The organism is Acinetobacter sp. SH024, from assembly GCF_000163635.1.
In the GTDB taxonomy this organism is placed as follows: Bacteria; Pseudomonadota; Gammaproteobacteria; order Pseudomonadales; family Moraxellaceae; genus Acinetobacter; species Acinetobacter pittii.
Genome location: NZ_GG753601.1, coordinates 1 through 57,671 on the forward strand (window position 1 = coordinate 1; position 57,671 = coordinate 57,671).

Sequence of the window (57,671 nt, forward strand, 5' to 3'; positions counted from 1 at the left end):
TTTATTTTTAAATTACAGGATAGTTTCCTACACCTTCAGGCCAAGGTGTTAAGAGTTCAAAGCCAGTGTCAGTTACAGCAACCATATGTTCCCATTGCGCAGATAACGAAAGATCTTGAGTAATAACTGTCCATCCGTCATTTAATTCTTTAACCTGTGGTCTACCCGCATTAATCATCGGTTCAATCGTAAAGACCATACCTTTTTTTAATACTAAGCCTTGGCCGCGCTGTCCATAATGTAAAACATTAGGTTGTTCATGATAAACCTTACCAATCCCATGACCACAATATTCTCGAACAATGCTATACCCTTCTCGATGAGCAACTGACTGAATAGCATAACCAATATCGCCTAGTGTAGCTCCTGGCTTAACAGCATGAATCCCAGCAACCATCGCTTCATAAGTTGTATCAACAAGTTTTTTTGCTTGCGGGTTTACATCACCTACAAAATACATGCGGCTCGTATCACCAAAATAGCCATCTTTAATAATTGCGACATCAATATTAATAATATCGCCATCTTTTAAAATCTTATTCGGTGACGGAATTCCATGGCAAACTACTTCATTTACTGATGTACATATTGTTTTAGTAAAACCATGATATCCCACATTCGCAGGAATAACTTTTAAAGTATTTACAATATAGTCATTACACAGGTTATCTAAATATTCAGTAGATACACCCGGTTTAATATATGCCCCTATCATTTCTAAAACTTGTGCAGCCAAGCGTCCAGAAATTCTTAACTTTTCCAGATCTTGTTCAGTTTTTATTGTAACAGTAGAAGCTCTCATTCAGTTTTATCCTCGTAGGCACTGCTTTTACCACGCCTACAAAAATGTAAGTTAATTTAGAATATTCTAGAACGGATATAGGATAGGCTGGAAGCATTAAATGCCCAAATATTCAACATTCATAATAGAAATTCATACTTTTATTTTTGCATAATTTCTTTAAAAAGTCAGAGACAAAAAATGATTTCCTAATTTCTTTCAATGGTTTTTCAAATACATACCTTAACCAGTTGATATTTTTAATATCTATTAAAGGTTTTTATGCTCTGAAAAAAATCTTTTTCACATAAAATACCGCTTGATCATGATCTCTTTTGCTCTAAAATTCCTTCTTTTTTATTAATTTTAATTTATGCAACATCTTCGTACTGGAGATATTATTGCCCTAGGTTTTATGACCTTTGCTCTTTTTATTGGGGCTGGCAATATTATCTTTCCTCCCATTGTCGCTCAACAAGCCGGTGATCATGTATGGCTAGCCGCTATAGGCTTTTTGATTACTGCAGTTGGTCTACCCGTAATTACCATCATGGCACTCTCTCGTATGCAGGGTTCCATTGAAATTATTAGCTCTCCTCTCGGCCGAGTAGCAAGTCTGATTTTAACCGTTGTTTGTTATTTATCAGTAGGCCCTTTATTTGCTACTCCACGTACAGCTACTGTTTCTTATGAAATTGGTTTTTCATCTTATTTTGGAACATCAAGTAGTAGCCTTTTAATTTACAGCGCAATTTATTTTTCATTTGTAACTGTAGTTTCACTTTATCCAAACAAGTTATTAGATACTGTTGGTCATGTGCTTGCTCCCCTAAAAATTATTGCTTTAGCAATTTTAGGTATTGCAGCAGTTATGATCCCAGCGGGTTACGTCCCTGCTCCAATCAACCATTACGTTGAATCTCCAGTTTCGGAAGGTTTCGTAAACGGTTATCTCACTATGGATACTTTAGGCGCATTAGTATTCGGTATCGTAATTATTCAAGCGATTTATTCGCGTGGTGTTACCGATAAAAAATTAGTCACTAAGTATGCGATTATTGCCAGTCTTATTTCTGGTGCAGGTCTTACTTTAGTCTATTTAAGCTTATTCAAATTAGGTGTAGGTAGTCATGAAGTAGCACCAAATGCAGCAAATGGTGCAGTAATTTTACATGCATATGTTCAACATGCTTTTGGCAATATGGGTTCATTATTCTTAACTGGCCTCATTTTCTTAGCATGTATGGTGACAGCGATTGGCTTAACTTGTGCTTGCGGTGAGTATTTTGCTCAGTTAACTAAATTACCTTACAAACTTTTAGTATTCATTTTAGTTGGTTTCTCTTTCATTATTTCTAATCTTGGATTAACCAAACTTATTGCCGTATCAGTACCTGTTTTAAGTGCAATTTATCCACCAGCCATTGTTGTGATTATGCTGAGCTTCTTTTGGAAATTTTGGCACAAACCCTCTTTTATTGTCGGTTCAGTAACAAGTATTGCTTTAATTTTCGGTATTATTGACGGTATTAAAGTTGCTGGTTTTGGTGATTATTTACCTAATTTTCTTCAACATTTACCTTTAAATGAACAAAACTTAGCTTGGTTGATCCCATCTTTAGTTGTTCTAGCAATTACCGTAATTATCGACAAAGTTAAATTTAAAAACATTTAATCTAGTGTCTTTTTTGAAATCGAGTTTTACCCAAACATGATTTTATATATTGAATAAAATGCTGAGTTTACCCAACCGGCATTTTATTTCCACACTACTTTCAATGACAAATCAACTATAGATATAATCAGTTTTTACTGTAAAATTACACTAAAATAATTTTTAGCTTACTAGGAAAGAAGAGCAACAATGAAAAGTAAATATTACCTAACACAAGCAGATGCAGAGTTTTTAATGGAAGAAGCTCAAAAATATGCAATTGAACACAACTTTAAAGTCAGTATCGCTATTGTTGATGAAACAAGTTCTCTACTGTTGATGAAGCGTTTAGATGGTGCTTCACCTTTATCCTCACATTTATGTTTAGAAAAAGCAAAATGCTCTTCAATATCAGGTAGACCTTCAAAATTTTACGAAGAACTTCTGCAAAGTGGACGCTTAGGTTTTTTAAGTATGCCTAGTGCTCAAGGAATGTTAGAAGGTGGAAAACCCATTATTTATGACGGACAAATTTTAGGGGCCATTGGCGTTTCTGGTGTCCAATCTTTTGAAGATGCAGAAATTGCTCAACATGCGATTGATATATTTTTAAAAAAACAAAACAGCTAACCTGAAATGATAGAAAAGAGAAATTATTACACTTTTCATTAAAATATTTTCTCTTTTCTAAAATATTAAGTATTTTATACAAAAATATTTAATATTTACTTTTTTAATACCTTAACCATTTATAAACATAGAGTTTTTTATAAAACTGTTCAAAAAATTTTCTATTCACTATTGAATTGAATTAAAAATAGAAGTACAACATTAAACTTATTCTTGACTAAAACATTCGGTTTTAGCGCAACCACAAGGAGGGATGGAGATGTTATCATTACATTTCAACAAACAAGTCTTCATTAACACTCTGAACAGCAAAGATTCAGTTGTTTATGGAGTAACACCGCTTGCTCTTATGCTGACTTTACTGTTTCAAGGTATGATTAAAGGAAATCTGAAACCCGAATACTTTATGTATGCGATGGTTGTTTCTTTCATATTTTGTGTGTGGGCCTTTGTCGACCATAAGATGCGAAAACTAGCTAAAAGACGTCTTAGTCAACAAAACTCGAATACTTAAAAAATGGATGAGCAATCATCCATTTTTATACATCCAAAAATAAAAAAATTGTTCCGATAACTAAAATAGCTGTAGCTACTAATTCAGTCAAAATTAATCCCACCATCATTAAAGTCATCATCCATGAAGGTAAGCTAAAACGACCTATCTTGTGAGGACGTTTGAATTGATTTGTTGTGTCCTGTAAATAGCCATGTATGATATAAACCAGAATTGAAAAACTAAAAAATAGAATATTTGCGAATACACACCATAAAGTAATATTTTCATTTAAAACAGTAAAATAGCTTAATACAGCTAAAATTAGGCTAGCAGCTGCATATAACAAACTACTTCGATGAGCGATATCCACATAATAATGAGCACGACTTAATTCTGAACGGCGTATTTGCCAATATTTCCATACCCCAGTCAACATCCCTATCCATAAAAATATGCCACTAAATACAATTGCGAGCTGTACAGCTTTCGGTAAATCCATATTTTTTCCAATTATTTGTTTTATTCAAATTTAATGAGCTATATAACATAAATATTGACTTTATAGTCACATTTTAACCAAGTTTCATTTCAGAACTCGTGTAAATTAAAGACATCAATAAACCAATCACTACGAAATATTATGGATAACACTTTTGAATCATTTTGGATGACCTGTAAAGATGATTATCAACTTGCTGCACATTTTTATCCAGCTCAATCCCCAAAATCAGCAAATCCCGTATTGATCTGTCCAGCAACAGGTATTACTAAAAACTTCTATCATTCTTTTGCTACATGGTTAAGCGAACAAGGATATGACGTATTAAGCTTTGATTTCCGTGGAATTGGAGGCTCTTTACACGGGTCTTTGAAGCAAAGTACAGCAAGTATTAATGATTGGGGAGTTCTCGATATTCCTTGTGCAATTGATACGTTATTAGAAAAAACTAAAGCAGAACAAGTTACCCTTCTTGGCCACAGTGCTGGTGGGCAGCTATTAGGAATTGTTCCTAATTTTCATAAAGTAGCAAAAGTTATCGCGGTCGCAGGTTCCACTGGCCATGTAAAAGGTCTTAAAGGTAAAACCAAGTTTTTAGCACCGGTAATGTTCAATGTCATCTTTCCAATTTCTAGTGCTTTTAAAGGTTATGGTGCTACTCAATTTATTGGAATGGGAGAAAACTTACCTAAAAAAGTCGCCCAACAGTGGCGAGAATTTTGCAGCCATCCTGGCTATGTGAAAAATGCTATAGGTAAAACAGTCCATCATGATTTTCATAGTGAAATTATCTGCCCTATTACTTCAATTTGGGCAAGTGACGATGAAATTGCAACCGAGCGTAACGTTGAAGATTTATTAAAACTTTATCCTAATGCGCCCACAAAAATGCTAGAGCTAAATCCCATGAAACTTGGGCATAAATCAATTGGGCACATGCTAATGTTTAAAAAATCACATCAAAACTTATGGTCACTTTTAGAACAGGAAATCCAACACTAATCTATTGATCTTTTACTTTTGCCTCTATACCCGTAATCCGGTATAGAGGTTTTTTTTAATATTAATACCCACTTCTTTTATAAAGTTAGTTTATTAACCTAATAATTATCATAAGAAAACAAAATATATTAATCACCTATTCCTTTGTATTAAAAACAAGCATTATTTACGTAAATACGTCGATATAGCTTTAAAGTTCTGCTATCGTTATTTATACGAAGCTGTTGTTTAAAAACGGTTAAACTAACCTTTTTTTAATACTAACAGCTTCTTTTTTTCTGTTTAGCTAAACCAAAGAAATTGTTCAAGGATAAGTATGCTAGCACTAGAGCCTCGACATATTCATATGAATCAACATGCTGTTGATAAAAAGCATGCATTACAGTGTCTAGTAGATATATTGGTAAAAGATGGGTTAGTTACACCTGACTACATTACAGGACTCATTAATCGCGAACAACAAAGTGCCACCTATTTAGGTCAAGGCATTGCTATTCCCCACGGTACACCCCAATCTCGCGAATTTATTCTAGAAACAGGTATCCGTTTAGCTCACTTTCCAGAAGGAATTATATGGGATGGTGAAAACAGAATTTATTTAGCTGTTGTTATTGCAGCAAAATCTGATGAACATTTACAAGTTCTACAAATATTAACTCGAGCTTTAATGCATGATGTAAGTGAACAGGTAAAAAATGCTAAACAACCTGAACAAATTATTGAAATCTTACAAGCTCAACCATTATCTTTAACTTTGCATGAGAATTTAATTCAAACTGAAATTGAATCTCAAGATATTGAAGATTTATTTTGGTCAGCATCTCAGATTCTAAAAAAGCACAATTTCGTAAAGTGCGGCTTTCTAAGTTCACTTGACCCTGATCAAGTTATTCAACTACAAGATCAAATCTGGTCTATTTCAAGTAGTAAGTTTGTTCAACAACCAGCAATCAGTATCGTAAAGCCTCGCCATGCTTTAGAGCTAGGTGAAAAAAAGTTAAATACGCTAGTTTGTATAGCTGCCAATGAACAATTAGATAGCCAGAGATTTAATCGACTGATTGATATTCTGTTTAATCCAGAGCAAGTTGCACAATTAGACCAAACACAAGCACCAAATGAAATTGCTAAAATCATTGGTGCAGATGTTATTCCCGATTGGCCCCACCGTTCTGTTGTACTCGCTAATGCACATGGATTACATGCTCGACCAGCAACTCATTTAGTAAACCTAACAAAAAGTTTTCAAGGTGATATCCAAGTCGCAGTAGATGAAGGCAATTTTGTTTCAGCTAAAAGTTTGACACGTCTCTTAGCTTTAGGTTGTAAACGCGGCCAAACTTTACGTTTCATTGCTGAACCAGAAACGGATGCAGTTGAAGCTTTAGATAAAGTTATTCTGGCAGTACAACAAGGCTTAGGTGAAGAAGTTGAACCTATAAAATCTTCAGACATCAAAGTAGAGCAATCTAGTGAAATCCCAAGCCATTCAAAACCACTTAGCACAAATACAGGAATTGCTGCTTCAAGCGGTTTAGCTTTTGGCCCTGTACATGTAATTAAACCTACGGTTTACCAATATGAACGCATGGGCTTAAGTGTCAAAGCAGAAAAAGAAAAACTTGATATTGCACTTCACGCAGTTAAAAACAATATTCACCAAGTTATTGCAAAATCTGAAGTGGCTGAAATTAAGCAAATCTTCCAAGCACATTTGGAAATGCTTGATGACCCAGATCTTATTAATGGTGTTTATCAAAAGATTAACCTAAATCTTTCTGCTCCTGCTGCCTGGCATGAGCATATTGAAGCAGCAGCCAAAGAGCAAGCAGCTTTACCAGATCGATTATTAGCTGAGCGTGCTACAGACTTACGTGATATTGGTGATCGCGTTTTGGCTCAACTCTGCGGTGAGGTCATCATCGAAGAACCTAAAGAACCTTATATATTGATCATGTATGACGTGGGACCAAGTGATGTAGCCCGCCTTAATAAAGATCGTGTAGCAGGTATTTTGACCGCCGTAGGTGGTGCAAGCGCTCATAGTGCTATTGTTGCTCGTGCTCTAGGTATCCCTGCAATTGTTGGCGCTGGTGATCAAGTACTAGATATTGAGCAAAAAAGTTCTCTTTTAATTAATGGAGACACCGGAGCTTTTATCTTAAATCCTAATGCTCAACAAATCGAACAAGCAAAACAAGAACGAGACCTTCAGAAAAAAATTCGTGAAGAAGCTGAACGTCACAGCCAAGAACCTGCGATTACTCTAGATCAACATCAAATCGAAATTGCTGCCAATTTAGGAAAAGTTCAAGCAACAGCCCATGCGGTTGAATATGGCGCTGAAGCAATTGGCCTACTCAGGACTGAGCTTGTTTTTATGGCGCATAGTAGCGCTCCGAGTGAAGCTACCCAAGAAGCAGATTATCGTATTGTTTTAGATGCTCTAGCGGGCCGCCCTCTCGTAGTACGTACGCTAGATGTAGGTGGTGACAAACCGCTTCCTTACCTTCCAATTGCTGAAGAAGAAAATCCATTTTTAGGTCTAAGAGGTATCCGTTTAACGCTAAGACAGCCTGAATTGTTGCGTCAACAACTTATTGCTTTGCTTAAAGCTGCAGATGACCGCCCTCTAAGAATCATGTTTCCAATGATTGGCCGTGTGGAAGAATGGCGTGCTGCAAAAACTATTCTTGATGAAGTTAAAGCTGTACATCCATGCACCAACTTACAAGTTGGTATCATGATTGAAGTTCCTTCTGCTGCTTTACTTGCACCTATTCTCGCGAAAGAAGTGGACTTTTTCAGTATCGGAACAAATGACTTAACTCAATATACTTTAGCTATTGACCGTGGTCACCCTATCCTCTCGGCTGAAGCAGATGGCCTCCACCCAAGTATTTTGCAATTGATTGATCAAACTGTAAAAGCTGCACATAAGTATGGTAAATGGGTTGGTATATGTGGTGAACTCGCAGCCGATCCAAAAGCTGTACCTATTCTGATGGGCTTAGGAGTGGATGAGCTTAGTATGTCACCGAATAGTATTCCTTTGGTTAAAGCCCAAATTCGTACACTTAACTACAGTCAAGCTCAAGTGCTTGCAAAGCGTGCACTTGAATGTGATAGCGCTACTGCTGTACGTCAGTTATCCGAACAAGAAATGTAAAGATTAGGAATGGTAATGGCTAAAGTTTTAACAATTACTTTAAATCCTGCAATTGATGTGACTATACAACTCAAAGAGTTACAGATAGGTCAAGTAAACCGCCAAGAATCTGTAGAAATACACGCGGCAGGCAAAGGTTTAAATATTGCACAAGTTTTAAAAGATTTGGGACATGAGGTTATTGTTTCTGGTTTTCTAGGAGCAACAAACAGACAGATTTTCGATGATCATTTTAAAGAAGCTCAATTTCAACCTGAATTTATTTATATTGAAGGTGAAACTCGCCAAAATATAAAAATTGCTGAACATTCGGGACGTATGACTGATTTGAATGGAAAAGGTTTTTTCATATCTGAACTAGATAAGAAAAACCTCTTTCAAAAAATCGAGATGATTTTGCCTCAGGTAGATGTGGTTGCTATTGCTGGAAGCCTACCACAAGGTTTTAGTGTTGATGAGTTACAGCAACTTATTAAGCTCATTCAACAGCAAGGAAAAAAAGTTGCACTTGATACAAGTGGTAAAGCGTTGGTGGCTGCAATTGAATGTCAACCTTGGATGATTAAACCAAATACAGATGAGTTAGTAGAAAGTTATCAGCTTCCTGCTACAACCTATACTGAACAAAAAAAACTTTTTGCAAACTTAGCTAAAATTGAACATGTCGTTATTTCGATGGGTGAAGACGGTGTAAACTGGTTAAATGACACTCACCCACTTCATGCCACAGCACCTAAAGTGATAGTTAAAAGTACAGTTGGTGCGGGTGACTCTCTTTTAGCAGGGATGATTCATGGCTTATTGGGTGGCTTCTCTGCCGAAGAAACATTAAAAACTGCTACCGCAATTGCAAGCCACGCTGTAACACAAATAGGCTTTCGTATTCCTAATACTGAAAAGCTAAACCAATTAAAAGCCCAAACAACAATCAATTCATTGAGTGAATCTGATGCCAACTACTAAACGTTTATTATTTGTTATTAATAGTCCGCAACAGCAAGTCAATGCTTTGATTTTAGCTCGTAAACTTGCACAAGTCGCGTCTCAACAGGGTTATCAAAACAGCATTATTTCGCTTGATGAATTCGAGGTGAATGAAAGCTTTGACCAAGTTATCGTTGTTGGACAACGCCCGAAAAATCTTAATATTTTTAGTACACACCCTTTATCTTTCATTAACATTGAAGAGATCAAAAGTGATACTGATTCAGCTCTTCAAACTGCTTTAGATCATTTTAAATCTGCTCAAGACTGGCAAAATGATAATAGCTTATCAGCAACTACAGCTAAAAAATTTGTTGCGATCACTGCGTGTCCTACGGGTGTCGCGCATACTTTTATGGCAGCCGAAGCTTTACAGCAAGGCGCAGAAAAGCTCGGTTATGAGATTGAAGTAGAAACTCAAGGTTCCGTTGGCGCAAAAAATATCTTATCACCTCAAGCTATTGCTGATGCGGACATCGTCATTCTTGCGACTGACATAGAAGTTAATACAGACCGTTTTGTAGGTAAACGTGTTTATAGATGTAGTACAGGTTTTGCTCTAAAGCAAACAGATAAAGCTTTTGCTGAGGCAATCAGCAATGCGCAAGTTTTAGAACAAGGTAAGCAACAAACTTCTGCAGAAAACAAAGATAAAACCGAAAAAGTTGGCGTATATAAACATCTCTTAACGGGTGTCTCTTATATGTTACCTATGGTGGTGGCGGGAGGTCTTTTAATTGCTCTGTCTTTATGCTTTGGCCTTAATGCAGCTGAACAAGCAGGCAGCTTACCGGCTATATTAAAACAAATTGGTGCCGCTGCATTTATGCTTATGGTTCCAATGTTATCTGGTTATATCGCCTACTCGATTGCTGATCGTCCTGGCCTCGCACCTGGTTTAATTGGCGGCCTACTTGCTTCTCAGTTACAAGCAGGTTTTTTAGGAGGTATTGTCTCAGGTTTTCTTGCTGGCTATATCGCGCTTTTTATTGCAAAAAAACTCAAACTTCCTACAAGTTTAGAAGCACTTAAACCTATTTTAATTATTCCGCTATTAGGTACTTTATTTGTTGGTCTGATTATGTTCTACGTGGTGGGTCAGCCAGTAGCACATATTTTTGAGCTAATGAAAGACTTCCTAAACAATATGGGTACAACAAATGCCGTGTTAATGGGCATTATATTAGCAAGCATGATGTGTATTGATTTGGGTGGTCCAATCAATAAAGCAGCCTACGCTTTTACTGTTGGACTGCTGACAACAAATACTTATATGCCTATGGCAGCCACGATGGCAGGCGGCATGGTCCCTGCTATTGGTATGGCTATTGCAACTTTCATTGCTAGGAATAAATTTAGTACTGGAGAGAAAGATGCCGGAAAAGCAGCTTTCGTATTAGGTTTATGTTTTATTTCTGAGGGTGCTATTCCCTTTGCAGCTAAAGACCCAATGCGTGTTATTCCAACTTGTATTTTAGGTGGAGCTGTGACTGGAGCACTCGTTGCCCTATTCCATTGTGAGTTGGTTACTCCTCACGGCGGTGTATTTGTACTTTTAATTCCCAATGCGATTAATCATGCTTGGTTATATCTTGCTGCAATTGCTGCTGGTAGTATCGTTACAGGGATAAGCTATGCCATTGTTAAGAAAAAAATAGAAGAAAAAGCTGTGACTGTTTCATAATTAAAAAGGGAGAATATAAATTCTCCCTTTTTTTATAAATTATATGTGCCTGATCTCATAAAAATTTAAACTGAAAACTATTTAATATTTAATTTTCTTTCTCTGAGACTTAAATCATTTAATCTGAATAGCTCTTGCCATAATCTGTGTTGGCACTTCTTCTGCGAGTATTACGGTTAGATTGGCTCTTTTGAAATTTAATGGATAAAATTTATTGAAATTATAATTTATAGACAAAAATACCTCTATTTCAAAAGCTTAGTATTTAAAATAATGTTTGAAATTTATTAATAAAAATCAGATATTTAATATAGAAATCTAATTTTATTTTACTAAATAATAGATGTTTCATGTTAAATGTATGGTAAATTTCTCTCACACCAAAACAATATAATGTCATGATATATATAAATATTTTTTATTTAAATATCTTGATTTTTCATAGTTATGACTTTAGAGACAAAAACTTTCTCGTTCAATGCCACGTTCAAATCATAATTTTTTTTCTACGATGCCCTTGCAAGCAATATCGTTCAATTAACGATCAAGCAAGCTTAGATGCAATCTTACATATCCACTCAAAGAGTTTCAGGTACGGCTTTGTTAAACAGTTTTTACCTTTAATAATCTTTGATTATAGCTGAAGAGTATTTAAAGTTCGCAAAGTTATAGGAACACTTTATAAAGATAAGGACAATTAAACCATGTCATTGTTAAATGAAGCTATATAACTTTTGCTCATCAAGTAAAGTCCTGCTATAACTTGCTTGATGAAACTATATTTTTCAACTATTAAAGATAGTTCACCAGGAATGCGATCCACCAAGGTATGGGGAAAAGTCAATGACAAAGAAGTATGCGCGTTTTTTACCTACAACAGAATCTTTTACTCTTGAAGATTTTCCATATTATTGGATTACTCAAGTACATGCTCAATATGTACAAAACATTGATAATGCTTTAAAAAAATATGGTTTAGATAACTCACGTCGACGCATCATGTTGGCTTTAAGCAGCAAGCCCCATGCGAGTGTTTCTGAACTTTCAGATATGATTATTTCAAAAATGTCGACTACCACAAAAATTGTTTATCGTTTGAAAGATGAAGGTTTGGTTGAAACTTACTCTTGCCAAACTGATGGTCGTATCACTCGTGTAGTACTTACAGAAAAAGGGACTGAAATGATCAACAAGATCAATGATCTAACAAGTGTAGTACTTGAGCAGTCTTTTGAAGGTATTACTCCCTTACAGTTAGAAAAAATGATGGAAAGTTTAAAATTACTTTTAAAGAACCTTTCTCGCTAAGATGAAATAAGAATCTATTTATACCCAATAGTTAAGCTCTCATAATGAGAGCTTAACTATTTTAATGTCTCTACTTTAATATTGAGAGAAATAGCATCCCACATAAAATAATCAATTAACCTTCTATCTGTTGACTTGAGCTCTTAACTCCAGTAGAAATTCTCTTTCAATAACTGAATAGCAAATTTCGGAAAATGGCTAAAAGAAAATACAAAAGTGACAAATTTCAGGTACGTCGTATTAACCGTAGCTGGTGGGTACTTGAAAAAGACCTTGAATCAAACTGCTATTTAAAACATGAGCAAGTGGCAACAAAAACCTTAGCAAACAACTATGCTGATGATTATATCGAACAGTACTATATGAATCTGTACATACAACAACAGTTGAACAAGCCAGAAACTGTATAAAAAGCCATTTTGGCTTTTTTTATTTTTATAATTAAAATCTATAAAAATTATGCATAAAAAAAACCTACATCTTGGGGAAAATGTAGGCTATAAAATGCACAAAAAGGAAATATATATCCTTTTTGACAAAAAGAATTTTACGATAATACAAGCTATTATTTTATATTACTTTTGTAAACTTAATAGCGATTATTGTATTTAATTAACCTCTTTTGAGAGCTTCTTTGTTTATATTATGAATAAAATTTGATTTATCAAATTCTTTATTTTTTATCTTTACTCCTTCTACTTTCTTAGTTTTATTTTTAATATGACAAATATATATGCATAATTATAAGCTGCTGTTTTAATAAGTTTTTTACAAAAATAAGCATAAATATTTTTTTAAAGAAAGATAAATAAAAATTAATAAATAACAAAAACATAAATTAAATCTTTAGTATATATTAGTTTTAATAACTCAATTTTAGTTCAAAAAAAATACACATAAAATTTATTATTTGCTGTTTTGCTTACTACAGAAAGATTACAATAATGGCTAATAAATAGATTAATCAACACAATCTTTCTAGGCATGTTATGACTTCAATGTCGAACAACACCCAAAAGCATTTTATTGTTGAGCAAATTCCACTCCCAACTTGGGTGAGTGATGAAAATGGCTTGATATTATATTGCAATATAGAGTGTACAGAATATTGGTTGGATACTTTTTCTCCATTGCCAGCGCAATGGCTAGATTTTATTTATCCTACCGATTTAGATGAAGTCAAAAACAGATGGCTCGAAGCAATTCGCCTACAAAAAAGAATCGAATTAAAATGTCGACTTTTACGAGCTGGAAATCAATATAGATGGTGCAAACTATCGATTCAAGCATCTAAGTATCGCAGCTCCTCACAAACTAGCGAATGGTATGTTAGCTTTTTAGATATAGATCACGATATTCAAGAACAACAAAACTTGCAAAAGAACATTGAAATACAAAATCAGATGTTAGATATCAGTGTAGATTGCATTAAAGTTTTAAATGTAGACGGCACACTTTCTCACATGAACAAATCAGGGTGCCTCGCTTTAGGTGTACCTGTTGATGAAACAGAATTTGGAATGAAATGGCTCGAACTATTACCACCGCACATTCGTAAACGCGGTCGAGTCGCTTTGAAAAAAGCTCTTCAAGGTAAAGTTGCTAGATTTGCAGGAATGAGCTGTTTGCCAGATCAGGATCCTGAGTATTGGGATAATATGCTTACCCCGATTCATCGGGAAAATGGTGAAATTGGACAAATCCTTTGTGTCTCACGTAATGTTACTCAACAACATTTGGCAGAAAACCAGCTTAGGAATATGAGTGAGAGAGATGAACTGACCGGATTATATAATCGGCGTTCATTTAAATTTCAACTTAAGCGTACTCTCTCATATTCAAAAGACACTCAAACAAGTGTAGGGTTACTTTTAATTGACCTCGACCACTTTAAACATATTAACGATACTTTAGGGCATAGCGCAGGCGATCATCTATTAAAAGTTCTCTCCAAACGCTTTAGTCATTGTGTAGATGATGAAAAGTGCGTTGTCGCGCGACTAGGCGGAGACGAATTTGCGGTTATTATTAATAACCTTAATTCTGAAAATGATGTCCGAGAGTTAGCAGCCATTTTACTTCAACAGTTAAATCAGCCGATTACCTATTTAGGTAATGTCTTAAATGGTGGGATGAGCATTGGCTGCGCAATTTACCCGCAAGATGCCGTAGACCAGTCAGGTTTGCTCAGTTGTGCCGATATGGCATTGCATGATTTAAAAGCGCGTGGTCGTGGTGGTATTCGCATGTATGATCCATGCATGATGCAAATGACTGAAACTGTCGCTTCTCAGCTTAATTTAGCTCGTCAGCTGATTCGCCATCATACCATCCAACCCTATTATCAACCTAAAGTAGACCTAAATACCCATCGTGTAGTGGGATTTGAAGCTTTATTAAGATGGCATACAACCTCAGCTCAAAGAGGCTACCCAGCACAAATTGCGGAAGCTTTTAAAGATTATAATTTAGCGAGTAAGATCGGTGAAACGATGCAACACCAAGTTTTACGTGATATCGCTAAATGGATAAATCTTGGTATTACCCCACTCCCTGTTTCACTAAATGCTGCACCAGTTGAGTTCTTAAGAGATAATTATGCTGAGAGACTTTTGAAAAAGGTTAATCAATTTCAAATACCGACGCATTATATTGAAGTGGAAGTCACTGAGCACATGCTAGGCGACCGAGGCTCGGAATATGTGATCCGTGCACTTAATAAATTAAAACAGCATGGGGTACGTATTGCACTTGACGACTTTGGGACAGGTTTCTCATCGCTAACCCATATTCGCGATTACCCGATTGACAGTTTAAAAGTAGATTGTAGCTTTATCCAAAAGATGCAACATGACCCATCAATTTATGCGATTGTCCAAGCAATTGGTTTACTCGCTCCAAATTTATCACTCGGGCTTATCGCTGAAGGAATTGAAACTCCTGAACAAGAAGAACTACTTCGACAATTTGGTTACAGCATAGGCCAGGGGTTCTTGTTTGAATCTGCTATAGATGCTACTCAGGTTATTTCCATACTTAAACAAAATCAGCCTTACTTAGAAAGTCATTACAATCTTTGAAAATAAGATGTTTAATGAACCTTTTAGTTTTTATTCATACTAAAAATAAACAATAATTTTTTAAAAACTGTTCATAATATAAGCATAAAGATAATAATTTCGGTGTTTCCGCACCATACATTGTCACAAGACAATAAGGAGCAATATATGAGTTATCACCATATCTTGGTTCCAGTCGATGGTTCTCCTACTTCACTTATTGCCGTTAATCATGCAACAGCAATTGCTAAGGCCTTTGGCAGTAAAGTGACTCTAGTATATGCACTTACCATAGATCCTTTCATTTCTGTAGAATTCATTGATAGTACAGAATTAGCACAGGATTATTTTAATAAAGCTAGAGCATCGATTCAGAGCATTTTAGACCAAGCTAAAGAACAATTTAGCCAACATGGAATTTCTGTTGAAACAAAAATTGTTGAGGGTCAAACAATCCACACAGAAATTATTAAAGCAGCTAATGAGCTAAAAGCAGATTTATTAGTGATTGGCTCACATGGGCGAAAAGGGTTTAAAAAGTTCTTCTTAGGAAGTGTGACTCAAGCCCTTTTAGGAGAAATTCATTTACCGGTATTAGTCGTAACTGAATAGTTTTCTAAAACTAAAAAAACCGATCTTTATAGATCGGTTTTTTAATGCACTGTATTACTTAGCCTTATAGGTGAACTTAATGAGAGATCCTGGGTTTTCTAATGTATTTGTTACTGAGCCATCATCTTTTTGGACATTTCCGGCAGTATCAGTTAATACATATAAGACATTCCCATCTGGACTTGCAATCACATCACGATAACGGTTGTTGCTCTTAAACATCGGTACAGCGTCATCATAAGTAGTGCTATAAGTTGGATCTAACTTAATACGGAAAATGACACCACGTTTTAAAGATGGAACCAATAATGTATTTTCCCAACCAGTAATTGCTTTTTTACCGCCCTTATAGACATAGGCAGATGACGGTGCAACTGTTGGCCAGCAAATGTAGGTCATCTCTCCACAAGTTGGATCGTTATAGTTGTAGGTATCTTGAACGGTATATAAAGTTTTTAATGGTGGGACAAAGTTTTTACCAGTCCATTCAGATTCTTTCGTCACAGGGACCCCTGCGGCTACTTTTACTCCATTTTGAGCTAAATCCTTAATTGACTTATTGGCTGCTGCTGAATAATTTGCATAAGCATAGCCACTATCATCTTTATAACCTGCTACATTCGGCCAACCATAATTGCCACCTTTGACAATGAGGTTAATTTCATCGTCAGAGTTTGGGCCTTGTTCAGACTGCAATAATTTACCATTTGGAGTGAATGCTAAGCCCTGCGGATTACGATGTCCAAGTGTATAAATATGGCTAACCACCCCGTTAAAACTTGGATTATCCTTTGGAATACTTCCATCAAGATTTAAGCGTAGTACTTTACCCATATAGGTGTGATAGTCTTTACCATTCAGTTCTTGTTGAGTTGGCGTATGTTGTGCTTGATTTGGCAAGAACAAATAAGCAAGCTGGTTACGCCCTTGGTCACCAATCGTATAATAAATCTTTTGATCTGGCCCAATGACAAGACGACCTGACTGATGGTCTTTTGATGAAGGTAATCCTGCTAATAAATCGACTGGCTTCTCGAGCGTATCTGTTGATTTATTATAGGTATAACGACGAATAATCGTTTGGTTCGGTAATTCTTTATCTGTAGATTTCGGATTTTTAAATGTACCTGAAATATAGATATAAGGATTATTTTTAAAATCAGGATGGAAGGCAAAACCTAATAAACCATTCTGCCCATCAGCATCATTGACAATCTCTGGTACCTGAAAAACTGTTTTTACACTACCCGACTCTGGATTAACTCTTAGAATCTTACCTGTTGCTCGCTCAGTTAACCAAATTTGATTATCTGGTCCCCATAACAAAGCATGCGGCTTATTTAGATTAGATAGAATAACTTTCTTGTCAAAGTTCTCTGATTTCGCTTTAGCAAATTGAGATGGAGTTAGAGGAACATCAGCAAATGCTGAGAGTGTAACTAGCTGAACAGCGCTTAATAAAGCAATTTTAGCCAATAAATGTTTATTCATGTGTCCACCTTATAAATTGTCAAAATTTTCCGAGAATTTTTAAACCTCTAATAAAGGGTTTGTACGAGTTCTCTATATGATTTGTATTATGATGAATAACGAATCTATTAAAATCTAAATTTCTGAAAGGCTCTGTTGCATAAAAGTAGCTATTAAAACTGAATAAACTCTCTTTAAGATGAGCAACTTAACTATACGATTTATCTATTCTATTAATTTTATATCTGAAACTTTTTTGAAATGTCCATGAGTTAAATAAATATTTATTAACGAAGTAATTGATAGTTAAAAATTAATACTCAAAGAGACAATTCTAATTATAAAAATATACATCACTAAAGACTAAAAATTAGAAGCTGTAATTGAGAGCTATTTTTACAACGAAGGTGTCTTATGTGTGCAAACTTTAAACCTATTAAGAAAATACATGCTAATCAATTAGAGTTATTTGAACCCACTTTTGAATATAAGATGGATATTTTCCCAAGTGATGATTGCCCACTCATTTTATCGAATGAAAATGAGCTTGAGTGGAGAAAAGCTAAATTTGGAATGCTTCCCCCTTATGCCAAAGAAATTGCATTCAAATATGCAACGTATAATGCCAGAACAGAAACAGTACAACAAAAGCGCTCTTTTAAACATTCTTGGTTAAATGATCAATTTGCGCTTATTCCTGTTGAAGCCATTTATGAACCTAAATATGTCAATGGAAAAGCACATTGGTATGGTATTTTCCGGCAAGATGGGCAACCTTTTACCCTTGCTGCGATCTTTGAGGAAACACTTATTGATGGACAGAAAATTAGGTCAATGTCGCTATTAACAATTAATGCTGATCATCACCCTTTCATGAAACAATTTCACAAACCTGATGATGAAAAACGTTCGGTTATTGTGATACCTGATAATCTTAGAAATGATTGGCTCAACTGTACTCATTCTGAAGCCAAAGATTTTTTCTTAGATATGCCTGCGAATGAATTTGCCTCAATGCCAAAAGCTGAAATGAAAAATTATAATTAAATCGGTTTAGTCGACTTAGGTTAGTCAGCCTTAAAAACTTATGCTATTCTTCGGGCACTTTTAAATGCCTCAAACTCTCTATACCTATGATACTTACGCCACCTTAAGTTTATTTACCCCTATCCCTTGTAAATAACTCATCACTGTTTAGTGATGTGGTGTAGTCATTTGTGTTGGTATATCACATCACTAGCCTTTCAAAATTTAGAACTTAGGCTATTTCTCATGTTATCGAATGTCCGAGAACAATGGTTCTCTAATGTCCGCGCAGATATTCTTTCCGGTCTTGTTGTGGGTCTTGCTTTAATTCCAGAAGCAATTGCATTTTCAATTATTGCGGGTGTAGATCCCAAAGTCGGTTTATATGCATCCTTTTGTATTGCCGTTATTATTTCTTTCGTAGGCGGTCGTCCAGCTATGATTTCGGCAGCTACGGGTGCCATGGCTTTGGTTATGACAACGCTCGTAAAGGAACACGGGCTTCAATACTTATTCGCTGCGACAGTATTAACTGGCGTCATACAGATTTTGGCCGGATATTTTAAACTTGCCAAACTCATGCGTTTTGTTTCTAAATCGGTGGTTATTGGATTCGTTAATGCCCTTGCCATACTCATCTTTATGGCTCAATTACCAGAATTGGTAAATGTGACGTGGCATGTCTACTTACTAGTAGCAATTGGTTTAGGAATTATTTACCTTTTCCCCTATATTCCAAAAATTGGAAAGTTCTTTCCCTCGCCCCTTATTTGTATTGTAGTAGTAACATTACTCGCTATTTTTTTAGGGTTTGATGTTCGAACTGTTGGTGATATGGGTTCATTACCAGATACGTTACCTATATTTCTAATTCCGAATATTCCTTTAAATTTAGAAACCCTCCTTATTATTCTTCCATATTCTTTAACCCTTGCCGCGGTTGGCTTACTTGAATCAATGATGACTGCAACAATCGTTGATGAAATGACAGATACATCTAGTGATAAATTTCAAGAATGTAAAGGTCAAGGCATTGCAAATATCGCTTCAGGTTTTATGGGCGGCATGGCTGGTTGTGCCATGATTGGTCAATCAATGATTAATGTAAAATCGGGTGGTCGCACACGTTTATCCACTTTCTGCGCAGGTATATTCTTACTTATTTTAGTTGTATTTTTAAGTGACTGGTTAAAGGTTATTCCCATGGCCGCTCTGGTTGCCGTCATGATTATGGTATCAATTAGTACTTTTGAGTGGAGTTCACTGACTCAATTTAAAAATAATCCTAAAAGTAGTAATGTCGTTATGATCGCAACCGTTATTGTAGTAGTTGCTACCCATAACTTAGCGTTAGGTGTATTAACTGGAGTATTACTTTCAGCACTTTTCTTAGCAAATAAACTTGAAAATGATATTCGTATTGAAACTTCATTCGAGGGTCAAGCTCGTCTATATGAATTAAGAGGTCAAATATTTTTTAGTTCATCTGAAAAATTTATGCAAGGTTTTAACTTTAAAGAAGATGTTAAAGAAATCATTATTGATCTCACCCATTCTCATATTTGGGATGTGACTTCAGTTGCCATGTTAGATTCAGTTGTGAATAAATTTCAAAAGAACGGTATTCAGGTAACGGTTCGCGGTTTAAATGAAGCCAGTTCAATCATGATTGATAAATATGGTACTCATGCAAAAATCTAAAAAAGGTCCTTCAGGACCTTTTCCAATTTCAAGACATACTTCTTATTAAGGTGATTTATATAACAATCGATTTGGGCTACCAGAAGGATTTTTTACCACATTACTACTTGCTTGATTTAAAAGATTGGTCGAGATTGTCTGAGGTGTTGTAGTAGGCGTACTTTGCAACATTTCAGCTACGACACCGACAACATGTGGAGTTGCCATTGAAGTTCCATTCAAAACTTTAGTTGCTGTATTACTCCCAATCCAAGAAGAGTTAATCTGGCTTCCAGGCGCAAAAATATCAACACAACTTCCATAATTCGAATAACTCGCTCGAGTATCTGTACTATCTGTAGCAGCAACAGTAATTGCCTTACTTACTCTAGCAGGTGAAGTACTACAAGCATCTGTATTCGAGTTTCCTGCAGCCACAACCATTACATAACCATTATTAAATAAATTTTCTACTGCACTATCCAAAGATGCGTTTGCTTCACCACCTAAAGACATATTCACTACAGCTGGCTTTTTACCATTTTTTAATATCCAATCTAGCCCCGCAATCACATTACTCGAAGCACCAGAACCATCACATCCTAAAATCCGAATAGGCACTAAGCTTACATTCTTGGCAACCCCATAGGTACTACCACCAACTGTTCCTGCCACATGTGTACCATGACCATGACAGTCACTTGTTCCATTACCATCAGATATCGCGGTATAGCCACTTAATACCCGTCCAGAGAACTGTTGATGTGTAGACAATATTCCTGTATCAACAATATAAGCGGTTGTACCTGAACCTGTTTGTGAGTACGAATAGGCTGAATCTAGAGGTAAGTTTTTTTGGTCAATACGATCTAGTCCCCAATCTGGGTTACTTTGTGTAGTGGCATCAATTTTCATGATTGTGTCATTTTCAACTGAAACGACTTTCGGATTTTTTTTCATTGCTTCAACAAAAGCAGTACCAGCAACATCGGGTAAATAAATTGCAAATCCCTTAAGTACAGCATCATAGGTCTGTAATACCCTCCCGCCATGTTGTTTAGCAATACCTTGTGCAAACTCGTTAGAAGAACCCACATCCTTATTAAGAATAACAATATATTGATTTTTAATAATTCCTTTTGCTTCAGATGAGCCTAATACAGAATTTGTTGTAGCAGGTGCAGCATAGGTTAAATGGCTCAGCGCTATTGTTAAAAGAAAAGTCGAAACTTGACAAAACTTCATAGAAAATCTCCATATTTTTTACTTTAGACATCATTGTTATGATCAGTACAGTCTTTATATTTAGGCATTAACATCTTTAGAAAGGAATTTTTATTATATTCTCCATATATTATAACCACGTCATGTTTTCATAAAACTTGGACCTATACAATGCTATTATCTTTTTTCATTTAAAATTGAGAACCAATTCAAATAAACCAATACATCAAACATTTTAGAATAAATAATTATCTTACTTTATTTATAATTTAGTTTAGGTAGGATGTATAATGTAAAAATATATAATCATTAAAAATAATATAAATGTAGAAATAATGAGATATGTTCCAGTTGTATTAAAGCTTTTTAAAAATTTCCAGATATCCATAAATAAAAATATAAAACAGTAAGTTATGAAAATTCTTGCAAATTATAATATAGCCTTCAACTAAAAGAGATTTACAATTTTTTAAAATATATGTGTTCAGTATCAAATATGTAAAGATATATTGCAAAAATATGTGATAATTAAGGAAATGTGCAGTCCTTTAAATGGCATAATTAATAAATACCAAAATCAATTATATTCTATAGTTTTTTAATTTTAGTTCTGGCAGCTCAACCTTACAACCAGCTAAATGATGCCTACAATTAACGCTATATTCGATAAAGCCATCTTTAATAAAGTAATTACAATATTCATTTATACTTATGATGGGATCAAATGTCGGTTTTTCCAAGTTACCATTAAAAAACCATTGGTTGCCGTTAGAGAAAGGATAATGTACAGGAATATAATGAAGATATCCGCAAGCAGGACACATATGTTTATACATGCCTCCTTCGAAATACTGTACTTTCATTAACACTCCTTTAAAAATAAAAAAGCCAACTCATAAGAGCCGACTAAACCATTTATTTACAGATGCTATATATTATTAAATTATGTGCTATAGCCTTCTCTCTTTTATTTTTCTGTTTTTAATTTATCTAACCTATATGACAAATTCATGAAGTTCCGAGTGTAATCTCACACTTTGTTAGTTTGGTAAAATATATTTTATATAATCTATTAATTAAATGATAATTCCAGTTAAATAATGAAAAGCAAATACTAGTTTGTTTCTTATTTGGCAGAGGGCTATGTGATTAACTCATATTAATCATTAAATAGATATTACCGCCATATCCAAGAACAAAATTCGATTTATCTTATTGTTTTAAAAATCAAATAAAAAAGTCCGCATCTTGGGAAGCTACGGACTTGAAACTCAACTAAACAACAGCTAAACATTTTGCCGCTTAGTGAGAAAGCACTATCTTTTTAATCTAATTAAGTTCTATAGTCAGGTCAATAAGGATACTTAATTTTTATAAAAATTAGGTTGAGTTGTGATTTATCTCACATTTTATCTTCTAATAAGTTTAATCTGTTTTTCTTTACTCAATTACATTCTATTTCAAACACTTAAATTAAAATATTATTAAAGTAATGATTTAAAATAGAATAATGGTTAATTTTAGGAATAAGCTTGAAAGAAACAAAATCCTGATCTTGCCTTTTCTTCATTTCAAAATAATTTTGGCTTTGCCATTTCAACTCATCAAGTTCGAGTTCACCACAGAAAATTGAACATGGAGTGGTAATTCGTTTTGACTGATGAACAGGGCTGTATTTTAAGATATCTTCGCTTGAAAGATTGAGAGCATGATTTAAATGGGTACTTTGTATAGGCTCTAGATCATAAATTCCACTTAACAAAACCATCTCAGATATCAGTGGATGATCTAATGACAAAGCGGCCAGATGTGCTCCTGCCGAATGCCCAACTAAAACCACCTCATCAGTTTTCCAGCCTTGCTCTCGAATAAAATCGAGAGCTTGATTAACTTGAGAAGCAATATCTGAAATTTTACTTTGTGGTGCCAAATCATATTCTAAAAGAACGCACTGGACTCCTTTTGCTAGAACATACGGTACGATGAATGCAAAATCTGATTTATCACACCATTGCCAATAACCACCATGAATAAAAATAACAGTCTTTTTGGCTTGCTCTAATGGAAATAAATCTAAAGTCGACCGTGAGTGCTTACCATATTGGATATCTGCAATATGGGTAAATTTTTGATAGCTCACTAAGCTTGTTCTTTTAAATTCTGCCAATATTTCATGTTCATTCGCTACGGTTCTAGAATTGTCATATGGTCGCATAGATCTCTCACTTCAATGATTCTTCATGAGCATTTAAAGTAAGCTTGGCTGATGATCGCTTTAAATAGTAAAAAACCGTAAGAACAACAATTAATGGCACTCCAAATTGTAAAGTTGACTTAAATTCATTGGTAAACCACGTTGTGATCGTAATACTCAAAATTGCGATTAATCCCAACAGTGAAATTAACAGGCTCGCTGGAACCTTAAACTTTAATTGCTGGCCTTGTTGTGCCATTTTCCGTCTAAAAAACATATGAGTAATGAAAATACTACCCCAAGTGAACAATGCACCAAACATAGATAAAGCAATCATGATCGGGAATGCCGAGCTCGGATTAATGGTATAAACAATACTAGCAACACCAATACCAACAGCTGACAATAACAACGCATTAATTGGTACGCCATTGTGACTAATACGACCAAATAGTTTTGGCGCATCCCCTGCTCGTGACAAGCTAAATAGCATACGTGTTGAGATATATAGCATACTATTCATGGCTGACAAGGCCGCGACAATTACAATAAAATTTAAAATACTGTCTGCATATGGAATCCCTACAATTTTCATCACCATCACAAAAGGACTGGTCGCGTCAGCTCCAATTAAAGTTGTCCAAGGAACAAGTGCCACAATAAGAAATAAAGACAGTAAATAAAATAGGATTAAGCGAATTGCAGTACTTTTAAAAGCTTTCTTAACGGCTCTTTCCGGATCTTTAGCCTCACCTGCTGCAACAGCGATCATTTCAATACTTAAATAACTAAATATTGAAATGATTACTCCAATCCAGACTCCACTAAAACCATGAGGGAAAAAGCCCCCATGCTCAGTTAGATTAGAGACAACCTGAGCTGTTCCTCCATGACTTTGGGTCAAAATACCAATTGCTAAAAGAATAAATACAATAATTGCAAAGACTTTTATGGTCGAAAACCAATATTCAACCAATCCAAAAGCTTTAACACTATATGCATTAACCACAAGTAACGTCAGCGAGAAAAACGCAATCCAGCCCCAAGAACCTACATGAGGAAACCATAATTTCATATAGTCAGCCACCGCTGTAATTTCTGTACCGACCGCTAATACAATACACGCCCAATAACAATAACGGACTAAAAACCCAGCAAGCGGACTTACATAATGCTCAGCATATGCCCCAAATGAACCTGACGTAGGGTGCTGGACTGTCATCTCAGCCAAACAAGCCATAATAGCAAATGCGATTAAGCCTCCAATGGCATAACTCACAATGACAGCTGGGCCAGCAAAGCTAATTGCGAACTTGCTTCCCATGAACAGCCCTGTACCAATCGCTCCACCAATTGCAATCATTCCCATCTGTTTTGCGGATAATTTTTTATGTAAACCCGCTTCTCGATTTTGTATTTCATCAAAACTGCTCATAGGCCCTCCTAGCCATTTTTCTAATGTTGATATCTAACGATCAGGTCACTTCACTGCGCACCAGATAACGTTCATTTTTCCATTCACTATTCAGCATAATTTGCTTAAGTTGTTGTACGGCATTCCAAATATCTTCAAATCCTAGATATAAAGGTGTAATTCCAAAACGTAATACTTCCGGCTCTCGGTAATCCCCAATCACACCACGAGCAATCAGCGCTTGAATAATTTCATAACCAAACTCATGTCTATAACTGACATGACTGCCACGATATTTATGATTTAAAGGTGTAATCAGTTCAAAACCAAACTGGGCACACTCTTGTTGAACAAGTTGAATAAATAAATCAGTTAATTTGAGTGATTTCTCGCGTATTTGTTGCATATCAGCTTGTAAGAAAATATCGACACCACATTCGATTAGGCTCATAGAAATGATGGGTTGAGTTCCACACAAATATCGACGAATACTGTTAGCTGGTTCATAGTGCTGAGCCATATCAAATGGTTTCTTGTGGCTCCACCAGCCTGAGAGAGGTTGCCAGAATTGATCACGATGCTTTCGATTTACCCATAACAACGCTGGAGAACCTGGGCCACCATTTAAATATTTATAAGTACAACCGATGGCAAAATCACTATTGCTCTGATTAATATCCATAGGCACCGCACCAACTGAATGACATAAATCCCAAATAATCAAAGCATCTTTAGCGTGAATTTGTTGATTAATAGATTCCATATCATAGAAATATCCAGTCCGATAATTCACATGAGAAAGAACAACTACCGCCACATCTTTTGCTAAAACACGAGATAAATCATCGGCCCCATCAATCAATTCAACTTGATAACCCTGATGAATCAAATCGATAAAGCCTTCAATAATATAAATATCGGTTGGAAAGGCATCTTTTTCTGCAACAATAATTTTACGTTCCGGAAATTTTTCAGCTTGAATTTTTACCGCTGCTGATAAAACTTTGAATAAATTTAGGGTCGTTGAGTCTGAAATAACGACTTCACCTTTTTCAGCGCCGATAAGCTGCGCGACTTTATCTCCGAGTCTAGTCGGTAGTCCCCACCAATCTGCTTTATTCCAACTATTAATGAGGTCCTCACCCCACTCTTTTGCAATAATATGCTGAGCAACCTCTAATGATTTTTTTGGTCTTGCACCCAAAGAATTACCATCTAAATAAATGACATTTTCTGGTAGTGCAAATTCGTCTTTAAACTTTTTGAGTTCATCTTCCTGATCCCAATAGAGGCATTGTTCGTGAGTAATCATTTGTTATTTCACCTATTTTCAACATTTCCTTTGTATTTGAATTTTATCACGCTAATTCTTTCGATTTATTCGATAATATTTGATTAAAATTTGCTATTTTCGTATAAAATTCGAATTAAAATTATAAAACATGGATGAAATTCGAAAATGAATGTAGATGCAATTGATCTTAAAATTTTAAAACATTTACAAGATAATGCTCGGTTAAGTAACCAAGAACTGGCCGATCTCGTTAACCTTTCGGCTTCAGCTTGTCATCGGCGAGTTAAAATTTTAGAAAGCAATGGTGTAATTGAAAAATATCAAGCGAAAGTTAATTATGAAAAACTAGGTATAAAAATTGAGGCAATTGTCGAAATAAAGCTTGCCCAACTCACAGAAAATGATCACAACTTCTTTTTAAGTCAGATCAAAAATTTTGATGAAGTCATTAATGCTTATATTATTACTGGTGAATCTAATTATGTTTTACACATTGCGACCAAAGATTTGAGTTCTTTTTCTCATTTCGTCATTAATACCTTAAATAAAATAAAAGGTGTAGTGAGCATCAATTCCAAGATCATTTTACAAAAGATTGTGCAAAAGCCACTTTGATCCCTTATTTTTAATTAAAGAGACATCTCATGATCGAAACAAAACGTTTAATTTTAAGACAATGGAAAGAAAGTGATGTTGAGCCTTTTATAACAATGGGCTTAGATCAAGATGTTATGCAATTTTTCCCAAATCTATTACCCCCCCAAGAAAGCCATAATTTAATCCAAAAAATTTCATCTCTAATTGATGAAAATGGTTGGGGCTTCTGGGCAGTAGAATTAAAAGAAACCCATCAATTTATCGGGTTTATTGGTTTACATAGCCAACCTGAACAATTTGACTTTTCTCCATGTGTGGAAATTGGGTGGCGACTTGCAAAAGACTTCTGGAAACAAGGTTATGCAACTGAAGGAGCAAAAGCGGCTTTAGACTATGGTTTTAATGTACTGAATTTAGATAAGATCGTTTCATTTACCGCTAACATAAATACACCCTCTCAAGCCGTCATGGAAAGACTTGGAATGCACAAAGTTAAAAACTTTGATCATCCCAAGGTTCCTCTCCATCACCAACTAAAAGCACATGTGTTATATGAAATTACAAGCTCTTCATTTATTTTTTGATTAAAGTCAAAATTTTAAATTATTAATAAAAATTTTCTTAATCATCGAAATCATAGCCAACAGATGTAGAGGACTCCCAATACTCATGGATTTTACTTGCGATATCATCTTTTCCCATTGTAGTGAGTACATAAAAGAGTTTAGCCTCTTTATTTTTTCTTAGTATTAATAGGTTGTAGTAATCATACTCAGGCCCATTAAGACCTAATGTTGGCTGTGATTCACAGTGCTTTTCTGCTTTGTAATGCCATTCAAGCTTATAAGTATCAAGGCCATCAGCAGCATTGATTACAATACCGTCATTGGCTCCGCCAATAAATCCAATTTTCATTGCTTTCTCTAAATTCTTATTAGGGTTAATTTTAAATATAACTTTAAACAAGTATCCTTCAATTTATAAAATGTATGTCAATACGTATCCTATGTAAGCAAAATTAACTATAAATATAGATGACTTTTAAGATTTCTTAATTGCAAAACTTTGGCTGCCTATTTTTACTTTAAACACAGTAAAAGTTATCCACTAAAAAGCATTTATTATTGTTTTTTGTTTTTCAAAATTACACGCTATAATTTTCAAATCATTTATCCTCCCTACCCATCACATTAATCAAAACACCTTTTGAAAGAATTAATGGGTGGAGTTTTAAATTAATTTTATATTTCAAAGTTTCTTTAATTAATGATTTTAAAAGGATATATGGTAGATGCGTCTTAAAAAATTTGCTTTAAATGATTTTGGAGATATTTATATATGTCTAAAATCGTAATGTTTGACATGGATGGTACGCTATTAGATCTCGCTTTTGATGATTTCATTTGGAATGAATGTCTTCCTAAGCGACATGCAGAGATACATCAACTTCCGCTCACCCAGAGCCAAAAAATACTATATCAGTTTTATCAAGCACATAAGCATACACTTGTTTGGTATTCATCAACTTTTTGGACTAAAACTGTAGGTGTAGATGTACTCAAATTACAGAAAGAATTTCAGACAAAAATTCAAGCTCGCTCAGGTTGTATTGAGCTTCTGCAGGAACTGAAAGAACAAGGATATAGTTGTTGGTTAGTTACAAATGCTGACCGTGCAAGCTTACAGTTAAAGCTCGATAATATTGCAATTGAACACTTCTTTGACGTAATCGTATCGAGTGAACAAATTGGTTATGCAAAAGAAGATATTCATTTTTGGCAAGAGCTCCAAAAATTACACCCTTTCGACCCAGACGCAACCATTTTTATTGACGATACAACTCCTGTACTAAAAACAGCTGAAAAATTTGGTATCAAACACTTGTTTACTATCTTGCAGCCCTCAAGTCTAAAGAATGCAAGAAAGCATGAAGATTTAGAATATAAAGCACTAGATCGACTTACAGAATTGCTGTCTATATTGAATCAAATTGATAGAAAGGATAATGATGTCAAAATTGCTTGAAAACGATGCTGTAGAGACCATGCGTATCGACAAATGGTTATGGGCTGCTCGTTTTTTTAAAACTCGTTCAATTGCTAAAGCAGCAATCGAAGGAGGTAAAGTACATCACAATAATGAGCGTGTAAAAGTTTCCAAAGAAATTCGTGTTGGAATGGAACTGATTATTCAACAAGGTTTTGATAAAAAAACCGTTGTAGTAAAAGCGCTTTCCAACACACGTGGTCCAGCACCAGTTGCCCAGCAACTTTATGAAGAAACAGAAGTAAGTATTGCTAAACGGGAGTTGATTGCATCCCAACGAAAATTGCATAATCTTGCTCGACCTGATCATAGACCGAGTAAAAAGGATCGTAGACAGATTAATCGGTTTAAACAGGACAATGATCAACACTGGTCGTATGGTGATGAATAAAAACGTCGAGTTGTGTCGCACACACACAGACAACACATAGAAGCTATAGAAAAAATCTGTCACTATTAGCCCTGTGAAACAAGTTGAGATTCAATACATCCACTTGGGTTAAACGTGATGAACTTAGAGTATTGAGGTTTTTGAGATGGATGAGAATAAAAGCAAAGCATTACAAGCCGCGCTAAGTCAAATTGAGAAGCAATTTGGCAAAAATACGGTGATGCGTCTCGGTGACAACACTGTTCAAGCAGTTGAAGCTGTATCTACAGGTTCTTTGACTTTAGATATTGCATTGGGGATTGGCGGTTTACCGAAAGGTCGTATCGTTGAAATTTATGGTCCAGAATCTTCTGGTAAAACCACAATGACTCTCCAAGCGATTGCACAATGTCAAAAAGCTGGTGGTACTTGTGCATTTATCGATGCAGAACACGCATTAGATCCACAATATGCACGTAAGCTGGGCGTGGACATTGATAATCTACTTGTATCGCAACCAGATAACGGTGAACAAGCACTCGAGATTGCAGACATGCTAGTTCGCTCTGGTGCAATTGATTTAATCGTTGTCGACTCAGTTGCTGCTCTTACTCCTAAAGCAGAAATTGAAGGCGAAATGGGTGACTCTCACATGGGCTTACAAGCTCGCTTAATGAGTCAGGCATTACGTAAAATTACGGGTAACGCTAAACGCTCGAACTGTATGGTTATTTTCATTAACCAGATCCGTATGAAAATTGGTGTAATGTTTGGTAGCCCTGAGACTACGACTGGTGGTAACGCATTGAAGTTCTATGCTTCTGTACGTTTAGATATCCGCCGTATTGGTCAGGTCAAAGAAGGTGATGAAATCATCGGCTCTGAAACTCGAGTTAAAGTTGTTAAAAACAAAATGGCTCCTCCCTTTAAAGAAGCTATTTTCCAAATCCTATACGGTAAAGGTACAAACCAGCTTGGCGAACTTGTAGATTTAGCTGTACAACAAGATATCGTGCAAAAAGCAGGCGCTTGGTATTCATATCAAGGCAATAAAATTGGCCAAGGTAAAAACAATGTTATCCGCCACTTTGAAGAAAATCCTCAAATGGCTGGAGAAATTGAAAAGATTATCCGTGAACAACTGCTAACTACGGGTACTAATGGTGCTGTACAAGTGGAAGATGAAGAAGAAGATCTTCTATTAGAGTCTTAATTACCGCTAATAAGTCTTAAAACGCCCTTCGGGGCGTTTTTTACAAGGAAATATTAAATATGTTCAAAAGAACAGAAGAACAGCCCCAACAACGCGCTTTGCTAACAGGTCAACGTTTGCGCTCATATGCTTTTGCGTTATTGACTCGTCGAGATTATTCGAAAGCAGAACTTATCGAGAAATTGAATCGTTATGCACAAAACCCTGAAGAGGTTAAGCAACTTATTGAAGAGTTATCTGAGCAAAATTATCAAAGTGACCAACGCGTTGCAGAACTAACATTGGCTAGCCAAATTCGTAAAGGCAAAGGGCCAAAACGCATCAAACAAGCTTTAAAAACTAAACAAATCGAAAATGATTTAATTGCAGATGAAATTCATAATATTGATTGGGTGGAACAGGCTTATCAACTTAAAGTGAAAAAGTTTGGTGAAGAAGTAGAAAAAGATCCTAAACTTAAAGCAAAACAGATGAGGTTTTTACAATATAGAGGATTTGATTTAGATGTAATTATGAAGGCAATCCAACGGAGATCGGATTAGAAGATGGTGGCAACCCCACTAGCAAAACTTCGGCACATCATAGATCTGCTACCGTTGCTACCTTCCGGTCCTGGCGGGGTTCACAGAGTACAATTGCGAAGCCACCAGCGGGGCTACCATTGCAAAACAGAGTATAGAGATTTTTAAAAGAGTTGCAAGCCTTCTTCTCAATTTTAAGCAAGTTTATGTTTCAATTGATTAATTCATCGTCAAAAACATATAAATTCCTAGAATCTCTTATCTTATATTCTTTCTTGATACTTATTTTGAATAAAATATGCTTGAAGATTGTAAACTATTCTTGCATTTATATTGTTAGCTGTTTTAATTGCAATGATCAATTAAAACCTTAGATAGCTAATGTGAATAGTTTACATATTCCCTTCTCAAGTTAGCTTTTACATAAAATTATGGACCTATACTCATGCGATTGATGAAGCATTCTTTATTATTTATTGCCTTAATGAGCACTACTTCTCTCTATGCCAATATTCCAATTGAATCGCGCGGTTTAAGTCAAAGTGGTGGTAGTTCAACTAACACTTCATCGAATAACGCTTCAGTCCCTAGTAATTTAAATTGGGAATTGATGCAAAAAAACCAACAATTAGAAAATGATATACGTACCTTACGCGGACAGTTAGAAGAACAATCGAATGATATTGAACAACTGAAAAAAGATTTATCTAATCGCTATACTGATTTAGACCAGCGTTTGGAATTACTAAATCAAAAAGTAGATCCAGAAAGTGCAGCACCAGACAATACAGCAAATAGTGATGCTACAGCTACCGGAAGCTCAGAAGCTCCTCCTACCGACAATAAAGCAGCTAGTACTACTACAACTGCTGCAAGTCAAGTTACTTTCCCTTCACAAACGCAAGTAACACAACCAGCTTCATCGCCTGCTACGCAAAATCAATCGAACCCTGTAGAACTTGAAAAAGCAGCTTATACTGTCGCTTTAGATGCCTACAAACAAGGTGGAGCGAAAAAAGCGATTGCTCCAATGCAAAACTTTATCAAAAATCATCCTAATAGCGTTTATACAGGCAATGCCTATTTTTGGTTAGCCGAGTTTAATTTAGCAACTGATCCGGTAAATTATAATGAAGCTAAAAAGAACTATAATGTAGTCGCTACGCAATACCCAAATTCTAGTAAAGCTCCTCGCGCGCTTTATCAACTCTACAGTATTGCCAAAGATGTTGATAAAAACACTGTATCAGCAAACCAATATAAAGCTAAAATTTTAAGTCAGTATCCAAAATCTGAAGAAGCCAAATTTTTTAACAAATAAAAGTTTTTAAGAAAAAAAGACACCGCAGATTGCGGTGTCTTTTTTTGAATATCTCGGCTTAACGCACAATACCACGTTCTGATTGCTCAACAGAGTCAATTAATAATTGAGCTTCTGGAACATTCGGAAGAATATCATTTTTAATCTGCTCAACAGCTTGAACAGAAGTCAGGCCTGATTTAAAAATCAATTTATAAGCTTCTCTAAGGCCTTGAATTGTATCCTTAGACCAACCCTTTCGGCGCATACCTTCTATATTAATACCAAACGCATGTGCTGGATTACCAGATGCCATAACATACGCTGGCACATCTTTTAAAATTAAAGATGCTCCACCAACCATACTGTAAGAATCGATTTTACAGAATTGATGAATTCCCGAATTACCACCAATAATGACATGATCACCAATATGAACGTGTCCAGCAACACCAACATTATTTGCGAAAATATTATGATCACCAACAATACAGTCATGTGCAATATGCGTATTAACCATCAATAAGTTATGACTACCTATTTTAGTTAAAGCATTATCTTGTACAGTTCCTCTATGTAAACTGCAATGCTCACGAATTAAATTATGATCTCCAATCTCTAACCAAGTTTCTTCACCTTGATATTTCAAGTCTTGGCAAATTTCACCAACACTTGCAAACTGGAAAATCTCATTATTTTGACCAATTTTGGTAAAACCACCAACTACAACATGTGAATGTAATTTAGTACCAGCGCCAATTGTCACATTTGGACCAATAATACAATAAGGTCCTATCTGGACATCCGGGGCAATCACTGCAGATGGATCAATAATGGCCGTAGAATGAATTAAATCGTGATTGCTCATGCCTGCTCTGTTTTTTGGTGTGAAATCATAATTTCAGCGGTTGTTGCTACAATACCGTCAACGGTAGCCGTACAGTTATATTTGTAGATACCGCGTTTTTGCATTACTAATTCAGATTTTAATACAAGTTGGTCGCCAGCAACTACTTGTTTTTTAAATCTTACCTTTTCTGCACCAGCAAAGAGGAATAAAGAACCTGGTTTTGGCGTCTCATTGTTCATAATAAAACCTAGAACGCCCGAAACTTGAGCTAATGCTTCTACAATTAGAACACCCGGCATAATTGGATATTCTGGGAAATGTCCTTGTAGGAACTCTTCATTGATAGAAACATTTTTATAACCAACAATACTATTGTCAGTAACTTCAGTCACACGATCAACCAATAAGAAAGGATAACGATGCGGCAAATATTGACGAATCGTTTGAATCTGCATTGGTAATTCAGGGATGGCAAATTTAGGTGTAGTTGACTCGGTCATAATATTCTATTTACGCAAATTAAAAGTTGATTCAAGAGACTCTATTTGAGCTTGTATATGATCAAGTCGTTTAGTGATTTGGGTCAATGGCACATCTGCTAATTGTCGCAAGCGTACAATTGTCTTTTTCCAATGACTATTTTCAAATAATCCAATTCCTGAAGAATAGGTACCAGCTTCAGAAATATTTTTTGTGACCATTGACATTCCAGTTAAAGTCACATTATCAGTGATTGAAAGGTGACCAGACACACCACAGGCTCCTGCAAGAATACAGTTTTTGCCAATTTTAGTGCTTCCAGCAATTCCACATTTAGCAGCAATAGCTGTATTGGAACCAATATGAACGTTATGTGCGATTTGCACAAGATTATCAATAATTACCCCATCTTCCAAAATCGTATTATCTAGTGCCCCTCGATCAATACTACAATTTGATCCAATACGGACATCATTACCAATAATAACTGAACCTAATTGTGCGATACGATGCCATTTACCTTGATATGGTGCAAATCCAAAGCCTTCACTACCAATCACAGTACTTGCATGAACTCGAACACGATCAAGTAATTTAGAACCGCCAGTAATAGTGACATGAGAATCGATAAAACAATCCTTGCCAATTTCTACATTATCATCCAGACGAGTATGAGACTGAATAATCGTGTTCTCACCTACTACACAATTTTCACCAATTACAACGTAATGGCCAATATATGCTTTTTCAGAAATAATTGCAGAAGGATGAATTTGAGCAGTACTTTCAATACCTATTGATGTGATCTTTTTATCAAAAGCATGGGTAAGGATGGCAAAAGCCAAATATGGATTATCAACAATAATAAAATTTTGTTTATCAGTAAGCTGTTCTTTAATAGAGCTTGTAACAATGTACGCACCCGCACGGCTAGTCTTTGCTTGATCGATATACTTTTCGCCATTTACGAAAGTAATATGAGAAGGTTCAGCATTTTCTAAACTTGCCAGATTTATAAATTGAAGACTACCCGCACCGACTAACTCACCATTAACTAGGTGAGCTAGTTCATCTAAACGATAATGTTGCACTTTCATTAATTTATTTCATTGAATTAACCTTTTGTATCATTTTATCAGTTAAATCATATTTAGCGTCATAGGCAACGGTCGAATTTTTATTCAAAATGAAGTCAAGATTATTTTCTTTTCGTAATTGTTCAGCTGCTTGCTTCACACGAGTCTCAAAAGTTGAGTTCATTCCTTGCAAACTAGTTTGAACTTTAGACTGCAAACCTTGTTGAGTCGAATTAAATTCATTTAATTTTGACTGATATTGAGTTTGAAGCTTCTTAATATCATCTTCTTTCATTTTTTGCCCTTGAGTTTGGGCTTGACGCTGAAGGCCTTCTAACTCTTTACCCAACTGCTCAAGACGAGTTGTTGTTGGTTTAACAGATTGATTTAAACTTGCATTTTGTTGTTTTAAATAAGTACTACTTTCAACAACTTTAGCAAGATCAATAACACCATAACCAGCAGCATTAGTCATAGCAGAAATTGTAAGGCCTAACCCTAACATTAATATATTTAATTTTTTCATCTTAATTTGTGTCCTTATTTCATTGTTTAGTCAAGTCGTACTTAGAAAGTACGACCGATTTCAAACTGAATCTCTTTAGTTTCGTCACCAGGCTTATCATTTAACGGGAATGCATAGCTAAGAGATAATGGCCCAATCATAGTGATCCATGTAAAACCAACACCTACGCTATAACGCATATTACCTAAATCAAAACCGTAGTTATCTTCACAGTATTTTTTAGCATCTGCTATTTGCTGCCCATTCATAATCATAGAATAAGAGCCAACATCACACTTAGTATCAAATACTTGACCACCTTCAGCAAAAATGACTGGTCGTACTTGGCGAGTCCAGTCCCCTTTGAAAGGTAACGGTAAAGCTAATTCAGTACCAAATTGTACTAAAGCATTACCCCCAACCTCTTCTGGAGAACCGTCATTTTGCTTGGTTTCTTGTAAGTTTACACTTGCATACTTAGGACCCAAGGTACTGTTATCATAACCCCGAACAGAACCATAACCACCTGCATAGAAGTTTTTATAGAATGGTAAATCATTACCATAGCCAAGTTTACCGTAACCACGCAATACGAAACCAGTATTACTAATTGGCCAAAATGCCTGTGCATCATAAGTTGCTTTTTGATAGTCAACATCACTACCTGGCAAACCAATTTCAAGACCTACACGATGTGACATACCTGAAGTAGGGAAAATAGGACGGTTTAAAGTATTGTATGACCAACCTAAATTTAAGTTATATGTAAAGAACTCACCATCAAACGCATTATCATATTGTTCTTCTGGGACCTTACATTCCCCCTTCTCAGTATCATACTGCGACTCACCATTTAAGGTTGGACAATATGAACCCTTACTTGTTGCTTTACCACCATTTGCTAACAAATAATCACGCACATAAGTAGAGACATAAGGACCAGTCGTTACTTTAGTATTATCAATACCTAAAGAGGCACTTAGGCTTTGGTTTTCATCAATTGGGTAACCAAAACTTAAACTACCACCGAAACTATCGGTAACGTAATTATTAACGTTATAGTCATCATTTAACTTTGTTTTACGGTAATAAACATTATAACCGCGGCTTACACCATCAATAGTGAAGTAAGGGTCAGTAACACTTAAGTTATAGTAGTCTTGAGTTTCAGAGCGAGATAAATCGATCGAAACACGATTACCCGTTCCCATAAAGTTAGTTTGACTCAAACCTGCCTGGAATGTGATACCACCACTTTGTGAGTAACCTACCGCTAATGTTGTAGTTCCCGAGTGTTGCTCTTCAACATTTACGTTTAAATCCACCTGATCTGGTGAATTTGGAATACGAGCCGGTTTAATATCAACTGTTTTGAAGAATCCAGTACGCTCTAAACGAACCTTGGACAAATCAATTTTTTCATTACTCGCTAAAGCGCCTTCCATTTGACGCATTTCACGACGCAATACTTCATCGGCAGTTTTACTATTACCTGTAAAGTTAATACGACGTACGGTTACTTGCTGACCTGGGTTTACATAATAGTTCAAGTCAACAACACCCGTTTCATTATTAATTTGCGGAACGACATTTACATCTGCAAAGTAATAACCAGCATTACCATATTTACGCAATAACAATTGCTTAACAGCATTTACTTTTTCTTGAGAATAGGTATCGCCATCTTTATAAATTTTCAAAGCTTGCAGTTCTTCAGGTTTATAAAGTGCGTCACCTAAAAACTTGGTTTGACCAAATTTGAACTGGCTACCTTCCTCAACAGCAACTTCAATAAAGATATTCTTTTTATCTTCACTAATATTGAGCTGTGAGTTATTGATATGAAAATTGATATAACCTTTATTCAGATACATCGCGCGCAAAGCTTCAAGGCTCGCTGCCATTTTCTCTCTAGCATAACGGTCATTACGAGTTACAACTGAAGCCCAACCACTTTCCTTAACTGCGAAAGCTTGTTTAATTTCACTGTCTTTAAAAACAGTATTACCAATAATATTGATATTAAAAACTTTAGCTGCCGTACCTTCATTAAAATTTAATTTAAGTTCAACACGGTTATTTGGGCGAGCTATAGTATCAACAGTTACATCAGCATCATAACGGCCTTGCTGAGTATATTGCTGCTCTAATTCAGTTTCAATTGTTTGTAAAGCTGACTTCTTAAAAACTTCGCCTTCAGCAATGCCCATTTTTTTGAGGCCTTGCTCTAAAGCCTCTTTAGGAATAAGTTTATTACCCTTAAATTCAAGCTTTGAAATAATTGGGCGCTCTACGACATTAAAAACTAAAGTATCGTTATCTCTTGATGCTTTAATATCGTCAAAAAGTCCAGTGGCATACAATGTTCGAATTGCTTCTGCGATCATCGGTTCATTAACGCGATCGCCACTGTTGATTGGCAACATGGTAGAAACATTTGCAGGAGTAAGACGGACCAAACCATCTATACGAATATCTCGAACAACGAAATCATCAGCTGCATATGCTTGTTGTACCGCTGCCATAGCGCTAACAAGTGCCAAAGGCATTAAAAAATGTGTGTGCCGCATGCCAGTTTTTCCAGTAAGTTATAAATCCATATACGTTTACAAACGCATAAAATCGTTAAATAAAGCTAAAAGCATCATACTACCGAGCAGTACCATACCAATTTTTACACCAAACATTTGTATTTGTTCAGAAACAGGCTTCCCACGAATAGCTTCAATAATGTAATAAACGAGGTGTCCACCATCAAGCATTGGAATTGGCAATAAATTTAAAATTCCAAGACTTACACTCATTAAAGCCATAAATGAGATAAAAGTCTGCCATCCCATTTCTGCACTTTGTCCCGCTACCTTCGCGATTGTAATTGGTCCAGAAAGATTCTCTAAGCCAATTAAACCCTTAACCATTTTTACTATCGAACTCAATATCATGCTGGAGATTTGGCCAGTCTTATCTAGCGACATCTGGAAAGCTTGTAATGGAGTATATTGAATTGTTTGCTTATATTCGTCAGGAATTGTAATTTTTCCTGCATCGCTTTTTACGCCTAAAACCCCACTCACTTGCCCCATATTGTCACGCTTTCCTTGAGGCATGACTTGCAAATGAACGAGTTGACCATTACGCAACACATCAATACTGAGCAATTTTTCTGGTGAATGTTGCACAACTTCCACAACATCAAACCAGTCTTTCATCGCTTGACCATTAATGGATACAATACGATCACCGACTTTTATTCCTTGTCGAATTGCTGCTCCATCTGCAGTCAACTCAGTTACAACAGCGGGAATAACAGGACGATAAGGTGAAAAGCCTAATACATCTAAAGCTGATTCATTTTGGTTTTTTAAAAAATCTTTAATGGGTAAAACAATATTTTTCTCAGTACCTGCACGATCTACATCGATATTCAAGCTACCAGTTTCACCTACACGATCAATCAAAGCAAAGTTAAGTTTTTCCCAAGTTTGCGTTTCCTTTCCATCAACAGCAATAATCTTGTCACCTACTTGTAGTTGAGCTGTAGCAGCTGGCGAGTTGGGTACAACCTTACCCACTCTTGTATTTAGTTGTTCCTGTGCTGGTAAAAATAAAATCCAAAAAAGTAAAACAGCAAAAATCAAGTTAATTAAAGGCCCAGCCGCAACAATTGCTATACGCTTCCATGGTTTTTGACGGTTAAATGCATAAGGTAAATCTTGCTCTGCAACATTACCTTCGCGCTCATCGAGCATTTTTACATAACCGCCTAGAGGCAAAGCTGAAAGTTGGTACTTAATTCCAGATTTTTTTGAGGTCCATTTAAGTAATGTCGGACCAAAACCAATAGAATAAACTAGAACCTTAACACCAAGTTTTCGTGCCACCCAATAGTGACCGAACTCATGAATTGCAATTAATGGACCGAGCAAGAGAGCTGCTGCTGCAATCATAAATAATGCGCTCATTTCAGCCTCCTATACTTGATATATACTGCTGTGCTACATGTCGTGCTACTTCATCTTTATTCAAAATAGACTCGATATTATCAGCAACTGAGTTTTCCAATTTTTGCAAAGTATGCTCTACCACTTGTGGGATATTTGTAAATCCAATCTGTTGGTTTAAAAATGCAGCAACGGCAACCTCATTTGCAGCATTTAAAATAGTAGGTGCCAGCCCTCCTGAACGCATTGCCTGACGGGCTAAATCCAGTGCTGGAAATTTCTGGATATCCGGTGCTTGAAAATTAAGCTGAGAATACTCAAATAAATCTAAAGCAGGAACATTAGTCTGTAAACGTTCTGGCCATGCTAATGCATGGGCAATCGGTGTACACATGTCTGGATTACCCATTTGAGCCAATGTTGAACCGTCAACATATTGCACCATAGAATGAATAATACTTTGTGGATGAACAACAACTGTAACAAAATGTTCAGATATTGAAAACAAATGACACGCCTCGATCAACTCTAACCCTTTATTCATAAGAGTAGCTGAGTCAACTGAGATTTTCTGTCCCATAGACCAGTTGGGATGCTTACAAGCCTGCGCAGGAGTAACTTTTTCTAACTGTTCTAACGAATGGTTTAAAAATGGTCCACCTGAAGCGGTCAATAAGATTCTTGATACGCCCTGTTGCGGTTGTCCATTTCTTTCAGCCTCTAAATAATTATGAGGTAATGACTGAAAAATAGCGTTGTGTTCTGAATCTACCGGTAATAATAATGCCTGATGATCACGTGCTGCTTGCATCATGATTTCACCAGACATGACCAAAGCTTCTTTATTAGCAAGCAATACGCGTTTACCAGCTTTTACAGCCGCTAATGTTGGTAATAAACCAGCTGCTCCAACAATTGCAGCCATAACTACATCAACATCTGGATGAGATGCGATACTTACCAGTCCTTCCTGATCAGCCAAAATTTCAATATTTTGTAATTCACTCTTTACAAATAAAGCTGCTAATTCGTCAACTTTTTGCTTTGGAACAACTGCAACTTTTGGTTGGAATTGTTTACATATGTCAACCAATTCAGAAATTCGACTATGAGCTGAAATTGCAAATACTGAATACTTATCAGGATGTTGATTTAAAATTTTTAAGGTACTTTGCCCAATGGAACCGGTTACACCCAATATGCAAACAGATTGTGTCATTTATAAATCTACACCAATAAGTTTTAATATATACATTCCCGTTGCAAAGATCGGGGCTGCAGCAAGTAAAGAATCAATACGATCTAAAACACCACCATGACCAGGTAGTACACGTCCAGAATCTTTAATACCAGCACGACGTTTAATCATTGACTCAAATAAATCACCCAACACTGAACCGAATACTGTAATCAGTGACAAGATAAGAAACAGAATTTGCTGAATTAAAGTTAAATTTAGATACTGATATTGCACAACCAACATTACCAGTATGGTCGTGACAATACCACCATACAAGCCTTCTACTGATTTGTTCGGACTAACGGTTGGAGCTAATTTTCTTTTACCAAATTTACGACCAACAAAGTAAGCACCACTATCTGCACCCCACACGAGTAAGAACAGATACATTAACCACCATGGCGAACTTTGCCAAACAACAAAAATTGAAGTTACCGCAGCACAAACTAAAATAATGCCAATTACATATAGAGTAGCGTTATACCACCCATCAAATTCAGGAAAAGATTTGACCCAATAAACGCTTACAAGCCAAGTCAAAATTGAAGCTGACCACAAAAGTAATGCAATATCATGGAAAAATAGAGCAACGCCCGAAACGAATGCAACAAGCAGACCGTAGCACCAAGCTTTTGGCTTTACAGCATTTACAGTTTCATGGGGCATTAATTTATACCATTCATACCCCGCAACCCCTGCTGCTACAATCATAAGAACCAACATTGGATAATGTGATTGCGTAGCAAACATACAGCCTAAAACAACTGCGACAAGTACCAATGCGGTAACAATCCGCTCTAACATTATAAGTTCTCTATTTTCTCTTGCTGAATTTGTTCAGATGTTTTGCCAAAACGACGCTCACGCCCTGAAAAAACATTCAATGCATGATCGAATTCTTGTACTGTAAATTCTGGCCATAAAGTATCAGTAAAATACAGTTCAGCATATGCTGCTTGCCATAACAAGAAATTAGATATGCGATAATCTCCACCTGTACGGATCAATAAGTCCACAGCTGGCAGATCGTTTAGACTGACATATTTTTCGAACAAATCAACATTTATTTGATCAGCACCAAATTCACCACGGGAAACCGCTTCAGCAACTTGTTTTGCTGCATTTGCAATATCCCACATCCCGCCATAGCTCACAGCAATAGTTAAGGTCATAGTGTTATGGTGTGCTGTCTGTTGCTCTGCATCTTCCATTAAGGCAACTAGGTGTGACGGTAATCTGGAACGATCACCGATGAAACGCAAAGCAATATTAAATTTCTTCATGCGAGGTATTTGCTCATGAATAGTTTCTTCAAGAAGCTTCATAAGCAGATCGACTTCAAATTGTGGTCGATTCCAGTTTTCGCTTGAAAATGCAAACACCGTTAAAGCACGAATACCTGTTTTTTTACAATGTTCAACGATAGGATCAAGAACATTTTTACCCTCTCGATGCCCATCACCTTTTTGCATTTGATTTTTTTTTGCAAAGCGGTTGTTGCCATCCATGATGATGGCAACATGCTTAGGAAGATGATACTCTTCTGAATCGGTCATAAAATTTAGACCTTCATCAATTCTGCTTCTTTCGCTGCAAGACGCTTGTCTACTTCTGCAACATATTTGTCAGTGATTTTCTGGATATCATCACCTGCACGGCGCTCATCATCTTCAGAGATTTCTTTCTCTTTTAATAATGCTTTGATATCACCTAATACATCACGACGAATATTACGAATTGCAACTTTTGCATTTTCAGCTTCGCTACGCGCAATTTTTTGCATATCACGACGTGTTTCTTCAGTTAATGCAGGTAAAGGTACACGAATTGCATCCGCAGTAATCGGGTTTAAACCAAGATCACTCTCACGAATTGCCTTATCAATAGCTGAAACCATTGTACGTTCAAATGGCTGAACAAGAAGTGTACGAGAATCTTCAACACCAACGTTTGCCACTTGATTTAAAGGCACATCAGAACCGTAGTAAGGAACCATTACCCCATTTAAGATTGATGGGTGTGCACGGCCGGTACGAACTTTAGCAAACCCTAGTTCCAAAGACTCAAGAGTTTTCAACATACGCTGTTCGCTGTCTTTTTTCAGATCGTTAATCATATGATCTACCTTACTTATTTATTCAAGGATGTTTTAACAAATTTAATTTAGCGCTAGTATAAAGAGCTTTCGTCAACACGTACATTATTTAGTAACGCGTGTACCTTCTTTTTCGCCCATGACTACTGACAATAGCGCGCCTGATTTATTCATATCAAAAACTTGTAATGGCACATTATGGTCACGACATAAACAAATAGCTGTCAAATCCATAACACCAAGTTTTTCGTCCAATACCTGATCAAAGGTTAAATGATCATATTTAACCGCATCTTCGTATTTACTTGGATCTTTATTATATACGCCATCTACTTTGGTCGCTTTTAGAATTAAATTTGCTTCAATTTCAATTCCGCGTAAGCAAGCTGCCGTATCAGTCGTAAAGAATGGATTTCCTGTACCAGCAACAAAAACACAAACTTCACCCTGACTCAAGTGACGGATAGCATCACGACTTGAATAAGACTCTACTACTGTACCAATTGGTAATGCAGACATAAGGCGAGTTCTGATATTACGGCGAACCAATGCATCACGCATAGCCAAACCATTCATTACAGTTGCAAGCATACCCATTTGATCGCCTGTTACACGACCAACCAAGCCATCCTTTTGCAACTGACTACCACGATACAAGTTACCGCCACCAACAACGATACCCACTTGCACGCCTAAGCCAACTAAGTGAGCAATTGAAAGGGACATTTGATCAAGAACTTGGGCATCAATACCCATGTCTTTGTTACCTGATAATGCTTCACCAGATAGTTTTAATAAAATGCGTGAATAACGGGGGCTAATTGTTTCCGCCATGAGTTTGCTCCAAAACCTCTTAAACTGAATGCTTTTTTGAATCGTTATCGATTAAACCGACTTAATTTTAATTAACTTTGCAAATAAGTCGTATTCATCCGCATCGGTGATTTCGACTTCCAACATATCGCCTGGTTGAATAGTGCTCTTATCGATATCTTCTACAAAGACATTACCGTCAATTTCCGGAGCATCGGCATAAGAACGTGCAACAGCAACAGGATATTCATCTTCCAAACTATCGACTAATACAGTCATCGTTTGACCAATACGTTTTTGCAACTTAGCAGCAGAAATTTGTTGCTGCACTTGCATAAAGCGCTCGTAACGCTCTTGCTTAATTTCTTCAGGCACATGATCGGGTAAATCATTTGCCGTAGCGCCTTCTACTGGTGAGTAGGTAAAGCAGCCAACACGATCAAGTTCAGCTTCAACTAACCAATCGAGCAATATTTGAAAATCTTCTTCAGTTTCGCCTGGGAAACCCACTACAAATGTAGAGCGAATCACAAGATCTGGGCATTTTTCACGCCACAATTTAATTTTTTCGAGTGTATTTTCACTGTGAGCCGGACGCTTCATTAACTTAAGAATACGCGGGCTTGCATGTTGGAATGGAATATCAAGATATGGCAGAATTTTACCTTGTGCCATTAAGTCAATAACCGCATCAACATGTGGGTATGGATAAACATAATGTAAGCGCACCCAGATACCAAGTTGGCCTAGTGCTTCACACATATCAAAGAATTTTGTTTTAACAGGCTGGCCATTCCAGAAATCAAGTTTGTACTTGGTATCTACACCATAAGCTGATGTATCTTGGGAAATAACCAAGATTTCTTTAACACCTGCTCTTTTAAGCGCAGCGGCTTCTTCCAGTACACTTCCAACTGGACGCGATACTAGATCGCCACGCATACTTGGGATAATACAGAAGGTACAACGGTGGTTACATCCTTCAGATATTTTTAAATAGGCATAATGTTTTGGTGTTAAGCGAATTCCTTGTTCAGGAACCAAATCAACAAACGGGTTGTGTTTAGGTGGTGCTGGGACATATTCATGTACAGCTTCCATTACATCTTGATAAGCTGCTGCACCAGTAACCTTTAAAACATTTGGATGCATTTGACGAATTTTGTCTTCGTCTTTACCTAAGCATCCAGTAACGATTACTCGACCATTTTCACTCATGGCCTCGCCAATTGCATCTAGCGACTCTTGTACCGCAGATTCGATAAAACCACAGGTATTAACAACAACTAAATCAGCACCATCATAATCTGATGCAACTTGATAACCTTCAGTCTTTAACTGAGTTAAAATTCGTTCAGAATCTACCAATGCCTTAGGACAACCTAAAGAAACAAAACCGACTTTGGGGGTCTTCATGAATCTGCGCTCCACTTGAATGCGCGTATTGTATGTCTTTTCTTGTCTCAAGCATAGGTGGAAAGCCCACTCTTTGTGTAATGCACCAAAATACGACCAACATTTGCACCAAAACTCATCTTTGCACCAAGTTGGATCATGTTATTATCTCTATTTAAGCCATCAGTTTTGATCAACCGATATAAAGACCGATTTAAGCGCGTTTTTAAATACTTTAAAACTTTAAAATAACCCATAAACAAAGTTGGCGTACATTTTGCATCGTTCATGTTCTATAACGGTGAAAATCCGATAACCAATGAAGATGCCATTGCGCTATTTTAAGACAGGAACGATTCGCTAATGGATCAACACAACCCTATCGACTATCGCCTATTGGTAGACAACTTAACTACTGCGATTTTATTGATCGATAGTAACTTGAATATTTTTTACTTAAATTCTGCCTGCGAAGCACTATTTGATATTAGTTTGCTTCGAGCTTCAGGACAGCCCGTTTTAAACTTACTTCATGCGCCTGATGATACTTTTAATACACATGAAGCTTTATTAAACACCATAAAAACGGGGCAACCTTATACTCGACGAGAAGCGGTTATTAATGTCAACTTTAAAGACCTTCATGTCGATTACACAGTTTCTCAATTAAATGCTGGTAAAAGTTATCACCCATTACTCTTAATTGAGCTCAACCCGATTGATCGTATGTTAAAGATTTCTAAAGAAGAAAATCTGGTACAACAACATCAGGTCGCTAGGCAGCTTGTACGTGGCGTAGCGCACGAAATTAAGAATCCACTTGCAGGTATTCGTGGCGCAACTCAATTACTCGCTCGCAGTTTAAACGACAAGAGTTATGCTGAATTTACAGATGTCATTATTAATGAAGTAGATCGCTTAACTAACTTGGCAGATACTATGTTGGGTTCTAGACAACTCCCAAGTTATGAAAATGTTAACGTACACGAGCCTTTGGAGCGAGTGCGTTCACTTATCGCCAACCAGACAAAGAAGAAAATTAAAATTATACGGGATTATGATTTGTCTTTACCCGATGTTAATGCCGATCGTGATCAGTTAATACAAGTCATGCTCAACATTAGTGTAAATGCAATTCAAGCCATAACAGAAAACAAAGCATTTTTTATAGATCACGAACCGGAGTTAATTCTACGTACACGTATACAACGTCTTGTCACGATTAACGGTGTACTAAATCGATCTACAGTGCGAGTCGATATAGAGGACAATGGACCAGGCATTCCTGAAAGTATTTTGGAGTCAGTATTCTATCCATTGGTTACTGGACGAGCAAAAGGTACTGGGCTTGGCCTGAGTATTGCACAGAATATTATGCATCAACATAACGGAATGATTGAATGCCAATCTGTTCCTGGAAAAACAATTTTTAGCTTATATTTACCTTGGGAGTCAGACCGTGTCGCGAAATAAAATATGGGTTATTGATGATGATCGCGCCATGCGATGGGTATTGGAAAAGACCTTTAAAGAAGAGGGTTTTGATGTTACCAATTTTGAAGAAGCTCAAACTGCGCTTGAACGTTTGCACCATGATGCTCCCGATGTCATCTTAACTGACATCCGCATGCCTGGAATTGATGGTTTAACTTTTTTATCTAAAGTCAAAAACACTCATCCAGATTTACCTGTCATTATTATGACAGCACATTCTGACTTAGAGTCTGCTGTATCAAGCTATCAAACAGGCGCGTTTGAATATTTACCAAAGCCTTTTGATATTGATGAAGCTTTAGCTTTAGTCAATCGTGCGATCTTGCATATTAATAAACTACAACAGCAAGAAGCTACAAAAACAGCCTCACCTCTTCAATCAACAGAAATTATTGGTGAATCTCCAGCAATGCAGGAGGTTTTCCGTGCTATCGGCCGTTTATCTCAATCTCATATTACTGTTTTAATTAATGGTGAGTCGGGTACAGGTAAAGAATTAGTTGCTCATGCTTTACACAAGCACTCCCCACGCCGTGCCAAGCCTTTTATTGCTTTAAATATGGCGGCAATTCCAAAAGACTTAATTGAAACCGAGTTATTTGGTCATGAGAAAGGAGCATTTACAGGCGCGAATACTCAACATCAAGGCCGCTTTGAACAGGCAAATGGCGGAACATTATTCCTTGATGAAATTGGTGATATGCCATTTGAAACTCAGACTCGATTGCTTCGCGTACTCGCTGACGGTGAGTTCTATCGTGTAGGCGGACACATTCCCGTTAAAGTAGATGTTCGAATTGTGGCGGCAACGCATCAGGATCTAGAGAAACTGGTAAATGAAGGTCGCTTCCGTGAAGACTTATATCACCGCTTAAATGTGATTCGTATTCACATTCCTAAGCTTGCCCACCGTAGTGAAGATATTCCAATGCTTGCGCAGCATTTCCTTGCGCGTGCAGGTAAAGAGCTTGGCGTAAGTCCAAAAATCTTACGTACCGAGACGACAGACTATATGCAACAGTTACCATGGCCAGGTAACGTACGACAACTTGAGAATACGTGCCGCTGGCTAACTGTAATGATTACTGGTCGTGAAGTTTATCCGGAAGATTTACCTTCTGAGCTCAAACAAGTTCCATTGCAAAAGAATAGTGATTCTAGTCAACCGGCACCTTCTTTTGAGCGTATTTCTCTACACCATTGGGATGAACTACTAAATCAATGGGCTATTCAAAAGCTTAAAAATGGTGAAATGAAAATTTTGGATATTGCCACACCAATGTTTGAACGCACATTGATTAACGCAGCCTTGCAACAAACACGTGGACGCAAACGTCATGCAGCTGAATTATTGGGTTGGGGTCGCAATACTTTAACACGCAAGTTAAAAGAACTAGGAATGGATTCTGCAGATGATGACGAAGAAGATGAGCACAAGGTTACTCAAACTGAAGCCTAGAAGTCTCATTATTTAACTTGAGAGCGGTTAAGTCATTCTTAGCCGCTTTTTATCAATCAGATTTTTGATTAAAATATAATGTAAACATAAGGTTACATCACTAAATCTTTCCACAATTAACTCTAAGCTTATATTTTCTATTAGTTTATTTTTTTAATTAGCCACTTACTGTTCAGCATATGATCTAAAAAAATGGTTATGACCATCACTAAAGATAGTTTTGCTATACTAGATAAGCAAAGTCAGTTGTTGTTATTAAATTTTATGCATGATTCAGTCCTGGATTCACATCACCTTGCATGTGAGAAACCTCAAACACGCCGCGGTATTGAACGTCGTTTAGCTCTATTATTAAGCGCGACCGAGCTGTTCCTAGAGAAAGGATATGATGCTGTATCTCTCGATGATATTGTTAATCATGCAGGTGGCTCCAAGGCTTCTATTTATAAATATTTTGGCAATAAGGAAGGACTTTTTACGGCTATATGTGATCATAAACGTGAAATGTTTTTTAAAGATATTTGCATTCCATTCCAACCAGAGAAAAGCACTTTAAGAGAATATCTGATTCAAACACTTAATCGTGTGTATATTCATATTATTCAGCCCGAACATGTTGCATTTTTAAGACTTATTATTGAACAGACGGAATGTAACACTGTCCTCATACAATACTTATATGACAAATGGGTACATAATTTACAAAATACACTTACTCAAGCATTAGAGTTTGCGGATAAATCAGGCGAAATTACATGTAATTCTCCGTATTATTCTTCACTCATGTATTTTGGGATTTTACGAGATATTGAATGGCGTATGATTATGGGTATGCCAGCTCTTCCAGATGAGAAAGAAGCTTTTGATTACATTGAATATTGTGTAGATATTTTCTTAAAAGGCCATCATAAAGTCTAATTCTTTTGCATTTTAAAATGCTTATAGTATAGTAGACTTCTTTTTTCCCACATCCACCCAGCCAACAACAGATAATTGTTGTATTTCAAAACAATTATTATGGAGTAGCTACATGGCTCTAAGACATTTCCTGACTTTACGTGATCTATCCACTCTAGAACTTAATCGCATTTTAGAACGCGCAAGCGAGCTTAAAAAAATGCAACATGACAATAAGGTCTACCAGCCTTTTGTCGGTAAAGTATTGGGAATGATTTTTGAGAAATCAAGTACGCGTACACGTATCTCTTTTGAAGCAGGTATTAACCAATTTGGCGGTAGTGCGATTTTTTTATCGCCTCGTGACACACAATTAGGCCGTGGTGAACCAATCGAAGATTCTGCACGTGTAATTTCAAGTATGCTTGATATTGTGATGATTCGTACTTTTGGTCATGACATTGTTGAACGCTTTGCATCTTATTCAAAAGTTCCTGTAATTAACGGCTTAACTGATGATCATCATCCATGCCAGTTACTTGCTGACTTACAAACTTATATTGAACATCGCGACAGCATTGAAGGCAAAACCGTTGCTTGGATTGGTGATGGCAATAATATGTGTAATTCATATATTGAAGCTGCACACATGATGGGTTTCAAACTCAAAATTGCATCGCCAAAAGGATATGAACCTAAACCTGAATTTTTAGCGGAGTTTGGTCATTGCGTTGAGCTTTATGATAATGCGGAAGATGCAGCAGTAAATGCTGACCTTATTGTGACTGATGTATGGGCAAGTATGGGCCAAGAAGAAGAGCAAAAACTTCGTGAAAAAGCCTTTGCTGATTTCCAGGTTAACGAAAAATTAATGAGCCTTGCTCACCCAGACTGTTTATTCATGCACTGCTTACCTGCTCATCGCGGCGAAGAAATTTCTGAAACCATGCTCGATTATAAAAATGCAGTCGTATGGGATGAAGCAGAAAACCGTCTCCATGCTCAAAAAGCTTTAGTCGAATTTTTATTAAATGAAAATTTAAAGAAAGCTTAAATTTTGAGTTTAAAAAAACAGCATCTTTATGATGCTGTTTTTTATTTTATAAGACTTGTACTCTTCCAGTTAATTATTTTTAAAAATTTGATAACGTTGCCGAATATATAAGCAGGCTGTATTTCAACTATTCTCTAGAATCGTGTATAACATTCTACACAATAAGCTAAGCCTACTCTTGTAGAGTGCGATCATGACAACCCTTGAACAATCATTATCTCAAATTCCCGCATTTTCGATTATTCATGAACATTTATTTAGCTCGGCCCAGCCTTCTGCTGAACAACTAAAATTGATTAAAGAGTTTGGTTGTAGCACAGTCATTAACCTTGCTTTAACTAATGCTTCAAATCATCTTGAAAATGAAGACCGCATTTGTTTAGACCTAGGTTTAAATTATATTCATATTCCAATTGATTGGGAGATGCCTTCTGCTGAGCAGTGCTTATTAGTTTTAGATTTGATTGATCATTTAGTGCAAAATGAAATTATCTGGATACATTGCGCCAAAAATAAACGCGTAAGTTGCCTGATGTATGTCTATAGACAGTTTTATATGAATATGGATATGCTGACTTCTCAGGATTTATTGCACGAAATTTGGGAACCTAATGAGACTTGGACTGGACTCATTCATAGTATTACCTTACAGCTACAAGGCCGTAAGGCAACTTTAGAACTTCAACAGTCTTTGCAGCAGGCCGATCACTTGGTGTGATGAGAGACTAAAACAGTCGCTGTAGCCAAAATTCCTTCTTGACGACCGGTAAACCCAAGTTTTTCGGTTGTCGTTGCTTTAATACTAATTTGATTAATATCTACATTTAGAACGTCAGCAATGCTTTGACGCATTTCAAGATTATGCTTAGCTAATTTTGGACGCTCGCAAGCCACCGTAATATCGGCATTATTTAACTGATAACCACGGTCTAAGATCAATTGATAAACATGCTTTAACAATACTCGGCTATCTGCGCCTTTGTATTCTGGGTCAGTATCAGGAAAATGTTGTCCAATATCACCAAGCGCTAAAGCACCTAATAAAGCATCACATAGCGCATGAAGTACAACGTCACCGTCAGAGTGCGCTTTCAAACCATGTGTATGTGGAATTTGAATACCCGCCAATGTAACGAAGTTCCCCTCTTCAAAGGCATGTACATCCATTCCTTGTCCAATACGAATCTGAGCAACCATATAAATTATTACCTTCCATAAAAACTTAAGAAATCTTGTATTCAGCCGTTCTGTTTCGCTATAGTACACCTAGCAAAGTAGACTGAAAGTATAAGCGATCATGCTGTCTAATACTGATATGAATCAATTGAAAAGATTAAGTTTTGTCGTGACACTGAGTTGTTTATGTTCACCTCTTGTCTTTGCAGAATCAATAGACTGTTCCAATACTGGAGCTGAGCTTAAAATCTGTTCAAAAACATTTAGTGAATCAAGAAAAGAACTCAATAATAAATATCTTTCTGCATATTTAGTTACTGATGCCCCCTTACAGCTTTTACAGGATACACAAAAGTTATGGTCTAAACATACTCAGCAATGCAAGAGTAATACATGTATTCAACAACAGTTTGATTTACGTACTGATGACCTAAATTTTTATGCATCGCTTAAGCAAACGCTTACCCAGCATTATCTTAAGTTTGAGAATGGACATCTAGCAGCACAGCCTGTACACATTCAAGTCCATCAGCTCGCGAAAGATAAAATTAAGATTGAAGGGATAGCATACCGCAATCCAAATAACCGCAAAGAAACTCAAACGATCTCATTGATGGCCTATAGTTCACCTGAACAAAAAAGTGAAATTTTAGACAATGAGCACAACTGTAAATATCAGTTTAATTTTCAAAAAGCTTTACTTAACGTGAAAACCCAGCAAAAAGGCTGTGAACGTTTTAGCGGAATCTACCGCTTATATGACTAACGCTTAAAAATAAAAGCCAGTGTTTGAACACTGGCTTTTTACTTTCTACGCTGGATATTTTTGCGCTATATCCTGACCGACTAAAACTGCGGTTGCCGCAGACAAAGTCCAACCTAAATGCCCATGCCCTGTATTATAAAAAACACGAGGTTGTTTAGATTGCTTAACAACAGGCAGCATATTCGGCATCATAGGTCTTAACCCTGCCCAAGGCACCACATGCTCAGTTGAAATATCAAAGTTACGATTAACCCAATTCACTAATGGTTGAATACGATCAGCCCGTATGTCGCGGTTATAGCCATTAAACTCAGCAGTCCCTGCCACACGCAGTCGATCTTTACCTAAACGAGAAGTCACAATTTTTGCACTTTCATCTAACAAGCTCACCCAAGGAGCATTCTTTACACTGTGCTCATCTTTTAATTGTACGGTAATTGAATAACCTTTTACTGGATACACATTTACTCGCTCACCAATCATATCGGCAAGTTGATAACTCCCTACACCACCACAAACTACAAGTACATCACCTTCTAGCTGAATGTTGTCGGACTCAACCAAATAAGGATGCTCAGCACTTGGCTGACAAGTTACGACTACTTTGTCTGCGCTGCACTTAATATCCATAACTTCTAGACCGAACTTATATTGAACGCCATATTGTTTAGTCTTCTCAGCTAAAGAGGTTGAATATTTATGAATATCACCCGTCGCATCACTTGGTGTGTAATAGCCACCGAAATAGTCACCCGTCAAAGATGGTTCTATTGTTTTCATTTCATCAGGTGAAACCGAATAGCGCTCCAATGTACCTTTGTTCAATACATTATTAACTTGTTTAGCAATTTCGTAGTCAGCCTTACTGTGATACATATGGAGAATTCCACGTTTCTCCAAATCAAACTCAAGCTGCTCTTTTTCAGCTACTTCAAATAAACGCTTACGAGCGAGCAATGCCAAACGGACCGTCTCAATCGTATTCGCCTCATAGTTTTTAATATGTGATAGAAATTCAACTAGCCAACTATACTTATGCAAACTAAATGAAGGATTCAACAATAGAGGAGCATCTTTTTGTCTCATCCATTTAAAGCCTTTAATCACGGTAGCTTTTTGGTTCCATACTTCGGCGTTACAAGCCGATAATTGCCCTCCATTGGCAAATGATGTTTCCATTGCAGGATATAAATGTCGATCAATCACTGTGACTTGATAACCCAGTTGCGATAACTCATAAGCAGAGGTAACCCCTGTGATTCCCGCACCTATCACAATAACATGTGGCATAACAGACTCCTCAGAAATGCAAAACATTTCATCAGTACAGCCCATCTGTCATTGGTACCTGAGAGTTTCGACCCCAACGTTACCTTTTAACGTTTAGATCTTCCCCTTCGGTGAGTTTATAATTTATAAGTTATTGTTTTCCATTCTTATAAATCTAAGCTTCTCTCCAGATTTTTTAATTATTACAGTCCTTTTGCCTGAGAGTTTCCGGGCTTGTTGCTCCTTCGGCGGGTTCTTAATGAACCTCTCTCCCGCAATAATTTTGTATTTATATAAGCAATGTATCTGCCACATTAGAAAAAACGCATTCTTTTCTTGTAAACTTTTGTATAAGCAATCTTAAAAATATAAGCTATTGATTTAATTAATAATAAAAAAGGTGAATTTTTATAAATTCACCTTTTGCACTAAAATTAGAGTTTTCCGTTGAGCACTTGGTCTGAAACCGTACCCTTCCATTGCTCACGCAAGGTTGGTAAGTAGAATTTTTCACCAATAGTGACCAGCTCAGCATCAATCAATGCATGAACTTCGTGCATAAAAATATAATCCAAAGCAACTAAAGAAAGCTGATGATTTTTTTGCGCTGTTTTCTTACGTTTTACCTGTGCTTGTTTCACTAGCTCATTTGCAAAGTTTTTATCTTTATAAGCAGTGATTGCATTTAAACGAAGCTCAATCACACCCCATCCCGCTAATAGCTTTTTAAAGACTTCAAAATCTTTTGAGGTTGATTCCCACGTTACGTTTTCTAAATCATTATCTTCAGGTAAAACTGGTAATAATAAATCCGCTGTACTTGGGAAAATCTTTTTAAGATTTAACAGAAACTTAACCGGCTGATCACTAGGATAATCATTAAATTGCACGTGTTGTTGGGTATCTGTCAAATAAATAGAGAGCATTCAAAAATCCTTAACTAAGCAGCTGTTTTTAATAATTTTATCTCTAACTTTGCGAAATAAATGCAAAACAAAAAACAATATAAAAACAGGACAAGGTGGGCATTTTAACAATTATGACGGCTTATTCAACGCCAATTCGCCATTAATTAGTGAAAGTTTCAACCTTCTTGATAAAAAGCTCTCCGAAGAGAGCTTAATTTTACATAGGATAATTAAAAATCTACTGCAATTCCTGATTTTGACTAACCTTGATATTGATCAACTTTATGGTTTGGTTGATCTACAAGCAATTCAATAAAAGATGGAATAGATGTAGTGTTAAGCAGATAAGGATTAAACTCATCAACATGATGATGATGAAAGAATTCTTTTATTTTCGTGTTAATGGGAGCAAATTTCATACTCCAATGTTTAAATAGACGTTGTTCGGATGGTTCTGAAAAGATGATTTCACAGTTCTGATGTCTCGAATCTTTCAAAATTAATTTATAAAATAGCGATTCGACTTGTTCTTTCTCACCTTCTAAATACTGTAAGAAGTATCCATTACCATAGAAAAGTACTCCTGTAATATCATTATGTGAGTTGAATTTGACTGCTTCAGTGAGAATATCAATTAAATCTTGTTTTATTTGACTATGTTCACTATTGGTTTTACTTGCATACATAAAGCCTATTAAACTCATAGCGATACTCGAAGATAGATTTCACTGTACATTCTGACATTTGCACACATTTCTTACAATGTAACCTAATTAAAACCTTGTATTTCAAAAGTAAAGATTATTTTCTTTTTGAAAATGACAAACTTTAACAACCCGAAATCTTTTGTAAATTAATGCCAACTTAACAAGTTAATCAGACGCTATTAATTTTAGTACAATTGAAAATTGTTTTTAATGCGTGGATGTCTAATGGAGAATCATGAAGTTATTCTTCAAGATGAACATCATAAACAGTTTAAAATTGTCAAAGTTCAAGATGTTCGTTTTGATAAGAATACCCTTAACAATAGCTATCAATGGTTATGGATATTTGATCATAGTTCGGAGTTTTTCCCATTTGAGTTATGGGATGAGCTTGATCATGCAACTGTTCATCAAAAAATCAAACTTGGCAATCAAGTTTTCAAGATTATCAAGATTCTGACGAAGAAAACGAAAGTTAGGCCCTCATGAAAGATAAGTACTTAACCAAGTTAAAATCACTAAAACCAATGCTTTCGGCTGTTCAATCGGAATCATATGGCCCGTATTTTTAATTATCTCAAGCTTTGCATGTGGCAATTGATCTAATAATTCTATGGCTTCTTCCTTGGAGCGGAGCTGGTCGTCAGCACCAGAAATAATTAAAGTTGGACATGCGATCTTACTCATATCATAAGAGCTTCTATCTAACATCGATTGTTTTACGAACTCTTTATAACCCAAAGCTTTCCCCATCTCCTGGATTCTTTTTACAAGAGTACGATTCTGCACATTTAATGGATGAAGTGTTTTTTCAATTGATATTGAGCTTAGCCCATGGAAAGTTTTCTCAGAATTAAGTTTAATTGCGGTTAACTTTTGATTTTTCTGCTCTTCTGTATCTGAACGTAATGAAGAGGCTATTAAAACAAGCGCCTTAACTTTTTCAGGAAATTGCTCCACTATAGATCTCGCAATGTATCCTCCAAGTGAGAATCCAATTAGTACAAAGCTCTCAGGCGCATTTTTAACAATATTCTGAGCAATTTCTTTGATTGTTTGCCCTTGTTTTAAAGTAGCTCGAGATATATTCCACTCTTTAGGCATTTCATCTATGAGTTCATTCCAGAGAGATTCATCAAGCATATAACCAGGAATTAAAACAACTGAAATTGGCTTTTGATTCATAAGTTTTTTAATACCTTACTTGTAAATTATAGCTAACAGCATTTTATGCTAATAAAAAATCTATAATTAGAATATTGAAGTAAAAAATAAAATCACTATATAAATTAAACAGAAATAACTGTGGAAGCACGCCAGACTAAAACATTCCCTTTTTATGCTTGAGAAGGAGGTACATATGAAAGTTAGAGCATCACGTACGTATTCCGCTTCAGCAAATAATTATTTTATTTCTAAGGAATATGATTGTACTGTTATACCTGTAAAAGGAATGTGTTTTATAGACTCTGGTTTAACTGAAAGTGGAGTGATTGAACCAGTAGAGATTATTGAAGTGACTATAGAACCAGAATCTAACTCGTATCATGTTCTTTTAGCACGCGATATACATGAGTACGAAAAAGAAGAGCTAAAAAAGAAGTTTGAAGCTATGAAATCTCATGGTTGGGAATACATAGACGGCTTACTTTGATATTTTCAAATTTTAAGATACAAGCTAAATCCTCCCCCCCCAAAAGAGCCCTCCTTTGAGGGCTTTTATATAAATATTAGCGCGTACACTTTTATTAATGATTTATCTGTACAAACAGATAACCGAGTGCACAGCATATTGTATTCTTAAAGATTTTAAATATATTTAGCTAAGAAGTTTATTCACATTCTTTTCAATTAATTTTTTGCTGTGGTTATTAAGTATATAAAAGTATCCAATCAATCCAAAGAATATGACTGCATAAATTATGACAATCCATATATATTTAAATATGTTATCGAATAACATATGATTTATGACATCTACATCAATATTGATACCAAAGTTATGTACATATCGACTTAAGAATAATGCAATACAATAAATCAATATTGGAACCGCAAGAACTCCTGTCCATATATTAATTTTATTTTTCTTAATTTCTAGTTTTTCAAAATCATCTTCTCCAAAATATTTTTCAACTTCAATAACTTGCTTATTCAAATCATCTTTTAATGATATAGGTAATCTGTTGTCTTTAATATGATATTGAATGTTTTTCAAGATTTCTGCACTTTCTAGTGCTTCACCTAAAATTGTTAAATTTCCCATAGAAAAACCAGAATATAATCAGTAAAACTATGGATTTTAAGGTAAATTTTGTGATTAAAAGCACTTTTTAACACAAAAGTAATAAATTGAGCTGAATTACAAAACATTCAAAAGAAATACGAGAAGCCGAAAATGTTCCAAAGATTACTAAACATAGCTTCCTCTCACTATATTTCTCAATTTTTTAAACACTATGAGAACGACTGAACTTTTATCCTGAACTATAAGATTATCAAAAGCCAAGTTTTCATAGGAGTTAAGTATTCGAATTATTAAAATAAAAAGGCACTTTCGCAATAGCTCCAAAGTGCCTTTCTATTGATTGAGATTCTAAAAATATCTTTATTTTTAGATAGATTACTTACTATTTGGTGAAACCATCTTTTCAGGTTTAACTACTTCGTCAAATTGTTCCGCTGTAACCAAACCAAGCTCAACAGCGACCTGCTTCAACGTTTTATTTTCTTTATAAGCAGTCTTTGCAACTTTTGCAGAATTTTCATAGCCGATTACTGGATTTAAAGCTGTAACTAGCATCAGAGAATTATGCAAGAAGTGATTAATCTTATCGCGATTAGGCTCAATTCCCACCGCGCAGTGATCATTAAAGCTATTACATGCATCACCAAGTAACTGAATAGATTGCAATAAGTTATAAGCAATCACTGGCATAAAGACGTTTAATTCAAAGTTACCTGAAGCACCTGCTACGTTAATGGTCGTATCATTTCCAAGCACTTGCGCAACAACCATGGTCATTGCTTCACTTTGTGTTGGGTTTACTTTCCCAGGCATAATGCTTGAACCAGGCTCATTTTCTGGAATACGGATTTCACCAAAACCGCAACGAGGTCCACTTGCCAACCACCGAATATCATTCGCGATTTTGTTTAAGCTTACAGCCAAAGTTTTTAATGCACCTGATGCAAAAACAGCGGCGTCCCGTCCTGCTAGAGCTTCAAATTTATTGGGTGCAGTTACAAAAGGTAAACCTGTAAGTAGTGCAAGCTGAGCTGCTGCTTTTATTGCATAGTCAGGATGTGCATTTAATCC

57 protein-coding genes, 1 other RNA gene and 1 riboswitch (1 of these 59 running past the window's edge) are annotated in these 57,671 nt (G+C 36.1%); of the genes, 28 read left to right on the top strand and 30 right to left on the bottom strand.

Annotation, left to right across the window (positions count from 1 at the left end; genetic code table 11):
• Positions 1–7: 7 nt before the first annotated feature.
• On the bottom strand, positions 8–802 hold the full coding sequence (gene map / locus HMPREF0013_RS12670; protein WP_002121088.1) for a type I methionyl aminopeptidase: 795 nt from the start codon (positions 800–802) through the stop codon (positions 8–10).
• A 352-nt stretch (positions 803–1,154) separates the two neighbouring features.
• Between map and brnQ the strand changes: the two genes are divergently transcribed.
• From brnQ to HMPREF0013_RS0105350, 3 genes are all read left to right on the top strand, one after another.
• Entirely contained in the window at positions 1,155–2,456 is a 1,302-nt protein-coding gene (brnQ, locus tag HMPREF0013_RS12675) for a branched-chain amino acid transport system II carrier protein (protein WP_002120935.1), read from the top strand.
• Between the two features lie 189 nt (positions 2,457–2,645).
• A complete protein-coding gene (locus tag HMPREF0013_RS12680) occupies positions 2,646–3,065 on the top strand; it encodes a GlcG/HbpS family heme-binding protein (protein WP_002120910.1) in 420 nt (139 codons plus the stop codon).
• A 259-nt stretch (positions 3,066–3,324) separates the two neighbouring features.
• The gene (locus HMPREF0013_RS0105350; RefSeq protein ID WP_005068965.1) at positions 3,325–3,579 is read left to right on the top strand and encodes a hypothetical protein; all 255 of its coding nucleotides are present in this window, start codon (positions 3,325–3,327) and stop codon (positions 3,577–3,579) included.
• A gap of 25 nt (positions 3,580–3,604) precedes the next feature.
• On the opposite strand, the gene HMPREF0013_RS12685 is transcribed toward HMPREF0013_RS0105350, so the two are convergent.
• Entirely contained in the window at positions 3,605–4,060 is a 456-nt protein-coding gene (locus tag HMPREF0013_RS12685; protein ID WP_002121040.1) for a hypothetical protein, read from the bottom strand.
• Between the two features lie 141 nt (positions 4,061–4,201).
• On the opposite strand from HMPREF0013_RS12685, the gene HMPREF0013_RS12690 reads away from it, so the two are divergent.
• The 8 genes from HMPREF0013_RS12690 (at position 4,202) to HMPREF0013_RS12725 (ending at position 15,878) form a co-directional block, all read left to right on the top strand.
• Complete coding sequence (locus HMPREF0013_RS12690; protein WP_005803435.1) at positions 4,202–5,062, top strand: alpha/beta fold hydrolase; 861 nt, start codon at positions 4,202–4,204, stop codon at positions 5,060–5,062.
• Between the two features lie 316 nt (positions 5,063–5,378).
• A complete protein-coding gene (ptsP, locus tag HMPREF0013_RS12695) occupies positions 5,379–8,231 on the top strand; it encodes a phosphoenolpyruvate--protein phosphotransferase (protein ID WP_005803437.1) in 2,853 nt (950 codons plus the stop codon).
• 15 nt (positions 8,232–8,246) lie between these two features.
• Positions 8,247–9,194 carry a 1-phosphofructokinase gene (gene pfkB / locus HMPREF0013_RS12700; RefSeq protein ID WP_002121033.1) on the top strand — a complete coding sequence of 316 codons (948 nt, stop codon included), beginning with the start codon at positions 8,247–8,249 and terminating at the stop codon, positions 9,192–9,194.
• The gene (locus HMPREF0013_RS12705; RefSeq protein ID WP_002121001.1) at positions 9,181–10,899 is read left to right on the top strand and encodes a fructose-specific PTS transporter subunit EIIC; all 1,719 of its coding nucleotides are present in this window, start codon (positions 9,181–9,183) and stop codon (positions 10,897–10,899) included. Before pfkB ends, HMPREF0013_RS12705 begins: the two co-directional genes overlap by 14 nt.
• A gap of 843 nt (positions 10,900–11,742) precedes the next feature.
• Positions 11,743–12,207 (top strand): MarR family winged helix-turn-helix transcriptional regulator, encoded by a 465-nt coding sequence (locus HMPREF0013_RS12710; RefSeq protein ID WP_002121027.1) that lies wholly within the window; start codon positions 11,743–11,745, stop codon positions 12,205–12,207.
• A 194-nt stretch (positions 12,208–12,401) separates the two neighbouring features.
• The gene (locus tag HMPREF0013_RS12715; protein WP_002120955.1) at positions 12,402–12,617 is read left to right on the top strand and encodes a hypothetical protein; all 216 of its coding nucleotides are present in this window, start codon (positions 12,402–12,404) and stop codon (positions 12,615–12,617) included.
• 579 nt (positions 12,618–13,196) lie between these two features.
• A complete protein-coding gene (locus HMPREF0013_RS12720; RefSeq protein WP_002120960.1) occupies positions 13,197–15,287 on the top strand; it encodes a putative bifunctional diguanylate cyclase/phosphodiesterase in 2,091 nt (696 codons plus the stop codon).
• Positions 15,288–15,434: 147 nt separating this feature from the next.
• Complete coding sequence (locus HMPREF0013_RS12725; RefSeq protein ID WP_002120966.1) at positions 15,435–15,878, top strand: universal stress protein; 444 nt, start codon at positions 15,435–15,437, stop codon at positions 15,876–15,878.
• Between the two features lie 54 nt (positions 15,879–15,932).
• Here the strand turns inward: HMPREF0013_RS12725 and HMPREF0013_RS12730 are convergent, their stop codons facing one another.
• Complete coding sequence (locus tag HMPREF0013_RS12730; protein WP_002121021.1) at positions 15,933–17,369, bottom strand: glucose/sorbosone family PQQ-dependent dehydrogenase; 1,437 nt, start codon at positions 17,367–17,369, stop codon at positions 15,933–15,935.
• Positions 17,370–17,762: 393 nt separating this feature from the next.
• On the opposite strand from HMPREF0013_RS12730, the gene HMPREF0013_RS12735 reads away from it, so the two are divergent.
• Together HMPREF0013_RS12735 and HMPREF0013_RS12740 are read left to right on the top strand one after the other, a co-directional pair.
• Positions 17,763–18,395, top strand: coding sequence for an SOS response-associated peptidase family protein (locus tag HMPREF0013_RS12735; protein ID WP_002121044.1), 633 nt, complete (start codon positions 17,763–17,765; stop codon positions 18,393–18,395).
• Positions 18,396–18,620: 225 nt separating this feature from the next.
• A complete protein-coding gene (locus tag HMPREF0013_RS12740; protein WP_002120970.1) occupies positions 18,621–20,075 on the top strand; it encodes a SulP family inorganic anion transporter in 1,455 nt (484 codons plus the stop codon).
• 45 nt (positions 20,076–20,120) lie between these two features.
• Here HMPREF0013_RS12740 and HMPREF0013_RS12745 read toward each other — a convergent pair whose 3' ends face one another.
• The 5 genes from HMPREF0013_RS12745 to kynU form a co-directional block, all read right to left on the bottom strand.
• On the bottom strand, positions 20,121–21,299 hold the full coding sequence (locus tag HMPREF0013_RS12745) for a S8 family peptidase (RefSeq protein WP_002120963.1): 1,179 nt from the start codon (positions 21,297–21,299) through the stop codon (positions 20,121–20,123).
• Positions 21,300–21,859: 560 nt separating this feature from the next.
• Positions 21,860–22,141, bottom strand: a complete 282-nt coding sequence (locus tag HMPREF0013_RS0105355; protein ID WP_005073920.1) for a DUF6527 family protein — start codon at positions 22,139–22,141, stop codon at positions 21,860–21,862.
• 605 nt (positions 22,142–22,746) lie between these two features.
• Positions 22,747–23,493 carry an alpha/beta hydrolase gene (locus HMPREF0013_RS0105360; protein ID WP_002115660.1) on the bottom strand — a complete coding sequence of 249 codons (747 nt, stop codon included), beginning with the start codon at positions 23,491–23,493 and terminating at the stop codon, positions 22,747–22,749.
• 7 nt (positions 23,494–23,500) lie between these two features.
• Complete coding sequence (locus tag HMPREF0013_RS12750; RefSeq protein ID WP_002115664.1) at positions 23,501–24,907, bottom strand: amino acid permease; 1,407 nt, start codon at positions 24,905–24,907, stop codon at positions 23,501–23,503.
• Between the two features lie 40 nt (positions 24,908–24,947).
• On the bottom strand, positions 24,948–26,198 hold the full coding sequence (gene kynU / locus HMPREF0013_RS12755; protein WP_002115601.1) for a kynureninase: 1,251 nt from the start codon (positions 26,196–26,198) through the stop codon (positions 24,948–24,950).
• A 147-nt stretch (positions 26,199–26,345) separates the two neighbouring features.
• On the opposite strand from kynU, the gene gigD reads away from it, so the two are divergent.
• A complete protein-coding gene (gene gigD, locus HMPREF0013_RS12760; RefSeq protein WP_002115591.1) occupies positions 26,346–26,795 on the top strand; it encodes an Lrp/AsnC family transcriptional regulator GigD in 450 nt (149 codons plus the stop codon).
• Positions 26,796–26,824: 29 nt separating this feature from the next.
• A complete protein-coding gene (locus HMPREF0013_RS12765) occupies positions 26,825–27,361 on the top strand; it encodes a GNAT family N-acetyltransferase (protein WP_002115646.1) in 537 nt (178 codons plus the stop codon).
• Between the two features lie 37 nt (positions 27,362–27,398).
• Here HMPREF0013_RS12765 and HMPREF0013_RS12770 read toward each other — a convergent pair whose 3' ends face one another.
• Complete coding sequence (locus HMPREF0013_RS12770; RefSeq protein WP_005073911.1) at positions 27,399–27,692, bottom strand: hypothetical protein; 294 nt, start codon at positions 27,690–27,692, stop codon at positions 27,399–27,401.
• A 423-nt stretch (positions 27,693–28,115) separates the two neighbouring features.
• Between HMPREF0013_RS12770 and HMPREF0013_RS12775 the strand changes: the two genes are divergently transcribed.
• The 4 genes from HMPREF0013_RS12775 (at position 28,116) to HMPREF0013_RS12790 (ending at position 30,948) form a co-directional block, all read left to right on the top strand.
• Entirely contained in the window at positions 28,116–28,802 is a 687-nt protein-coding gene (locus HMPREF0013_RS12775; RefSeq protein ID WP_002115736.1) for an HAD-IA family hydrolase, read from the top strand.
• Entirely contained in the window at positions 28,786–29,214 is a 429-nt protein-coding gene (locus HMPREF0013_RS12780) for an RNA-binding S4 domain-containing protein (RefSeq protein ID WP_002115687.1), read from the top strand. The genes HMPREF0013_RS12775 and HMPREF0013_RS12780 overlap by 17 nt, the downstream gene beginning before the upstream one ends.
• A gap of 145 nt (positions 29,215–29,359) precedes the next feature.
• Positions 29,360–30,406, top strand: a complete 1,047-nt coding sequence (gene recA, locus HMPREF0013_RS12785) for a recombinase RecA (RefSeq protein WP_002115680.1) — start codon at positions 29,360–29,362, stop codon at positions 30,404–30,406.
• A 59-nt stretch (positions 30,407–30,465) separates the two neighbouring features.
• Entirely contained in the window at positions 30,466–30,948 is a 483-nt protein-coding gene (locus HMPREF0013_RS12790; protein WP_002115653.1) for a regulatory protein RecX, read from the top strand.
• 13 nt (positions 30,949–30,961) lie between these two features.
• On the opposite strand, the gene ffs is transcribed toward HMPREF0013_RS12790, so the two are convergent.
• Positions 30,962–31,058: signal recognition particle sRNA small type (gene ffs, locus HMPREF0013_RS24525), an RNA gene on the bottom strand.
• 314 nt (positions 31,059–31,372) lie between these two features.
• Here ffs and HMPREF0013_RS12795 point away from each other — a divergent pair.
• Positions 31,373–32,248: a YbgF trimerization domain-containing protein gene (locus tag HMPREF0013_RS12795; protein WP_002115714.1), complete on the top strand. Its 876-nt coding sequence runs from the start codon at positions 31,373–31,375 to the stop codon at positions 32,246–32,248.
• 58 nt (positions 32,249–32,306) lie between these two features.
• On the opposite strand, the gene lpxA is transcribed toward HMPREF0013_RS12795, so the two are convergent.
• The 13 genes from lpxA to HMPREF0013_RS25480 all read right to left on the bottom strand — a co-directional run bounded on the left by lpxA (position 32,307) and on the right by HMPREF0013_RS25480 (position 44,912).
• Positions 32,307–33,095 carry an acyl-ACP--UDP-N-acetylglucosamine O-acyltransferase gene (lpxA, locus tag HMPREF0013_RS12800; protein WP_005068909.1) on the bottom strand — a complete coding sequence of 263 codons (789 nt, stop codon included), beginning with the start codon at positions 33,093–33,095 and terminating at the stop codon, positions 32,307–32,309.
• A complete protein-coding gene (gene fabZ / locus HMPREF0013_RS12805) occupies positions 33,092–33,577 on the bottom strand; it encodes a 3-hydroxyacyl-ACP dehydratase FabZ (RefSeq protein WP_002115603.1) in 486 nt (161 codons plus the stop codon). Before fabZ ends, lpxA begins: the two co-directional genes overlap by 4 nt.
• A 6-nt stretch (positions 33,578–33,583) precedes the next feature.
• Complete coding sequence (lpxD, locus tag HMPREF0013_RS12810) at positions 33,584–34,654, bottom strand: UDP-3-O-(3-hydroxymyristoyl)glucosamine N-acyltransferase (protein WP_002115634.1); 1,071 nt, start codon at positions 34,652–34,654, stop codon at positions 33,584–33,586.
• Between the two features lie 4 nt (positions 34,655–34,658).
• Entirely contained in the window at positions 34,659–35,159 is a 501-nt protein-coding gene (locus HMPREF0013_RS12815) for an OmpH family outer membrane protein (RefSeq protein WP_002115728.1), read from the bottom strand.
• A gap of 41 nt (positions 35,160–35,200) precedes the next feature.
• On the bottom strand, positions 35,201–37,708 hold the full coding sequence (gene bamA / locus HMPREF0013_RS12820) for an outer membrane protein assembly factor BamA (RefSeq protein WP_005068904.1): 2,508 nt from the start codon (positions 37,706–37,708) through the stop codon (positions 35,201–35,203).
• Positions 37,709–37,744: 36 nt separating this feature from the next.
• Entirely contained in the window at positions 37,745–39,100 is a 1,356-nt protein-coding gene (rseP, locus tag HMPREF0013_RS12825) for an RIP metalloprotease RseP (RefSeq protein WP_002115589.1), read from the bottom strand.
• Position 39,101: 1 nt separating this feature from the next.
• Positions 39,102–40,298, bottom strand: a complete 1,197-nt coding sequence (gene ispC, locus HMPREF0013_RS12830; RefSeq protein WP_002115723.1) for a 1-deoxy-D-xylulose-5-phosphate reductoisomerase — start codon at positions 40,296–40,298, stop codon at positions 39,102–39,104.
• The gene (locus tag HMPREF0013_RS12835; RefSeq protein ID WP_002115701.1) at positions 40,299–41,123 is read right to left on the bottom strand and encodes a phosphatidate cytidylyltransferase; all 825 of its coding nucleotides are present in this window, start codon (positions 41,121–41,123) and stop codon (positions 40,299–40,301) included.
• Positions 41,123–41,875 carry a polyprenyl diphosphate synthase gene (gene uppS / locus HMPREF0013_RS12840; RefSeq protein WP_002115643.1) on the bottom strand — a complete coding sequence of 251 codons (753 nt, stop codon included), beginning with the start codon at positions 41,873–41,875 and terminating at the stop codon, positions 41,123–41,125. Before uppS ends, HMPREF0013_RS12835 begins: the two co-directional genes overlap by 1 nt.
• 5 nt (positions 41,876–41,880) lie before the next feature.
• Positions 41,881–42,435: a ribosome recycling factor gene (gene frr / locus HMPREF0013_RS12845; protein WP_002115638.1), complete on the bottom strand. Its 555-nt coding sequence runs from the start codon at positions 42,433–42,435 to the stop codon at positions 41,881–41,883.
• A gap of 84 nt (positions 42,436–42,519) precedes the next feature.
• The gene (pyrH, locus tag HMPREF0013_RS12850; RefSeq protein WP_000852257.1) at positions 42,520–43,248 is read right to left on the bottom strand and encodes a UMP kinase; all 729 of its coding nucleotides are present in this window, start codon (positions 43,246–43,248) and stop codon (positions 42,520–42,522) included.
• A gap of 51 nt (positions 43,249–43,299) precedes the next feature.
• Entirely contained in the window at positions 43,300–44,643 is a 1,344-nt protein-coding gene (gene rimO, locus HMPREF0013_RS12855; RefSeq protein WP_002115588.1) for a 30S ribosomal protein S12 methylthiotransferase RimO, read from the bottom strand.
• Between the two features lie 47 nt (positions 44,644–44,690).
• Positions 44,691–44,912, bottom strand: a complete 222-nt coding sequence (locus HMPREF0013_RS25480) for a hypothetical protein (RefSeq protein ID WP_005803464.1) — start codon at positions 44,910–44,912, stop codon at positions 44,691–44,693.
• 73 nt (positions 44,913–44,985) lie between these two features.
• On the opposite strand from HMPREF0013_RS25480, the gene glnL reads away from it, so the two are divergent.
• The 5 genes from glnL to HMPREF0013_RS12875 all read left to right on the top strand — a co-directional run bounded on the left by glnL (position 44,986) and on the right by HMPREF0013_RS12875 (position 50,244).
• On the top strand, positions 44,986–46,095 hold the full coding sequence (gene glnL / locus HMPREF0013_RS0105365; protein WP_002115631.1) for a nitrogen regulation protein NR(II): 1,110 nt from the start codon (positions 44,986–44,988) through the stop codon (positions 46,093–46,095).
• Positions 46,082–47,575, top strand: a complete 1,494-nt coding sequence (gene glnG, locus HMPREF0013_RS0105370) for a nitrogen regulation protein NR(I) (protein WP_002115702.1) — start codon at positions 46,082–46,084, stop codon at positions 47,573–47,575. Before glnL ends, glnG begins: the two co-directional genes overlap by 14 nt.
• A 264-nt stretch (positions 47,576–47,839) precedes the next feature.
• Entirely contained in the window at positions 47,840–48,493 is a 654-nt protein-coding gene (locus tag HMPREF0013_RS12865) for a TetR/AcrR family transcriptional regulator (RefSeq protein ID WP_005803466.1), read from the top strand.
• A gap of 112 nt (positions 48,494–48,605) precedes the next feature.
• On the top strand, positions 48,606–49,526 hold the full coding sequence (gene argF, locus HMPREF0013_RS12870; RefSeq protein WP_002115690.1) for an ornithine carbamoyltransferase: 921 nt from the start codon (positions 48,606–48,608) through the stop codon (positions 49,524–49,526).
• Between the two features lie 193 nt (positions 49,527–49,719).
• A complete protein-coding gene (locus HMPREF0013_RS12875; protein WP_002115619.1) occupies positions 49,720–50,244 on the top strand; it encodes a protein tyrosine phosphatase family protein in 525 nt (174 codons plus the stop codon).
• Here the strand turns inward: HMPREF0013_RS12875 and ispF are convergent.
• Positions 50,232–50,723: a 2-C-methyl-D-erythritol 2,4-cyclodiphosphate synthase gene (gene ispF, locus HMPREF0013_RS12880; RefSeq protein WP_002115651.1), complete on the bottom strand. Its 492-nt coding sequence runs from the start codon at positions 50,721–50,723 to the stop codon at positions 50,232–50,234. The genes HMPREF0013_RS12875 and ispF overlap by 13 nt on opposite strands.
• Before the next feature lie 100 nt (positions 50,724–50,823).
• Between ispF and HMPREF0013_RS12885 the strand changes: the two genes are divergently transcribed.
• Positions 50,824–51,468 carry a hypothetical protein gene (locus HMPREF0013_RS12885; protein WP_002115734.1) on the top strand — a complete coding sequence of 215 codons (645 nt, stop codon included), beginning with the start codon at positions 50,824–50,826 and terminating at the stop codon, positions 51,466–51,468.
• A gap of 45 nt (positions 51,469–51,513) precedes the next feature.
• Here HMPREF0013_RS12885 and HMPREF0013_RS12890 read toward each other — a convergent pair whose 3' ends face one another.
• The 3 genes from HMPREF0013_RS12890 to HMPREF0013_RS12900 all read right to left on the bottom strand — a co-directional run bounded on the left by HMPREF0013_RS12890 (position 51,514) and on the right by HMPREF0013_RS12900 (position 54,349).
• The gene (locus HMPREF0013_RS12890; protein WP_002115716.1) at positions 51,514–52,758 is read right to left on the bottom strand and encodes a D-amino acid dehydrogenase; all 1,245 of its coding nucleotides are present in this window, start codon (positions 52,756–52,758) and stop codon (positions 51,514–51,516) included.
• Between the two features lie 175 nt (positions 52,759–52,933).
• A riboswitch (glycine riboswitch) is annotated at positions 52,934–53,022 on the bottom strand.
• Positions 53,023–53,171: 149 nt separating this feature from the next.
• The gene (locus tag HMPREF0013_RS12895; protein WP_002115670.1) at positions 53,172–53,663 is read right to left on the bottom strand and encodes a hypothetical protein; all 492 of its coding nucleotides are present in this window, start codon (positions 53,661–53,663) and stop codon (positions 53,172–53,174) included.
• A gap of 242 nt (positions 53,664–53,905) precedes the next feature.
• Entirely contained in the window at positions 53,906–54,349 is a 444-nt protein-coding gene (locus tag HMPREF0013_RS12900) for a BLUF domain-containing protein (protein ID WP_005803474.1), read from the bottom strand.
• A 228-nt stretch (positions 54,350–54,577) separates the two neighbouring features.
• Here HMPREF0013_RS12900 and HMPREF0013_RS12905 point away from each other — a divergent pair, with 228 nt between their 5' ends.
• On the top strand, positions 54,578–54,841 hold the full coding sequence (locus HMPREF0013_RS12905) for a hypothetical protein (protein ID WP_002115584.1): 264 nt from the start codon (positions 54,578–54,580) through the stop codon (positions 54,839–54,841).
• Here HMPREF0013_RS12905 and HMPREF0013_RS12910 read toward each other — a convergent pair.
• Positions 54,836–55,537: an alpha/beta fold hydrolase gene (locus HMPREF0013_RS12910; protein WP_002115606.1), complete on the bottom strand. Its 702-nt coding sequence runs from the start codon at positions 55,535–55,537 to the stop codon at positions 54,836–54,838. The genes HMPREF0013_RS12905 and HMPREF0013_RS12910 overlap by 6 nt on opposite strands.
• Positions 55,538–55,712: 175 nt before the next feature.
• Between HMPREF0013_RS12910 and HMPREF0013_RS12915 the strand changes: the two genes are divergently transcribed.
• The gene (locus tag HMPREF0013_RS12915; RefSeq protein WP_002115649.1) at positions 55,713–56,006 is read left to right on the top strand and encodes a hypothetical protein; all 294 of its coding nucleotides are present in this window, start codon (positions 55,713–55,715) and stop codon (positions 56,004–56,006) included.
• Positions 56,007–56,171: 165 nt separating this feature from the next.
• Here HMPREF0013_RS12915 and HMPREF0013_RS12920 read toward each other — a convergent pair whose 3' ends face one another.
• Positions 56,172–56,618 (bottom strand): DUF6097 family protein, encoded by a 447-nt coding sequence (locus HMPREF0013_RS12920; protein ID WP_002115636.1) that lies wholly within the window; start codon positions 56,616–56,618, stop codon positions 56,172–56,174.
• A gap of 357 nt (positions 56,619–56,975) precedes the next feature.
• Positions 56,976–57,671, bottom strand: partial view of a class II fumarate hydratase gene (gene fumC / locus HMPREF0013_RS12925; protein WP_002115609.1) — the 3' portion only. 699 nt of this gene lie beyond the right edge of the window; the window shows 696 of its 1,395 coding nt (coding positions 700–1,395); its start codon lies off the right edge, out of view; its stop codon occupies positions 56,976–56,978.

What these genes read in the sequence shown, in the direction of transcription:
- map (WP_002121088.1), bottom strand. Translation starts at nt 802, where the DNA reads ATGAGAGCTTCTACTGTTACAATAAAAACTGAACAAGATCTGGAAAAG.
- brnQ (WP_002120935.1), top strand. Translation starts at nt 1,155, where the DNA reads ATGCAACATCTTCGTACTGGAGATATTATTGCCCTAGGTTTTATGACC.
- HMPREF0013_RS12680 (WP_002120910.1), top strand. Translation starts at nt 2,646, where the DNA reads ATGAAAAGTAAATATTACCTAACACAAGCAGATGCAGAGTTTTTAATG.
- HMPREF0013_RS0105350 (WP_005068965.1), top strand. Translation starts at nt 3,325, where the DNA reads ATGTTATCATTACATTTCAACAAACAAGTCTTCATTAACACTCTGAAC.
- HMPREF0013_RS12685 (WP_002121040.1), bottom strand. Translation starts at nt 4,060, where the DNA reads ATGGATTTACCGAAAGCTGTACAGCTCGCAATTGTATTTAGTGGCATA.
- HMPREF0013_RS12690 (WP_005803435.1), top strand. Translation starts at nt 4,202, where the DNA reads ATGGATAACACTTTTGAATCATTTTGGATGACCTGTAAAGATGATTAT.
- ptsP (WP_005803437.1), top strand. Translation starts at nt 5,379, where the DNA reads ATGCTAGCACTAGAGCCTCGACATATTCATATGAATCAACATGCTGTT.
- pfkB (WP_002121033.1), top strand. Translation starts at nt 8,247, where the DNA reads ATGGCTAAAGTTTTAACAATTACTTTAAATCCTGCAATTGATGTGACT.
- HMPREF0013_RS12705 (WP_002121001.1), top strand. Translation starts at nt 9,181, where the DNA reads ATGCCAACTACTAAACGTTTATTATTTGTTATTAATAGTCCGCAACAG.
- HMPREF0013_RS12710 (WP_002121027.1), top strand. Translation starts at nt 11,743, where the DNA reads ATGACAAAGAAGTATGCGCGTTTTTTACCTACAACAGAATCTTTTACT.
- HMPREF0013_RS12715 (WP_002120955.1), top strand. Translation starts at nt 12,402, where the DNA reads ATGGCTAAAAGAAAATACAAAAGTGACAAATTTCAGGTACGTCGTATT.
- HMPREF0013_RS12720 (WP_002120960.1), top strand. Translation starts at nt 13,197, where the DNA reads ATGACTTCAATGTCGAACAACACCCAAAAGCATTTTATTGTTGAGCAA.
- HMPREF0013_RS12725 (WP_002120966.1), top strand. Translation starts at nt 15,435, where the DNA reads ATGAGTTATCACCATATCTTGGTTCCAGTCGATGGTTCTCCTACTTCA.
- HMPREF0013_RS12730 (WP_002121021.1), bottom strand. Translation starts at nt 17,369, where the DNA reads ATGAATAAACATTTATTGGCTAAAATTGCTTTATTAAGCGCTGTTCAG.
- HMPREF0013_RS12735 (WP_002121044.1), top strand. Translation starts at nt 17,763, where the DNA reads ATGTGTGCAAACTTTAAACCTATTAAGAAAATACATGCTAATCAATTA.
- HMPREF0013_RS12740 (WP_002120970.1), top strand. Translation starts at nt 18,621, where the DNA reads ATGTTATCGAATGTCCGAGAACAATGGTTCTCTAATGTCCGCGCAGAT.
- HMPREF0013_RS12745 (WP_002120963.1), bottom strand. Translation starts at nt 21,299, where the DNA reads ATGAAGTTTTGTCAAGTTTCGACTTTTCTTTTAACAATAGCGCTGAGC.
- HMPREF0013_RS0105355 (WP_005073920.1), bottom strand. Translation starts at nt 22,141, where the DNA reads ATGAAAGTACAGTATTTCGAAGGAGGCATGTATAAACATATGTGTCCT.
- HMPREF0013_RS0105360 (WP_002115660.1), bottom strand. Translation starts at nt 23,493, where the DNA reads ATGCGACCATATGACAATTCTAGAACCGTAGCGAATGAACATGAAATA.
- HMPREF0013_RS12750 (WP_002115664.1), bottom strand. Translation starts at nt 24,907, where the DNA reads ATGAGCAGTTTTGATGAAATACAAAATCGAGAAGCGGGTTTACATAAA.
- kynU (WP_002115601.1), bottom strand. Translation starts at nt 26,198, where the DNA reads ATGATTACTCACGAACAATGCCTCTATTGGGATCAGGAAGATGAACTC.
- gigD (WP_002115591.1), top strand. Translation starts at nt 26,346, where the DNA reads ATGAATGTAGATGCAATTGATCTTAAAATTTTAAAACATTTACAAGAT.
- HMPREF0013_RS12765 (WP_002115646.1), top strand. Translation starts at nt 26,825, where the DNA reads ATGATCGAAACAAAACGTTTAATTTTAAGACAATGGAAAGAAAGTGAT.
- HMPREF0013_RS12770 (WP_005073911.1), bottom strand. Translation starts at nt 27,692, where the DNA reads ATGAAAATTGGATTTATTGGCGGAGCCAATGACGGTATTGTAATCAAT.
- HMPREF0013_RS12775 (WP_002115736.1), top strand. Translation starts at nt 28,116, where the DNA reads ATGTCTAAAATCGTAATGTTTGACATGGATGGTACGCTATTAGATCTC.
- HMPREF0013_RS12780 (WP_002115687.1), top strand. Translation starts at nt 28,786, where the DNA reads ATGTCAAAATTGCTTGAAAACGATGCTGTAGAGACCATGCGTATCGAC.
- recA (WP_002115680.1), top strand. Translation starts at nt 29,360, where the DNA reads ATGGATGAGAATAAAAGCAAAGCATTACAAGCCGCGCTAAGTCAAATT.
- HMPREF0013_RS12790 (WP_002115653.1), top strand. Translation starts at nt 30,466, where the DNA reads ATGTTCAAAAGAACAGAAGAACAGCCCCAACAACGCGCTTTGCTAACA.
- HMPREF0013_RS12795 (WP_002115714.1), top strand. Translation starts at nt 31,373, where the DNA reads ATGCGATTGATGAAGCATTCTTTATTATTTATTGCCTTAATGAGCACT.
- lpxA (WP_005068909.1), bottom strand. Translation starts at nt 33,095, where the DNA reads ATGAGCAATCACGATTTAATTCATTCTACGGCCATTATTGATCCATCT.
- fabZ (WP_002115603.1), bottom strand. Translation starts at nt 33,577, where the DNA reads ATGACCGAGTCAACTACACCTAAATTTGCCATCCCTGAATTACCAATG.
- lpxD (WP_002115634.1), bottom strand. Translation starts at nt 34,654, where the DNA reads ATGAAAGTGCAACATTATCGTTTAGATGAACTAGCTCACCTAGTTAAT.
- HMPREF0013_RS12815 (WP_002115728.1), bottom strand. Translation starts at nt 35,159, where the DNA reads ATGAAAAAATTAAATATATTAATGTTAGGGTTAGGCCTTACAATTTCT.
- bamA (WP_005068904.1), bottom strand. Translation starts at nt 37,708, where the DNA reads ATGCGGCACACACATTTTTTAATGCCTTTGGCACTTGTTAGCGCTATG.
- rseP (WP_002115589.1), bottom strand. Translation starts at nt 39,100, where the DNA reads ATGAGCGCATTATTTATGATTGCAGCAGCAGCTCTCTTGCTCGGTCCA.
- ispC (WP_002115723.1), bottom strand. Translation starts at nt 40,298, where the DNA reads ATGACACAATCTGTTTGCATATTGGGTGTAACCGGTTCCATTGGGCAA.
- HMPREF0013_RS12835 (WP_002115701.1), bottom strand. Translation starts at nt 41,123, where the DNA reads ATGTTAGAGCGGATTGTTACCGCATTGGTACTTGTCGCAGTTGTTTTA.
- uppS (WP_002115643.1), bottom strand. Translation starts at nt 41,875, where the DNA reads ATGACCGATTCAGAAGAGTATCATCTTCCTAAGCATGTTGCCATCATC.
- frr (WP_002115638.1), bottom strand. Translation starts at nt 42,435, where the DNA reads ATGATTAACGATCTGAAAAAAGACAGCGAACAGCGTATGTTGAAAACT.
- pyrH (WP_000852257.1), bottom strand. Translation starts at nt 43,248, where the DNA reads ATGGCGGAAACAATTAGCCCCCGTTATTCACGCATTTTATTAAAACTA.
- rimO (WP_002115588.1), bottom strand. Translation starts at nt 44,643, where the DNA reads ATGAAGACCCCCAAAGTCGGTTTTGTTTCTTTAGGTTGTCCTAAGGCA.
- HMPREF0013_RS25480 (WP_005803464.1), bottom strand. Translation starts at nt 44,912, where the DNA reads ATGAACGATGCAAAATGTACGCCAACTTTGTTTATGGGTTATTTTAAA.
- glnL (WP_002115631.1), top strand. Translation starts at nt 44,986, where the DNA reads ATGGATCAACACAACCCTATCGACTATCGCCTATTGGTAGACAACTTA.
- HMPREF0013_RS12865 (WP_005803466.1), top strand. Translation starts at nt 47,840, where the DNA reads ATGCATGATTCAGTCCTGGATTCACATCACCTTGCATGTGAGAAACCT.
- argF (WP_002115690.1), top strand. Translation starts at nt 48,606, where the DNA reads ATGGCTCTAAGACATTTCCTGACTTTACGTGATCTATCCACTCTAGAA.
- HMPREF0013_RS12875 (WP_002115619.1), top strand. Translation starts at nt 49,720, where the DNA reads ATGACAACCCTTGAACAATCATTATCTCAAATTCCCGCATTTTCGATT.
- ispF (WP_002115651.1), bottom strand. Translation starts at nt 50,723, where the DNA reads ATGGTTGCTCAGATTCGTATTGGACAAGGAATGGATGTACATGCCTTT.
- HMPREF0013_RS12885 (WP_002115734.1), top strand. Translation starts at nt 50,824, where the DNA reads ATGCTGTCTAATACTGATATGAATCAATTGAAAAGATTAAGTTTTGTC.
- HMPREF0013_RS12890 (WP_002115716.1), bottom strand. Translation starts at nt 52,758, where the DNA reads ATGCCACATGTTATTGTGATAGGTGCGGGAATCACAGGGGTTACCTCT.
- HMPREF0013_RS12895 (WP_002115670.1), bottom strand. Translation starts at nt 53,663, where the DNA reads ATGCTCTCTATTTATTTGACAGATACCCAACAACACGTGCAATTTAAT.
- HMPREF0013_RS12900 (WP_005803474.1), bottom strand. Translation starts at nt 54,349, where the DNA reads ATGAGTTTAATAGGCTTTATGTATGCAAGTAAAACCAATAGTGAACAT.
- HMPREF0013_RS12905 (WP_002115584.1), top strand. Translation starts at nt 54,578, where the DNA reads ATGGAGAATCATGAAGTTATTCTTCAAGATGAACATCATAAACAGTTT.
- HMPREF0013_RS12910 (WP_002115606.1), bottom strand. Translation starts at nt 55,537, where the DNA reads ATGAATCAAAAGCCAATTTCAGTTGTTTTAATTCCTGGTTATATGCTT.
- HMPREF0013_RS12915 (WP_002115649.1), top strand. Translation starts at nt 55,713, where the DNA reads ATGAAAGTTAGAGCATCACGTACGTATTCCGCTTCAGCAAATAATTAT.
- HMPREF0013_RS12920 (WP_002115636.1), bottom strand. Translation starts at nt 56,618, where the DNA reads ATGGGAAATTTAACAATTTTAGGTGAAGCACTAGAAAGTGCAGAAATC.